The sequence below is a fragment of the Ruegeria sp. CK1 genome (genome assembly GCF_056536545.1).
Genome location: NZ_JBQFPX010000005.1, coordinates 227112 through 283671 on the forward strand (window position 1 = coordinate 227112; position 56560 = coordinate 283671).

Below are 56560 nucleotides of genomic sequence, written 5' to 3' on the forward strand. Positions count from 1 at the left end.
ATTGGATAGTGCAGCGGTCGGCCATGCCTGAGGCGACCACGTTCTTGGCCAGATAGCGCGCGGCATAGGCTGCCGAACGGTCCACCTTCGTCGGATCTTTACCCGAGAATGCGCCACCGCCGTGCGGGGCTGCACCACCATAGGTGTCTACAATGATCTTGCGACCGGTCAGGCCCGCATCGCCATCCGGGCCGCCGATGACGAACTTGCCGGTCGGGTTGACGTGCCACTCGGTCTCGGCAGTCAACCAGCCATGAGGCAGGGTTTCGGTGATGTAGGGCGCGACGATGGCGCGAATGTCGTCTGACGTCAGTGACTCATCCAGATGCTGGGTCGACAGCACGATGGAACTAACGCCGACCGGCTTGCCATCGCGATAGATCACCGACAACTGGGATTTTGCGTCCGGTCCCAGGGCAGGTTCTGTGCCGTTCTTACGGACCTCGGCCAAACGGCGCAGGATTGCATGGGAATACTGGATCGGGGCAGGCATTAGGGCCGGCGTTTCGGTTGTCGCGTACCCGAACATGATACCCTGATCACCGGCACCTTCGTCCTTGTTGCCAGACGCATCAACGCCCTGTGCGATGTGGGCGGATTGTTCGTGCAACAGGTTCGTCACCTCGACGGTCTCGTGGTGAAACTTGTCCTGCTCGTAACCGATATCTTTGATACAGTCGCGCGCGATCTCGTCAATTCGGCCCATGTAGTCGTGCAGTTTTTCCTGATCAGACAGACCTACTTCTCCACCAATGACGACACGGTCGGTCGTAGCAAAGGTTTCGCACGCCACGCGTGCTTCGGGTTCTTCATTCAGAAAGGCGTCAAGTACGGCATCCGAAATACGATCGCAAACCTTATCCGGGTGCCCTTCGGAAACGGACTCCGAAGTAAAAGTGTAGTTCTGTCGGGACATGAATGTGCTCCATTAAGATTTCCCCATCACGCCAGGAAGCCGTTGTGACGGGCATTCGAGGGGATACGCGGACCTAAACAAAGGGTCAATCGGTATTTACGCGTTCTCTCGTCGGGCGTTGCGCCACAGCAATGCATACAGGGCTAACAAAAGAGCAAAGACAGGAAGATCACCGACTTTGGAGTATACAGTCCGAGCTAACGGCTTAGGCAGCTTGGCATCTATGAACCCCGCCTGGCCAAGTGCCAGCGACGTGGTAATTCGTCCCAATGGGTCAATCATCGCCGACACTCCGGTATTGGCCGAACGCATCATCGGCAGCCCCTGCTCGATTGCCCGCATCTGTGCTTGTGCGAGATGCTGATACGGACCTGACCAGGTCCCGAACCAAGCGTCATTGGTGATCTGCAACAGGAAATCGGCACGACCCGGAGCGGACAGGACATCCTGAGTAAAAACGGCTTCGTAACAGATCAAAGGCAAAGCCTTCCCTAGCTTGCCGGCATCCACCAGTGCGGCCCCCGGCCCAGCGCTGAACCCATGGCCTGCCGTGGTGGCCATCCCATGGATACCGAACTTTGCCATCAAATTTCCGAATGGTACGTATTCCCCGAACGGCGCAAGGTGATGCTTGTCATATAGCCCTTGTTGCTGGCCCGCCTCGTCCAAATAGATCATCGAATTATAGATACGCGGTCCGTCACCTCGTTGGATGCCAAGAAAAACAGGTGTTCCTTGTGCCGCATCCACAACAACGTCCAGATAGGGCTGTGCGCTTCCCAGCCATGCAGGTACAGAGGTTTCAGGCCAAACGATCAAATCCGGCCTTGGCTGTGCGGCGGTGAATTCAATCTGCCGAGCAAAGAAGATCGGCGCATAGTCCGGGTCCCATTTCTGGTGTTGAGGCGCATTGGGTTGGACCAAGCGCACTACGTTTTCAGTTTCAAAAACAGACGGGCGCGTTGTGGCGTAAACCGCGACCAAAACGGCGGCACCGCCAGTCAGGCAAAGCGGAACAACAAATCCATTGCGCTGCGTCAACGCCGCGCCCAATGGCAACGTCGCCAACAGCGTCACTGCGCCCAGCCCATAAGGCCCGAATAGGGACAATAGCTGTGCCACAGGAGTCCCGACCCAAACCTGCGCCAACCCCGCCCACGGAAAACCTGTCAGAACATACCCGCGGGCAAATTCCGCCAAAGACACTGCCACTGCCAGAAAGATCGCCTGCGAGACGGCATCAACGCGCGGCTTTCTTGCACACCAAAACGCAAGAGCCCAAAATAATGACAACCCGCCCGCCATGAGCACCAGTGCAAATGGGGCCATCCAGGCGTGACGTTCTGCATCGACAAAGAATGGCTCAACAATCCAGCTTAGACTATTTGCGAAATACCCGGTGGCGAAAGCCCAACCAATCCAAGCTGCCCTGCCCCGTGTTTCAGTCGACAAAAACAGTGGTGCCAGCAGCACCAGAGCGACCAGAGTTGCGCCCCACAGGCCGAATGGTGCCAGCCCAAAAGCGGCCAGCGCACCCAGCAGGGCCGCCAACGCGAACCTCAGCCAAAATGGCCAGCCCTTTGCAAGGTTCATCCAACGAGATCCGGAAGCATAACGCGCAAGCGCTTGATCCGGCGCGGATCGGCATCGATGATCTCAAATTCAGGACCTTCAGGATGCTGAACAACCTCGCCCCGCGTAGGCACCCGGCCCGACAGCATGAAGACCAGACCACCGAGAGTTTCGATCTCTTCTTCGTCCACATCTTCGTGACTGGTCAACGAACGCCCAATCTCGGCCTCGAACTCTTCTAGCGGAACGCGGGCCTGAACCACATAGCATCCGGGTTTTTCCTGAACCCACAACTGATCTTCATCCGCGTCATGTTCGTCGGCGATTTCACCAACGACCTGCTCAATCAGGTCCTCGATGGTCACAAGCCCGTCGACGCCACCGTATTCGTCAATCACCAGTGCCATGTGGCGGCGTTCGGTCTGCATCTTGGTCATCAGAACACCAATCGGCATCGAAGGCGGCACGAACAGTAATGTCCGCAGCATTGAGACCAAATCAAATTCGGACGACGTGCCATTGAACCCGTGGGTCAGCGCAAAGTCTTTGAGATGAACAAATCCCAAAGGCGTATCTAGCGTGCCCTCATAAACAGGAATTCGCGATAACCCGCTGTCACGGAAGACCTGCGCCAGTTCGTCCTTTGCGATGGTCGAGGGAACAGAAATGATCTCGGCAGTTGGAATAGCAACGTCTTCAACGCGCATCCTTCGCAGGTTGATCATGCCACGAGGTTGCACTTTGTCGACCTCGCGCCCATTGCTTTCGTGGACCTCGTCCTCGCCGTGCGGCGAAAACGCGTCCACTATTCGAGAAAAAAATCCGGCTTTCTCTTTTTCACCGCTGTTCTCCGGTTGCGCGCCCTGCGCCGCCATAGAACTGCCGTCTGTATCGCCCATAGTCCTGTTCCAAATTATCGGCCAAAATGGCCCTTAGTACGCATTATATGGGTCATCTATACCCATTTTGCCAAGTATAGCGACTTCTACGCCCTCCATCAAAGTGGCGTCAGGGTCACGAATGTGATCATATCCCAGCAAATGTAACGTTCCGTGAATGATCAAATGGGTGACATGATCATCCATTGGTCTCCCAGCTTCTTCCGCCTCACGCGCGCAGGTATCGTAGGAGATTGCGATATCCCCCAGTGCGATTTCGCCAGTAAAGTCGGGCTCAGGCTGACCTGGGGCGGTTCCTGGCTGATCGGCAGCTAAGTCTTCGGCTGGCCAACTGAGTACATTGGTTGGTGTTGGCTTTTCCCGAAACTCAGCATTCAACTCTGCGATCCGCGCATCACCGCAAGCCAATACGCTGATTTCGCACAGATCTGCATCCAGATCACAATGATCCAGAACCGCCTCTATGGCACGCGTCGCCAATGGCTCTAGCTCCTGCCAGCGCTCATCTTCAATTGTTAGTTCAAGGTTCATTTGACCACGCCTAAAAGCCTTCAGCCCCAGACGTTTATCCCGTCTCGCGACCTGAGTCTGCCTCATACGCTTCGATTATGGCGGCGACAAGCGGGTGGCGCACCACGTCTTTCGAGGTGAAGTAGTTGAAGCTGATGTTCGGAATCGTCTTCAACAGACGTTCGGCATCCGCCAGGCCCGACTGAACGCCACGCGGCAGGTCCACCTGAGATCGGTCGCCAGTAATCACCATGCGGCTTCCCTCTCCCAAACGGGTCAAAAACATCTTCATCTGCATCGTCGTGGCGTTCTGTGCCTCATCCAGCACGACGAAGGCGTTAGCCAATGTCCGACCACGCATAAAGGCCAAAGGCGCGATTTCGATTCGTTTTTCTTCGATCAGCTTGGCCAACTGCTTGCCCGGAAGAAAGTCGTTCAGCGCGTCATAAAGCGGCTGCATGTAGGGATCGACTTTGTCCTTCATGTCACCCGGCAGATAACCCAGCTTTTCCCCGGCCTCGACGGCCGGACGGCTGAGGATGATCCGGTCCACATGCCCGCCAATGAACATAGAAACGCCTACGGCAACGGCCAGGTAAGTCTTACCAGTACCGGCAGGACCAATCCCAAAGGCCAACTCGTTGTTGAACAAAGATTGGACATAGGCTTTTTGTGCATCTGTGCGCGGCTCAACCAGCTTTTTTCGGGTCTTGATCTCGACCGTGCCACCTCTGAACATCTCAAGCTGGTCGCCATCGCGGCTCCCGGTTCCCTGTTCCGAACCTCCCATCCGCAATTCTCGGTCAACGTCGGCTGCCTCTACGTCGCGGCCTCCTTCCAATCGGGTGTAAAGCGCCTGCAACACCTCGATCGCTTGTTTTTGGGCTTCCTCGTCGCCCATAACAACCAACTGGTTGCCACGGCGCACGATCTGGACGGACAGCTTGTGTTCGATATCGGTCAGATTGCGGTCATACTCGCCGCACAGATCAATCAACAACCGGTTGTCAGGGAATTCAACAAACGCCTCGCGTTGGGGCATGTCACTTTGCGGTGGGTTAAGGGCACCGATGGCCAATCCGTTCTCCTGTCTTGGCGTTACACGCTGAGCGTAGACAACATTTCTTGGTGGGCGCAAGCCACAGATTCAAAAATTCATCAATGGATGGCAAAACCGCCGATTTAGGCCAGAATTTTCTGAAAGGTGAGCCGTCAAAACGTATAGTTCAGTCCGAACCTTAGACCGCGGTAACTTGGCGTGGATTTCGTCGAAAACCCGCTATCGAATTCAACGGTTTTCGAGTCAAACTGAACATATTCATACTCACCCGTGATCGACCAATCCTCATTCAATGCGTGTTCAACACCAATACTGGCCGAAAATCCGCCGCGATTGTCACTTTCTTCAAAGCGTTGCGTGCCCGTTCCGAAATCTAAGTCGTTCGTCGTTTTAACGTCGCCTTGTACGTAACCCACTGATAAAAAGTACAAAGTCGAGCCACGTTTGTTGGTCAGGCCGTTACGAAATCGTATAGACAGAATGTCCGAAACCTCTGAACCGCCGGAAACCGTAGTACTGCCAATTTCGGTCGATACGTCATCATCAATCGTACCCGTGTCATAGCCCAATTCGAACCCGTAGACGTAGTCACGCCCACCCATAGCAGGCAGCACACCACGCCAACCGCCCCGTATGCCGACGTAACCACCACTTAGGTCCAAATCACCAATTCTGAACACATCTGCCGGCGTTCGCAATCCAAATCGGTCTGAAGTGCCCGAGGCGTGGCCACCGCTAAGACCTAAATAGAATGCGCTAACATCACTGCCGAACCGTTTTGGACTGACGACTGGCGGTTCGGTTAAACCCTCTTCCAGGTTGCCCGCGGTCGTTGCGCCGGAAAAAAGTGAAAACATCAGAACCGCCGAAAGAACATATCGGCTATTCGGTCGATAGTAACGCTTTATAAATCGCACTCGTACCCTCCCATCGTCCCAACCTGCGGCAGCCGCTTCGGCACACAGCTGGACACTTTTGAACGCACAACCCCAGCGCCCAAAAAAACTTAACACTTCTCGGACCATAGTTCTCTGGGGTAAATCAAGGGTAAAATTTTGGAACAGACGTTAACTATGGCTTTCGCACGGTGCAAACCTACAAGGTCAAACCAGCGCCCCGGCCAGTGAGTTTGCGCCGGAATCGGTTATCATCACGTCACGCAGCTCGCCAACAGCGACATCTGCGTTGGACACGTGAACCGAATGCAAATACTCGGATTTTCCAACCATCTGGCCTGGTAAGCGGCCGGTTTTTTCGAACAGAACGCGGACCTTTCGCCCGACCATCTCGTCCTGAATTTCCCGCTGATGCTGGGTGATAAGTGCCTGCAGGCGCTGTAGGCGGTCATCCGCCGCTTGCGGATCGACTTGGGGGCGCTCTGCTGCCGGAGTACCGGGGCGCGTTGAATACTTGAAGGAATACGCATAGCCGTATTTGACCTGTTCAACCAAATCCAATGTAGCTTGGAAATCCTCTTCGGTCTCTTCTGGGAACCCGACGATGAAATCACCCGACATCACAATATCGGGACGCGCTGCGCGGATGCGTTCGATCAAACGCAGATAGCTTTCAGCCGTGTGGCTTCGGTTCATGCGCTTGAGAATGCGGTCCGAGCCGGATTGCACCGGCAAATGCAGATACGGCATTAGCTTTTCGCAGGTCCCGTGTGCCTCGATCAGATCATCAGCCATGTCATTGGGGTGCGAGGTGGTAAACCGGATACGCTCCAGCCCGTCGACCTTGTTCAGCTCCCAAATAAGACCAGCCAGAGTCATATCTCCGTTCGGACCTGCACCGTGATAGGCATTGACGTTTTGCCCTAGCAGGGTGATCTCGCGCACGCCGCGTTCGACCAGGTCATGTGCCTCACGGATGATACGATCTGCAGGGCGGCTAACCTCAGCACCACGAGTATAAGGCACCACGCAGAACGCACAGAACTTGTCGCAACCTTCTTGCACTGTCAAAAACGCCGTCGGGCCACGCTTGGCCTTGGGGCGGTTCTTCAGTTTCTCGAACTTGTCTTCCTCGGGGAAATCTGTGTCCAACGCCTTGGCACCGGTTCGCGTTTTCGCCTCCATCTCGGGCAGGCGGTGATAGCTTTGCGGCCCAACGACAAGATCAACCAAAGGCTGGCGACGCATAATTTCTTCGCCTTCGGCCTGCGCAACACATCCCGCAACACCAATTTTCAGATCGGGTTTTTCCGCTTTCAGACCTTTGAACCGACCAAGTTCGGAATACACCTTTTCGGCTGCCTTTTCCCGGATATGGCAGGTGTTCAACAGAATCATATCCGCGTCATCGGGGCTTTTGGTTTCGACATAGCCCTGCCCACCCAGCGTCTCGGACATGCGCTCGCTGTCATAGACGTTCATCTGGCAACCATAGGTCTTAATGTAGAGCTTTTTGGGTTCTGACATGGGTATGGCCTTTGCTTTCGCGGGATCGGCGTCGTCTATACCCAACGAACGCCGCTTGCAATGCCGAGGCGGATACCCGATTTTGACCGCAGATTCCAGCCAAGTGGAACCGGACAGGCAATGCAATACGACTCACTCGACGTTTTTCTGACTTCAGGCAAATCTGCACTGGCCAAAGGGCCCGTCGCGCTGATCTTCGCCGAGGATACAGTCGAGGTCGACGGAACCATCCGACATCATCTGCAACTCGGGTTCAAGTCAGTGATCGCCTTCATGCCAGAGGGCTTTGCTTTGGATGCTGAATTGTCCGAGCGCATTCACCGCGTTACGATGACATGCGTGCCCGGCAAGATGGTATTCGACGCTATAAATAAGATTATCCAGACCGCTCCTGATCTCTGGATGTATTACTGCTACAACGCGGAGTATTTGTTCTTTCCGTTTTGCGAGACCCGCACAGTAGGTGAGTTTCTGGCCTTTCACGCCGAAGAACGCCGCGATGCAATGCTGAGCTATGTCATCGATCTATATGCCGATGACCTGAACGCGTTTCCGAACGGAGTCGCCCCAGATCGCGCAATGCTGGACAGTACAGGTTACTACGCCCACACCCGTCACGATGCCAAAGGTCACCCCGTCGAACGGCAATTGGACATGTCCGGCGGTCTACGCTGGCGTTTTGAGGATCACATCCCTTATGAGCGCCGACGCATCGATCGGATTGCGATTTTCAAATCCCGAAAGGGGTTGGAACTGCGCTCAGATCACACGTTCAACGATCCGGAATACAACACCTATTCCTGCCCGTGGCACAACAACATGACCGCCGCCGTGTGCTCATTCCGTGCAGCCAAGGCCCTGAAAAGCAACGCTGGCTCCACCTTTGATATTCCAACATTCTGCTGGCGCAATTCAGTCCCTTTCCAGTGGGGATCATCGCAGTTGCTTGATCTGGGGCTCATTGAATCGGGTCAGTGGTTCTGATCAAATTCTAGCGCTCAAGCAACACCGGAAACCAATCTTCGCGCAGGCGTTGGCCGGGGGTCATATCATGGCCGGGAAATGGCGGAGACGTACGCCCAGGGCGTTCAACATAGCGCGCATCATCCCCCACCAGACGCAAGGAAAATGCCCGACGACGGCTTTCGGAGTGATTCCCGCGCGCGCCGTGCAACGTGCGATAGTTGAACGCCACCGCGTCGCCCGGCTCCATCTCGTATTCCACAACCTTCATGCCTTCGGCATCCGGGTCTGGGACGGGGATATATTGGCCTTCGTCTGGGAAAAACCCTTCCTCGCTGACCCATCGGGTTGGCAGCACCTCTTTTTCCCACCTGTGCGATCCGGCCACGCAGCGCAGCGTTGCTTGCCTAACGGGGTCTAAAGGCGACCAAAAGCTGATGGTCTGCCGCCCTTCGACAAAGTAATATGGCCCGTCCTGATGCCATGGGGTTGCCATCGACGTTCCAGGCTCTTTCACCAGAACATGGTCGTGGAACATCTGGACGTAATTGGACTTCATCAGGTCCGCCGCGACCTTTGCCGCTGGGGAGTTTTCAATTACATCGCGGAATTGATCAATCCTCGACCAGTTGCAGTAGTCGTCAAAGAACAGGCCGGTTTCCCCCTGCTTCTTGTTTTCAGACGCATAAGGGCCCGGCTCGGCCATATTCGCGGCAACGCCTGCGCGCAGGGTCTCAACGTAGTCGGCAAACAGCCCCTTGATCAGGACAACGCCGTCCTGCTGATAGGTATCGATCATCTCTTGCGTGACCAGTGGGTGCGTCATGTCTGCCTCCGCGCTGTGGGATTGATTGATCTGCACATGACCATGCCCCCTGTTCAAGTCATAACTTTAGAAGATACACTTAACTTCATGTTATATATCTCGCTGCGCCAATACGAATATGTCTGCGCTATCGGACGGCATGGCAGCTTGTCTGCCGCTGCACAGCACCTGAATGTCTCGCAACCTGCGCTGTCAAATGCGCTGACACGGGTCGAAGAACAATTGGGCTATCCCCTGTTTGCGCGTAGACGCGGCGCGGCAATGGCGCTGACACCGCAAGGGCGCCGTTTTATTGAAGAGGCCGAAACACTTCTGGCCAGCGCTGCCCGATTGGAAAATGCAGCAGAAACAGACAATGCGAAGGCACGTCTGAGACTCGGGTGCTTTGTCGATCTGGCCCCATTCCTGTTGGCACGCGCTATGCGCCTTCTACGCGCCGAACTGCCGAACGTGTCACTGTCTTACAAAGTGGACAGCTTCGAGGGGCTGATCACTGGCCTGATCGATGGACAGATAGATTTGGCTTTGACATACGGTCTAAGCATGGATGCAAGCTTCACGCGGCAAACTCTATTCGACAGCACGCCGAACGCTTTGCTGTCTCCTGATCACCCTCTGGCCTCGCAGACTAAGGTTTCTCTGACCGATTTGGCCGCCTATCCGCTTATCCTTTCGGAAGAAGGTCTATCGGCGCAGCATGTATTGAGCCTGTTTCGACAGATTGGAGAAAACCCGACGATTGCGCACCGGGCTGCCTCGCTAGAGATTCAACGTAGCCTCGCCGCGAATAAAGAAGGCATCGCAGTCAGCTATGCCGATCCTCCTGCAAATATCAGCTATGATGGAAAATCACTCAAATCCATACCTGTCTCTGAACTGTTCGCAACTGAACCAGTCGTATTGGCACGACACGGCACCGGCCCCACGGACACGCAGATCTCAGACGCGGAAAACGCGCTAATCGGACTAAGAATATGAGATTACTTTTTTCGCAGTCGGATCACGACGTCTACAGACGCAATCTCAACACCTTCAGGCGCGTCAGGCAGACGTTGAATCACTAACTGGTCCGAGGGCGCATCGCTGAGGCGGCCCTCATCCTCCCAGAAGAAATGTGGGTGATCATGCGTGTTGGTATCGAAATAGCTTTTCGACCCGTCCACGGTAATTTCCTGCAAAACACCGGCTTCGCAGAACGCACGCAAAGTGTTGTAAACCGTTGCAAGAGATACGGCATCACCGTTCATCTTTGCCGATTCAAACAAGCTTTCTGCGGTCACGTGGCGATGGCGACCATCGCCGACCAACAGTTCGGCCAAGGCGACCCGCTGACGCGTCGGACGCAATCCTGCGCCGACCAACCAAGTCGTGGCGATGTTCTGGCTCTGAGGCGTCATGAATCCGAAACCCATCCGTTGCTGATGTATATATAAGTGTCTTGCTTGGGTAATTTCAAATGAAATTCATTCGCAAAGAATGTACTGAACCCAACATGATGTGGGCGACCGCTCTTGCAGGACCTTGCATACGGGTGCTAGGTGAGGCCAGATTATACAAACGAACCCCTGGCAGGAGAGGCGGCAGAATGGCCCAATTCCCGAGCAGCTTTGACAAGGACGATCTGCTGAAATGCGCCCGCGGCGAGTTATTCGGCCCCGGAAACGCGCAGCTGCCTGCCCCACCGATGCTGATGATGGACCGCATCACCGAAGTTTCTGGTGATGGTGGTGAGCATGGCAAGGGTCATGTGGTTGCTGAATTCGACATCACCCCAGAACTTTGGTTTTTTGACTGCCATTTCCCCGGAAACCCGATCATGCCCGGGTGTCTGGGACTGGACGGCCTTTGGCAGCTGACTGGCTTTAATCTGGGCTGGCGCGGTTGGCAAGGACGTGGCTATGCCTTGGGTGTGGGTGAGGTCAAACTGACAGGCATGGTCCGCCCTGACCGCAAGATGCTGAAATATTACGTTGATTTCACCAAGGCCGTTCAGACCCGCCGTCTAACGATGGGTGTGGCCGATGGCCGAGTCGAAGCTGATGGTGAAGTGATCTATCAGGTCAAAGATATGAAGGTTGCATTGTCCGAAAGCTGACCCTAGCTGACGGTAAGCAACTGGGAACGGAACACAGGAGTACGCATATGCGTCGCGTCGTCGTCACCGGCTTGGGGATCGTCTCCTCAATCGGGAACAATGCCGAAGAGGTTCTTGCCTCGCTCAAAGAAGGCAAATCCGGCATCGAGGCTAACGATCAGATGATCGAACACGGTTTTCGCAGCCGGATCGCTGGATCGCTGAAAATTGACGTGGCCGAGCATGTGGACAAGCGCACCCTGCGTTTCATGGGGCCGGGTGCCGCCTATTCTTACATCGCTATGAACCAGGCAATTGCCGATTCTGGTCTGACGGAAGATCAGGTACAGAACCCGCGCACGGGCCTTGTGGCCGGCTCCGGTGGCCCGTCCACCAGCGCAATGCTGAACGCGCATCAAACTGTGTTGAAAACCGGTGCGACCAAGCGGATCGGGCCGTTTGCCGTGCCGAAATGCATGTGCTCGACGATTTCCGCGAACCTTGCAACGGCGTTCAAGATCAAGGGCATCAACTATTCGATCACGTCGGCCTGCTCGACCTCGTTGCATTGCATCGGCAATGCGGCAGAACAGATCATGCTGGGAAAACAGGACGTGATGTTCGCTGGCGGCGGCGAAGAACTGGACTGGACGCTGTCCTGTCTGTTCGACGCGATGGGTGCGATGTCATCTAAGTTTAACGACTCACCAGAAAAAGCGTCGCGCGCGTTCGATCAGGACCGCGATGGGTTCGTGATCTCAGGCGGCGGTGGAATTGTCGTTCTTGAAGATCTGGATCACGCATTGGCCCGTGGTGCCAAAATCTATGCCGAAGTAACCGGCTATGCGGCCACATCGGACGGTCATGACATGGTGGCCCCGTCTGGTGAAGGCGGCGAGCGCGCTATGCGGTTAGCATTGGACACCCTGCCCGAAGGCCGCAAAGTTGGGTATATCAACGCCCATGGCACATCGACGCCGGTTGGTGACGTTGGTGAAGTTGAAGCTGTTCGCCGAATCTTTGGCGAAGGCAATGTGCCCCCGATTTCCTCGACCAAGTCGATGACTGGCCACGCACAAGGTGCAGCCGGAGCATTAGAGGCAATTTTCTGCCTGCTGATGCTGGACAATGACTTTATTACTCCGTCGATTAATGTCGACACACTTGCCGAAGGCATCCTGCCCGGTGAAATTGCTACTCAAGTAGTTGAAAACGCAGGCTTGGACAGCGTGATGACCAACAGCTTCGGCTTTGGCGGCACCAACGGGTCCATGATACTGTCCAAGTATAACGGGTGAATACGATGTCGGAGATTCTCAAGGGCAAGCGCGGCCTAATCATGGGCGTGGCAAATGACCGGTCGATTGCATGGGGCATTGCCAAAGCTATGCATGAAGCTGGCGCAGAGCTGGCCTTTACCTATCAAGGTGAGGCATTCGGCAAACGCTTAGAGCCGCTGGCCGAAAGCGTTGGAAGCGACTTTATGGTCGATACAGACGTCACTGACGATGCCTCACTAGATCGAGCGTTCGACGAACTGGCTGCTCGCTGGCCAACAATTGACTTTGTCGTCCACGCCATCGCCTTTTCGGACAAATCCGAGCTGACGGGCCGGTTCCTGAACACCTCGCGCGCAAACTTCAAGAACTCGATGGATATCTCGGTTTATTCTTTCATTGAAGTCGCCCGCCGGGCGCATCCCATGATGAAAGAAAATGGCGGCTCGTTGATCACATTGACCTATCAGGGCTCGAACCGAGTGGTTCCGAACTACAACGTTATGGGTGTGGCCAAGGCGGCGCTGGAATCGGCAACGCGTTATCTGGCCAACGATCTTGGTCCTGATGGTATCCGCGTAAACGCGGTTTCACCCGGCCCAATGAAGACCCTGGCAGGAGCCGCCATCGGCGGTGCACGCAAAACCTACAAGTTCTGCGATCAGAATGCGCCCATGCGCTCGAACGCGACGCTAGAAGCGGTGGGAGGCACCGCTGTTTACCTCGCCTCAGACGCTGCCAACTGCACCTCAGGTGAAATCATAAAAGTCGACGGCGGCTTCCACGTACTTGGCATGCCGCAACCCGATCACATGTGACCCTATCTTTCCCTGCCCGCGCCAAGATTTAACCATCTTTCGCGGGCACGGATAGCGGCATGAGCAAAGCAGAACAAATCATTTCCAACAACACGCGGACTTCCCGGCGCAAACAGGGATTTCTGGGTCAACGAGGCCGAATTGCATTGCTGGCCCTGACCACGTTGCTGATGCTGTTTGTGTATTTCACGCAATCAGATGTGCGCGCAACTTTCGCCAATTGGACCAGCCTGATTTCAGGCTGATCCGCCGCGCTGATCAAAACACTCAATTGATCGAGACGACCTCAATGTCAAAGATCAGATCTTGGCCAGCCAACGGGTGGTTTGCATCCAACGTGACCGTTGCCTCATCGGAATCCACGACGGTTACGGGCAACGCCTGCCCATCAGGTGTTTGCATCTGTAATTGCGTACCAGGGTCCAACGGCACGTCGTCGGGAATACCTTCTCGTGGGATTTGTTGGCGCATCGCGGGGTTGATTGGTCCATAGGCATCCACACACGCTATCTCAACGCGCTTCTTCTCTCCCACGGACAGACCAGGCATAGCTGTATCCAACCCCGGAATGATCTGACCAGATCCGACCACAAATTCCAGAGGATCGCGCCCCTCGGAACTGTCAAAGACGTTACCGTCCAACAGCGTACCTTTGTAATGGATGCGAACCGTGTCGCCTTGCTTGATCTCGGTCATGGGTGGCCTCCGGCCGTTAGGAGTTTGAGCGGCCACCCTAGGCCGTGCCACGGTATTGTAAACCCTTGCCTCTTTTGCCTTTCAGACACTTGTGCCAACCTGCGCGCGACCAAGGGAGGGAATCTTATGCCAATCACCACATGCGTTTTCGATGCCTACGGCACGCTGTTCGACGTTGCCTCTGCCGCGCGGCAAGCGGCAGCAGAACCCGGATTCGAGAAGCTGCAGCAGAAATGGCCTGAGTTGGCCAATCACTGGCGACTGAAACAGTTGCAATACACTTGGTTGCGCGCGATCACGAACGCCCACGCCGACTTCTGGGACGTGACGCAAGACGGCTTGGACTGGGCAATCGAGGCTGCCGGTTTGGACGGTGACCCAACCCTGCGTCAGCGCTTGCTGGATCTGTATTGGGAACTGCAGGCCTACCCAGAGGTTCCCCAAATGCTGACCGCCCTAAAAGCCGGTGGTCTGAACACTGCGATTCTGTCCAACGGGTCCCTTCCCATGCTGAACGGTGCAGTACAATCGGCCGAAATAGCCAATGTATTGGACGATGTGCTGTCAGTCGAAACTGTTGGCGTGTTCAAACCACATTCCAGCGTTTACGATCTTGTGCAGCAGCGTTTCGGCGGCGAACGGAACGAGGTGCTATTCGTCAGTTCGAACGGTTGGGATGCAGCAGGTGCCAGCGGTTATGGGTTCGTAACTGCTTGGGTAAATCGCGCAAATGAACCAATGGACCGCTTGCCTTGGACGCCAGCACATGTACTGTCCGACTTGACGAAAATCCCTCAACTGGCCGGGCTTTAATGGCTTTTTTCACCACGTCTGATGATAAGCGCCTGTTTTATTCCGACACCGGGTCTGGGACACCCTTGCTGTGTCTTGCCGGGTTGACTCGTTGCAGCAGGGACTTCTCGTTTCTAGCACCACATGTCACTGATCTGCGGATGATTGCACTGGATTACAGGGGGCGCGGCGCATCGGACTACGATTCAGACTACATGAACTACAACATCTTTCGCGAGTCTCTTGATGCGATTGAGTTGCTGGATCACTTGGGTTTGGACCGCGTGGTCGTCCTTGGCACCTCGCGCGGTGGGCTTATCGCCATGGCATTGGCGGCCAGCCACCCTGAACGGCTGTCAGCCGTCATACTGAATGACGTCGGTCCGGTCATCGACCCTGTCGGTATCGCCAAGATCATGGATTACGTGGGCAAACAGCCGGTCTCGAACACCTATGACGAGGCCGCCAAATCCCTGCAGCACACGATGCGCCCACACTTCCCCGGCGTTTCTTTGGAACATTGGAGAAAGCAGGCGGAAATTCAGTACGAACAAACCGACAACGGGCTGGCCCTGCGGTATGACCCTGCCTTGCGTACAGCTTTGCTAGAGCAATCGGCAGCGGGTGCAGCCCCGGATCTATGGATGTTCTTTGAGGCTCTGCGCAACATCCCAACCGGAGTAATTCGTGGTGAAAATTCGGATGTGTTCAGCAAGGATACGCTGATCGAAATGCACAAACGTCACGCTGATCTTATATCAGCCGAAATTCCTGACCGCGGCCACGTGCCTTTTCTGAACGAGACACAATCTCTGGACCTAATCCACAAGGTATTAAACAAAGTATGAGTACACTTGAAATGATCGAAGCCGCTGCCGAACGTTTGAGTGGTCATGTTCGGGAAACACCACTGCTCAATTCACCGTTTCTGGATGAACTCGCTGGACGACGCGTGATGGTGAAACCCGAGTGCCTGCAACATACCGGTAGTTTTAAGTTCCGCGGCGCATGGTCGGCGATTTCAGCGCTCAACGAAGCGGACCGTCAGCGTGGCGTGATTGCCTTTTCCTCGGGCAACCATGCGCAAGGCGTGGCATATGCTGCCGCACTTCACGGGGTTTCTTCGGTGATAGTCATGCCCTCGGACGCGCCACAGTTGAAGATCAACAATACCCGTGCGCTGGGGGGCGAAGTAGTTCTATACGACCGCGCCAACGAAGACCGCGAAGAGATCGGCGAAGCCCTGGCGGCTGAGCGTGGCCTGACACTGATCCGCCCGTACGATGAGCCGCAAGTGATTGCGGGTCAGGGCACCACTGGGTTGGAAATCGCCCGGCAGGCAGCCGCCCTGGGGATCGAGAACGCTGATGTTCTGGTGTGCTGTGGCGGTGGTGGGCTGACCTCAGGAATTGCGCTGGCGCTGGAAAAGTATGCGCCCGGTCTGCGCGCACGTCCATGCGAGCCAGAGGGTTTCGACGACGTCAAGCGCTCACTGGCCGCGGGCCAAATCGAAAACAACAACGCAGCTGCGGGCAATATCTGTGATGCGATCCTCACGCCTCAGCCTGGGCACATCACCTTTCCGATTTTAAAGCGGCTATGCGGCCCTGGGATGTCGGTCACTGAAGAAGAAGCGCTACGTGCAATGGCGCTGGCGTTCTTGCGTCTGAAGATCGTGCTGGAACCGGGAGGGGCAGTGTCGTTAGCATCAGCCCTATACCGGCAAGAGGAAATCGAAGGCGATGCGGTGATTGTTGTGGCTTCTGGCGGCAATACAGACCCAGAAGTCTTTGGAAAAGCGCTGGAATTCCTGACCTGACATAAATCAATAGTTAGGTCACTCTGATACCTTAACGTATGACTAAAGGGGATTGAGTCATGCAAATAGCAGACTTTGGTGAGGTGCAACTGCACTATCGCATTGATGGCGACCCAAACGGCGCGCCCATCGTTTTTGCGAACTCACTCGGTACGGATCTGCGGCTTTGGGACGCGATGCTGCCCCATCTGCCTGCAGGTCTTCGGATCATCCGCTACGACAAGCGCGGGCACGGCCTGTCATCGCAACCACCTGGTCCTTACTCTATGGGGGCATTGGTGCGAGATGCCGAGGCACTTTTGGATCACCTTGAAGTGCGGGATTGCGTGTTTGTTGGTCTTTCCGTGGGCGGACTGATCGCACAGGGTTTGGCTGTCAAACGCATGGATCAGGTTCGCGCGATGGTGCTGTCAAACACAGCCGCCAAAATCGGCGTCCCCTCGGTCTGGCAAGAGCGTATGGACGCGGTGCGACAGGGCGGTATCGAAGCACTGGCCGACGCGACAATGGAACGATGGTTTTCCAGAACATTTCAGGCGTCGCCAGACCATTTGCTATGGCGCAACATGATGGTGCGGCAACCGGTCGAGGGCTACCTAGGCTGTTGCGCGGCTATTTCTGGTACGGATTTCTTCACGCCGACCAGCGGCCTGCGCCTGCCAACGCTGGGAATTGCTGGAAGCGAGGACGGCTCTACCCCGCCTGATTTAGTGCGCGAAACGGTCGAGTTGATCCCCGGCTCGAAATTCGAACTGATGCGCCGGGCCGGTCACCTGCCCTGCGTTGAACAACCGTCGGAATACGCAGCCCTACTGCGCAATTTCCTGACGGATATCGGACATATTTGAAGGAGCACGGCTTTGGCAGATTTTCTGTTGGTTCACGGTTCCTGTCACGGTGCATGGTGCTGGCGCGATTTGATCCCCGCTCTCGAAGCACTGGGTCATACCGTACGCGCGATCGACATGCCAAGCCACGGATCTGACCCGACGCCAATTGCAGATGTCACGCTTGACAGTTGCCGGGACGCGGTTCTGTCAGCCGCGACCCCGCAAACAATCATCGTGGGCCATTCCTGGGGCGGTTACCCCATTAGTGCCGCTGCCGAGAAAAACTCGAAAGCCATGCGCGCGCTTATTTATCTTTGCGCATACGTCCCAAAAGACGGCCTTTCCATGGTCGAGATGCGCAAGCGAGCCCCCCGTCAGCTTATCGTTGATGCGGTTGAAAAATCGGCAGATGGCCTATCCTACACCGTTAAACCCGACTTGGTTCAGGATCTGTTTTATCACGACTGCCCGCCGGAAACCGTACCTTACGCTTTTGCGCGTCTGTGCCCGCAAGCCATAGCTCCCCAAGAAACGCCTTTACCTGTGTCCGACAACTTTGCGCGGGTCCCCAAGGCCTATATCCGTGCTACCGACGACCATACAATACCTACGGAATACGAAGAACAAATGAGCCATATCGCACCCGAGGATCTACGGGCGACGATCAATAGCTCGCACTCACCGTTTTTCTCACATCCCCGCCATCTGGCCGAAATCCTGGACGATTTGGAACAAAAGCTGCCAGCCGCATAACGAAACGTAGCCCACGCTTCACACTTAAACCAAGCGTGATAGGGTCCGGGTGAAACTCGCGAACGGTTGCTATGCGTCTCCCTTTTCTCTTCGTTCTTGGCACAGTGATGATCGACGCCATGGGTATCGGCCTCGTGCTGCCTATTATGCCGGACCTGATTGTCGAGGTTCAGGGCGGCACCCTGGCCGATGCTGCCATCTGGGGCGGTATACTAAGCACGGCTTTTGCAGCGATGCAGTTTGTCTTTAGCCCGATTCTTGGCAATCTATCAGATGCTTATGGGCGACGCGCAGTTCTGCTGGTATCCTTGTTTGTCATGTCGTTGGATTATGTGGTGATGGCAGTGGCAGGCAGCATCTGGTTGTTATTGATTGGGCGCATCATAGGGGGGATTACGGCGGCAACTCACGCCACCGCCGCGGCCTTTATGGCCGATGTGTCCAAACCGCATGAAAAGGCCGCGAATTTTGGCCTGCTAGGCGCTGCATTCGGGGTCGGATTCGTGTTGGGGCCGGTCGTTGGTGGGTTGCTGGCTGAATACGGCACCCGTGCTCCGTTTTGGGCTGCTGCGGCACTGTCGGCTCTGACCTTTCTGGCAGGCCTATTGGTCATGCCAGAAACAGTGACTGAGGAAACGCGTCGCCCCTTTAGCTTGCGTAGGGCAAATCCAGTGAACTCACTTCGCGCCATTGCCGCCTTACCCGGCATTCGCCCGTTGCTTTGGGTTTATTTCCTCTATTCTGTTTCGATCTACGTTTACCCAGCCATTTGGGCGTATTTTACAACCGAGCGTTTTGGCTGGTCACCACAAATGATCGGTCTGTCACTGGGCGTTTACGGCATTGGTATGGCCGCTGTGCAAGGCGGACTGATCCGCCCTGCGACCCGCTATCTGGGTGAGAGGGCCACAATCATCTACGGCATGGGATTCGAGGTCGTCAGCTTTCTACTGTTGGCCTTTTTAACCAATGGTTTCATCGCACTGATGTTGATCCCTATCACTGCACTGGGCGCAGTTGTGACCCCAGCACTGCAAGCTCTTACGTCGCGCGCCACGCCAAACTCGCAACAAGGAGAGTTGCAGGGCGTGCTCACTTCACTGCATGCGCTATCAATGGTGATTTCTCCGTTGGTTATGACCAGCGTCTTTGCTTATTTCATAAAACCCAACGCGACATTCTATCTGCCCGGGGCACCGTTCCTTTTGGCTTTGGTATTGATGCTTGTCGGATTTGCAATGTTTTTGCGGTCGCGCCCTGCCGTGGCGTAACTGCGACCTCTGGATGACGGTTTCTGTCTTGCGACATGTATTTTCCCACGCCACCGTAAGCGAAAGGGAATGAGGGCAAAAAATGCAAACCATCAAAGCCGCCGTCTGCCGGGCGTTCAATGAACCTCTGGTCATCGAGGACATCCAAATTGCGCCGCCTAGCGCGGGCGAGGTCGAAGTTACACTCGATGCAGTGGCCATCTGTCATTCAGACATTACTTACGCCAGTGGTGCATGGGGCGGGCATTTGCCTGCCGTATATGGGCACGAGGCCGCGGGGGTCATTACTGCCTCCGGCGGTGCTGTCGGAGACTTCAAGGTTGGCGACGCTGTTGTTGTAACCTTGATCCGTGCCTGCGGCTCTTGCCCCTCCTGTGCAGGAGGAAAACCAACGATCTGCGAAACGCCGTATGACACGATCAACGGTCCGCTGCGCACCGCAGATGGTGGTCCCTTGGAACAGGCCATGGCCTGTGGCGCCTTTGCTGAAAAAGTCGTGGTCAGCCACCGGCAAATCGTCAAAATTCCTGAAACCATGCCAAAAGATGTCGCCAGCCTACTGTCCTGCGGCGTGATCACTGGGGTTGGCGCGGCTGTTAACGCTGCAAAACTGCGGCCCGGTCAGGATGTTGTGGTGATCGGCGCTGGCGGAGTTGGACTGAACGCCATTCAGGGCGCGCGTCTTGCGGGTGCCCGACGGATCGTTGCTGTGGATATGACCGAAGAAAAGCTGGAAATCGCCAAAGAGTTCGGTGCAACACATGGCGTTTTGGCCAGCCTCAAAGAGCCTTGGAAAGCCGCCTTCAAAGCCCTTGGCGGGCGCGGTGCCGATGCTGTGTTGATAACCGTCGGCGCGATCCCGGCCTACGATCAGGCACCGCGTTATTTGGGTCAAGGGGGCAAGGCGATCATGATCGGCATGCCGCATTCGGGCGACATGGCCAGTTATGAGCCGGTTGTTCTGGCGGCATTGGGCCAAGGTGTGGTTGGCTCGAAAATGGGCGATGTCGTCATCCAGCGCGATATTCCTTGGATGATCGACCTCTATGAACAGGGTCGATTGAAACTGGATGAGTTAATCTCGGGTCGCTGGTCGCTGTCACAGATCAATGAGGCGATTGCCGACACCAAAACCGGATCGGCCAAACGCAATGTGATCCTGTTCAATAACGGCTGATGCCATCCAAAAGGGGAAGGACACCGGATGAAACTGCAGGACCTCGACATCATCGTCACCGCCCCGCCCGCGCCGGGTTGGGGCGGGCGCTATTGGATTTTAGTAAAAGTTACGACCGACACAGGCATCACTGGGTGGGGCGAATGCTATGCGTCTTCGGTCGGCCCCGAAGCTATGCGGCACGTGATCCAAGACGTTTTTGAACGGCATATGCTTGGCGAAAACCCCGAGAACATCGAGCTGATGTTCCGCCGCGCCTATTCCAGCGGCTTCACCCAGCGCCCGGACTTGACCGTGATGGGCGCGTTCTCTGGGTTAGAAATCGCCTGCTGGGATATTCTAGGAAAGGACCGCGACCGCCCAGTTTATGCCCTTTTGGGTGGCGTGATGAACGAACGCATTCGGGCTTACACCTACCTATACCCATTACCCAAACATAACCTCACCGACTTCTGGACCTCACCCGAACAGGCCGGAGAATGCGCGGCAGAGATGGTGAAGCGCGGGTTTACCGCCGTGAAATTCGACCCAGCAGGTCCCTACACCATTCGTGGCGGGCATATGCCGGCAATGTCGGATATCTCAATGTCCGTTGCTTTCTGTAAAGCGATCCGCGAGGCCGTTGGGGACAAGGCTGATCTGCTGTTTGGCACGCATGGACAGTTCAATACAGCGGGGGCTATTCGTCTGGGTCAAGCACTAGAGCCCTACTCTCCGCTATGGTTTGAAGAGCCCACCCCGCCCGACATGATTGAGGATATGGCTCGCGTCGCACGCAACGTCCGCATTCCTGTTGCGACCGGAGAGCGAATGACCACGAAGGCCGAATACGGGGCCGTCTTGCGCGCCGGGGCTGCCGAGATTCTACAACCCGCGTTGGGCCGCGCCGGCGGCATTTGGGAGATGAAGAAAGTCGCCGCCATCGCCGAGGTTTTCAACGCGCAGATGGCGCCACATCTTTACGCTGGCCCGATCGAATGGGCGGCCAATATTCATCTGGCTGCGTCGATCCCGAACCTTTTGCTGTTGGAAACAATCGAAACACCTTTCCACGATCAGCTAATCAAGGGTTCTTTGCGCGTTGAAGCGGGGTTTGTTACAGCTCCAACCTCGCCTGGTCTTGGGATCGAAGTGGACGAAGAATTGGCCCGAGCGCATCCATACACTGGGGACGGGTTGCATCTGCAAATGCAGGAAGAACCCTGCGACTATGTAAACGGCAACGCCTTTCAGGGCGGCGCGCCGGCGACTGAGGGGTGACAAGCGATCCCGATTTGGGGCATATTAAACAAACCCCTTAATGATGCAGGTCGCGCGTGCCCCCCAAAGCGAAAGACATCCAAAGCGCACACCCTGAAATCCCCGCGGACATGAAAGAAAGTGCCGGGCGGGCTGCGGCTTTTCTCAAGACGTTGGCTCATGAAGGTCGTCTCATGATCCTCTGCCATCTTGGCGAAGGTGAAAAGTCAGTCGGTGAGTTGGAAGCTTTGCTTCAAATTCGACAGGCGGCAGTCAGTCAGATGCTGGCTCGCCTAAGGCACGAACGTCTGGTCTCGACCCGCAGGGAAGGCAAGACGATTTACTACTCGCTTGAAGACGGAAACACCTCGCAGGTCATCGGGTTGCTCTACGATCTGTTCTGCAAGCCAGACAACTAGTTCGAGACATAACCCGCAATAACCTGCATCAGCTTGAACGCGGTAGCGGCATCGTTTTCAACCACCGCAAGGAATTCCTCCTCACCAATCCTCAGACAGGAAAGCGGTGTTTCGGCAATCATGCTCAGGGCGCGCGGTTCCTTGCGGATCAAGCCTAGCTCTCCGACCAACGCACCCGGCCCCACTTTGAGGATCAGTTGATCCGGACCTTCCATTTGCGGCAGATACAGCCCGGCCTCGCCCTCAAGCACAACATAGGCACCATCGGTAGGCTGGTCGTCCTTCAGAAAAATCACCTCGCCCTGCTTGGCATCGAACCAACGCGCACCAAATGCCAATAGACGCAGCTGCCGCCGGTCGAGGCCAGAGAACATCGGCGTCTGCTCAAGCGCACGCAACTTGCGTGCCAAATCGGCCGACGCAGCACTGTCCCCTTCCACCATGGCATCCTCTTCGTCCGAAACCACCCGACCTTGCCGTATTTCGACATACATGTCGAATACGTCAGGGTTATCGAACTGATCGTTCAGGTAGATGACGGTAGTATCCGGTAGCAAGGACCGCAGGTTTTTGTAGACGGCCACCCTGGTCGCCATATCATAACTTGCCAGCGCGTCTTCCAAAATCAGAATGTCCGGCTTCTTTATCGTTGCCCGAGTAAATGCCAGTGGTTCGGCAAAGACGGCTGGCAGGTTCTGCCCGCCTATTGCAACAGGAACGTCGTAAATCAATTCCACCACCAAGGGCCGCGCGCCGTGCTTATCCAACACGTCAACGATCAGTTTACGAGCCTCATCTGAACGACCTCCCCCGATCTGACTAACTTTCCCGAACAGCGCATTCTCTAATACGGTCAGACCAGGTGCAAACTCATCCTTTTTCAGTGGCACAAATACGTCGTGAAGCCGCTCCAGAAGCTTCTCAGAATGGCTGTGGCGGAGTTCCAGAATGCGGTTTTTTAGTTCATCCGTGAACGCCGGACCGATCTGTTCTGCCGAGATCACAAGGGGCACCGCCAACAGATTTGCCAGTTGGTCGTCGTCAAGACCTGAAACGCCTTCGTTCCTAGTCCGCTCGACAAGTTCCAAGGCGGCCTCATACGTTTGCGCCTCAAGCCCAAGCTTGCGGAACAACGGGTGGTCAGTTCCGTCCAAACCAAAAATCTGGCGCAACATTTCGATCACGTCGCGGGTCAGACTGACCAGAGTCTCATCCAACCCCAATTCGCGCAACTGTCCCAGAAAGACGGTTTGGCGGGCCAATAGTTCCTGAGTGACCGGCACACGCGGCGTAGCAAAAAGAAGGTTCTCGGCAACCGGCAACGCGGCGTTATAGCGGTCCCAATCAAACACCAGCGCTTGTTGGGTCAATTCGGCTTTTTGAACGGCTTGCTGGACCAGTGGCCGCAGTTCAACCAATTTACGCGCCAATTCCTCATGTTCCAGAACGTCAAACCTTTGATCAGCGCCGCGCTGGAACAAAGCCGCACCTGACCCCATCCCATCAATCAAATGCAGCCACCAATCCCGCAGTTCTGCTGGGCTGTTCAGCCCGGCCAGTGAGGGGTCAAGCCAGTCTGCCTGAAATGGATCGGCGCTGTTACCTGCGCGCAGGGTTTCGACAAATTCTGGGTCGTCGGCCTGCGTTGTAAGCGGCTTCTGGCGCATCGGCATCATAACGTTATCGCCCAAAGTGCCCTTGAACATGATCGGGCGCGACGAAGCATAACCGATGCGCGTGGCCACGACGCTCTGGTGGAGATCAGAAAAAGTTTCACCGCCTACTTCAACCCGCCCCGCGCTGGGCACGATTTCGCGCGTCAACAATTCGGCCAAGGCGCGTCTATCTTCTTCGCTAGGGGCCGCGATCCCGACGGTTTGCCCGCCTGAAAATGTGAGGTTCAGATCGTCCAAAACCTGATTGCCATCCATGTCCCGGACCGAGACCCGATCCAGAACGATATCCCCGTTCAAACGTGGCCATGTCTCAGGCTCACCTTCAAACAGTTTCTCATCCGGCATTCCCGGTGGGGCAAATCGTTCGATCACCACATCCCACCGCAACGACATATCCTGTGTCTGGTTGTAATAAGTCAGCAACTCTTTCCACGGCGAGCTTAGATCTTTGTAAGCCGCCAGAGCTGCGACCAGCGCCCCAAGCGAGACTGAACCCTGCAGTACCAAAAGACCGCCGGCCAGATAGAACATGAAAGGCGTAAGCTGAGAGATGAAGTTGTTGATGAACTTCATAAAGAACTTTTTCTGGTAGATCTCGAACCGAATATCGAACAGCCGTCCCAACTGCTCTGAGATCATTGCGCGGCGATAGCGCCAGCCGCCGTTAGCCCGCAGGGTCGAGGCCCCAGCAGCGTTCTCGCCAATCTGGGCCGCCAGCACGCGAACTTCCTGGATACGTTTCTTGTTCAGCTGATTTATCTGGCGCTGAAGCTTGGGAATCAGCCAAGCCTGTAGCGGAATTAGGGCCACCGCCGCCAATCCGAACCAAACGCTTTGCAGGAAAAGAAACGACAAGATCGTGATCATCTGACCGGCCTGCAGCACCGGCTGGCTGATCGCATCGCCCATCAACCCGCCCATCGGCTCGCTTTCAGCGGTGATCATCGACACCATTTCGCCCTGGCTGACCCGCTCGAAATAGGGTTGTGGAAAACGCAATGCGCGATTGATCAACTGGTACCGGAAACGGCGCAGCATCCGTTCGCTCAGCACGCCTTTCATGGTGTTGATGCGCATCTTCATAAGGCCGTGCGCAAGTACAGCCACCAAAAACGCACAACAAAGAATTATCAGGAACGTGGTTTGCGGCAATTGGTACCCAAACACGTCCACGATAGGGTTTGCTGCACCGATCGCGTCGTTGATAATTCGCTTCGGCAGTTCCAGCGTCAGATACAAAAGCGGAAACAAGGTTGAAGTCACGGCCAACAAGATCAGTTGATCGCGTTTTGAATACTTCCAAATAAACCGGAAAATCGAACGTTCTATTGAAGCTGCCCCTACTATGGATCACCAGTCCGGTCTGGACGAAAATGCTGTACATCCAACAGTTTGAATTTACCGCAATCGCTACCGCTGACGCAAATGGTTTCCATTTTGAACATTATTCCGCCTTGTGTGAACAAGTTCATTTGCGCCCCAACCCTTTAGCGCCTAGAATTTGTTTCGGACGATTTCGGGAGGAACACTTTGACTGCCAATTTAGGCGCAGTGTTTTTGATGCTCTGCTTATTGCAGATCAAACATATGTTCGCTGACTTCTACCTCCAAACTCCCAAAATGTTATCCGGTCGCGGTGAATATCTTCATTGGGGCCGAGCTCAACATGCCGGTGTGCATGTCATTGGTTCAGTTATCGTGTTTCTACTATTTGGAGCACCGTGGTCGTTCATTCTTATTATTGCGGCTCTCGAATGGATTGTGCATTTCAACATCGATTTTGCCAAAGCTAGGTATTCCGACAAAAAACAACTCATGCCATCACAGCCTGCATTTTGGCGCGCGGCCGGGCTAGATCAGTTGATGCATAACCTGACCTATATCGCCATGGTGTGGGCTTGGGCAAAATTTGCCGTCTGATTCAGGGCGTTTTCTCAGGCAACATGCGCAAAAGCATACGGACCGTAGGCGTGCAGCCACTGTCGGTCTATAGCGTCAAGTTTGTCTACGTCGAAACTATCTGCGAATTCCCAATAACGGCCCGAGGGCACAAAGTATCCCAACTCGTTTTCCGCCTGTAACACCGCTGACATCGCATCTGTGTCCGGCAAATCAACCGCTGTCAGATCTTCTTTCACAACAGATGGAAAAAGTAACCGGCTTTCCCCTCGCGATAGCCGGACAACTCTGCAACCTTGCGCCGCACCGAACAAAGCCAGACGTGCGGACTTGGCCTCGAGCGAGCGCAGAGTGATATCCGCACGCAGAGGATCTGCAGTACCGTTCCCGTAGAAATGTGTATTTCCACTTCCCGAATAGATCATGTCACAACCGAAAAAGGCCAGAACAGCGGGTTTCAAAGCGGACAGTGCCCAGTATCCAGCGGTAAAAGCCATCGTACCCCCGGCAAAGACAAATCCACCGAATTCATTTTGGGCCGGAACATAGTCCTGCGCAGTAACAATCCGCTGACGAGGATTGATACTGGCCGGTTGATTTTTGACCGGGAAATCTTCGGGATGAATCAACACGTCCCAATCCGGTCTGATACGCCACGCGTTATTGATCGCAACGATATGTGTAAAGGAGTCGCGATCCCATTCCTGCGCAGCGACGGCGCTCGGGGCGCTCCCCAATATCAGAACTCGGTTCGTTGGCTCGGTCATCCTGGGCCCCACACTTGGTTCCCAGGAAGGTTAGAGCCTTTTGGCCCGATGGCTAGCCCAGAACCGAAAAACTACTTTCTTCGTTAATTGGTCGTTTGCGGGAATAGAACCCTACGTCGATCATACGCTTGATATAAGGAAGCTCGAATTGAAGTGGGTCAGCATCGTGATCGACCCCGCCCTCGCAATAGTCGATCAAAGCCGCCATCATCTTGCCTGCAATCGGCGCGTTCTTGTATTGGTTCCCGCTGGTTCCGCAGGCCATGTAGAATCCAGGCAAGCTGGATTTATCATAGATGGGAATCCAGTCGGTCGATGCATCGTACAGATCCACTACCCCGCGTGTTTTGGACGGTATACCTAGGCTGGGCACCCGCTGGGCATAACGCATGGCCTGCGTGGTCCACTGGTCGGTAAAGTCGTGATTATAATGCACATCATCCTCGCACCACTGATGCGGATCACATTCCGGGTCTTCCGAGCCGACCAGAATGTGGTTGCCGTGCTCGGGCCGGCAGTAACAGGCAATGTCACTGTCCGAGACGATGGTGCCGTCATTTTCGAAATCGAACCCCTCGGGCGCGGGGACATGTACGACTTCCTGCCGCAAGGGGCGGGTTTCGATGGTCATATCATCCAACACACCCGCCATCATGTTGACAATGGCCGAACCCGGCCCGGCGACATTGACCACAACCTTTGCGCGGATTTCTTCGCCGGAAGCCAGTTTTACGCCAGCCACGCGGTCACCATCGGTTAGGATCTCGACCACCTCGGCCCCGGTGCGCACCTCGGCCCCATGTTGTTTGGCCGCGTCCATGAGGTTTTGCGCCGAAAGGGCTGGGTCGGTAACATAACCCGCTTGCGGCCAGAATACTCCGCCCTGCATTTTGCGCCCGTTCGGCTGACCGAACTCTGGATCATCCATGCGCTTGGGTGGCGTGAAACTGTCCAGCGAATAAACTGGCAGACGCTCGGTGATCTTTTCGGGTGACCATTCCTCGAACGGGCAGTCCAGATCGGCACTGTTCTTCATGTGCTTTTCCAACTTTCCGTTCGCATCTGTCTTCATCACCAGACACCCAGTTTCTCGGAACTGTGCCAGATTGGCGTCCGCAGGCAGGCCAAGATAATCAGCCCAGTCACGCCAGTAATGATACCCCTCCCACGCAAACGCAGTACCATCGAAGGTCGAATAATGCATCCGAATGATCGCGCAAGAACCCGCGGTCGAGCCATGACCGACCTGAGAATTGCGGTCCAGCGACAGCGTCTTCCAACCTGCCTTGGCCATTTCGAACGCGATGGCGGCGCCGATGACGCCGGTACCGATTATGATTGCGTCTGGTTGGCTCATTCTGTGTCTCCTTCCCAATAGCGCTTTGAATATGCGCTGAATTCTTCAACTTCCTCAGGTCGCGGTTCGACACCGGTAAAGACGTAAAGGTAGTGCGATACCATCGACAACCGTGTTTCCATTGGCTCGTTCAATTGCGCCAGATCGTAGCCGATCTGCATGTAATACAGCACGCGGGCACGGGTTTCGGCCTCGACCTCGGAATACCCGTACCGGGCGAACATGGCATGTAGTGCCTCGAGTCGCCTGGCGTCAGACTGATCCAGCGCACGCCGTACTTTTCCTGACTTGCGCGCCCAATCCCGCACAGCAAAATCTAGCGCCGTGTCAAACAGGTCTGTGTTCACTACGCAGCGATGCACGTTACAAACCGCACCAGTGATCGTCTCTGCCGGAGCTTCGGCTTGCGCGACCAGGGCTGCCGTATTGGTGGCCTGCCAGCGGGTCAGCAACGCGTCTAACAGTTCCTGTCGCGACTTGAAGTACCAATAAAATGATGACCGTGACACGGCCATTCTCTCGGCCAAGTTCAGAACTTTGATATGGTCCACACCATCGGAAATCAGCACATCCATCGCCACGTTCAGCCAGTCGTCGCGCGTGACCTTAATGTTGCCGACCAAGGGTTCGGCCTTGGGATCATCCCGGTGCAGGATTGGTTTGGTGTTCATTCAACTCTCCGGCGGTGCGCCGCCCTCTGCCGTACGACGCGCGATGAAATCCTGCAAGGCGCCCAGTCGGTAACTGTCGGCACTCGGCGCCTTGAAGTCGTTTAGAATGCCTTTCCAGACCCCAGTGGCACGGTGATTAGCGTCAACCGAACCGCGTTCGGTCCAGGTGCCGAAATTGGCATAGTCGTGGACATGCGGCTGGTAAAACTCGGTGTTGTAACGCTCCATCGTCTGGCTAGATGCAAAAAAGTGCCCGCTAGGTTCAACCTCACGCAGCGCCGTATCAAAACCGATCTCGGAAGTTCCCGCCTGCGCACCGGCACAAAGCTCGGCAACCATGTTCAGCACTTCTGCGTCACAAATCAATTTTTCAAAGGACACAGTCAGCCCGCCTTCCAGCCACCCCGCCGAATGGATGATCACAGTCGCCCCGGCCATCAGGCAACCCCACAAGCCGAACTGATTTTCATTCGCTGCTTGCACGTCATTGATGTTCGAGGCTGACCCGGCCGCAGATCGCCAAGGCAGACCCAGATGCCGCGCCAATTGCCCAGCCGCCAGCGACGCCTGAAAGTGAGACGGTGTGCCGAAAGCAGGTGCGCCTGATTTCATGTCCACGTTGCTAGTGAACGTCCCGTAGCAGACTGGAGCACCTGGATTTGCCAGTTGAGTTAAGGTCAGCGCTGCCAGCGCCTCGGCATGGGACAGCGTGATCGCGCCCGCCACGGTGATCGGAGCCATCGCGCCCATCAGAGTGAATGGCGTAATGATCGACATCTGCCCGTGTCGGGCGAAGTCGATCAGCCCTTGTGCCATCGGAATGTCCAGCGTTCGGGGGCTATTGGTGTTGATAATCGTGTAGCAATGCGGGTTGGCACGAAAATCGTCGTCGGACAAGCCTCGCGCGGTGGACAGCATCTCAAAGCAATCCATCACTTGCGGCGTCCCGCGTGAGAAGAAGAACGGGAACTTATCCGTCAGCTCCATCTGCGCTTTGGTCGTGAAATAGTGACGCAGGTTCGTTGGCACATCCTGTGGCTCAACCTGCGGCGAGATCATTTGGAACACGTCGAAATGGTGCGTGAGCTTCAGGAACTCAAGATAGTCTTGCCCGGTTGCAGGGCGGCGGCCCCGCTCAAGATCAGTGGCGTTTGGGGCCCCAGCACCCGGCTGGAAGACAAGACTGCCAAGTTCCAATGTAAAATCCCGCCGCCGAGAACCCGCGCGACAGGCGATCGACTTGGGGGCCGAGGCTACAGCAGCCTCGACCATATCACGCCCGATAAAGACCATTTCACTGTCTTCGTCCACGCGCGCGCCTGCATTCTCAAAAATGCGGCGAGCTTCAGGCAGCAGGACCTTCACCCCAAGCTCTTGTAGTGTCCGCAGAGCGGTTTCATGCATGTCAGCAATCTGCTCAGCCGGGAACACTTCCATCTGGGGGAACGGGTTTTTCAGCTGGCGATAGTTCACGTCGCGCTGGGGCGGAGGCGCGGCTTCAGTCCCGCGCCCACGCCTTCGCCTGCCACGCTCGGATGTTTGCGAAATGACCATTAGCCCCTCATCGCCTTGCCCTGCGGGTCATATGGAGACGCCGCGATCACGCGCGCGGGACGTTCTACGCCGACCACATGTACTGACAGGTCTGTGCCCGGTTCGGCCTTGTCGCGGTTAACCAACGCCATCGCCAGCGACTTGCCCGTGTAATGCCCATAGCCGCCCGACGTCACAAATCCTACGCGCTCTTCACCGGACCAGATCGGTTCATACCCACTGGCATCCGCGTCCAGCGCGTCCACTTCCAAAGTGACCTGCAATTGGGCTGGTCCATTTCCGTCGCGCTCGACCACAGCCGCGTCCTTACCGACAAAATCCTTGTCCCAGTCGATCCAGCGGTCCATGCCGGTCATGCCGGGCGTGTAAAGCTGTGTGAATTCCGCCGACCAGATGCCAAAACTCTTTTCCAGTCGCGTTGAGAGCATTGCGTTGAAGCCACATTCACGGATACCTTCACCTGCCCCGGCCTCAAGCAACATGCGGCGCAGCTTGATGTGGTCACCATAACGACAGTTGATCTCATAACCCTTTTCACCTGTTACAGACATGCGCGCGACTCGGGCGCGGACCAACCCGATATCGTAGTCCCCGCAACCCATGAATTTGAGGCCTGACATATCCTGTTCCGCAAGCTTCTCAACCACCGCTTGCGATTTCGGACCGACCACGGCAAAGCCACAATACTCCTCACCCAAATCGCGGATATCAACACCGTCAATCATGTGATCATCGAACCAGCGCATATGCCAAGCACGCAGATAGTAGCTGCCCATGATCCACCAGGTCCCGTCGCCCCAGTTGAGCACGGTCAGATCGCCCTTGAGCCGCCCGTTCTCACCCAGCATCGGGGCCAGCTTGGCCCGGCCGGGCGCAGGCAGTTTCGACGCCATGACTTTATCCAGCCAAACCTCGGCATTGGGGCCGCTGACCTCGAACCGCGAAAAGCCCGAAATATCCAGCAGGCCAACGCCCTCGCGGATCACTTTGCATTCCTCGGCCACGATGTCATGCGCGTTCGAGCGCTTGAGCGTTGGCGTTTCCTCGAATCCTTTGGGCGCGAAATACAGCGGCACCTCAAGATCCCAGCTGACACCCCACTTGCACCCAGCCTCGGTCATTGCGTCATGGGCCGGGGCCATTTTCAACGGGCGACCTGCAGGCAATTGTTCGTTCGGGTAAGTCATCACGAAGCGACGGGAATAGAACTGGCCGGTCGTTTCGCGGATATAGCGTTTGTTCTGCGCAAAATCGCCATAGCGCGCCACGTCCATTGGCCAGGCGTCGGCTTCTGGTTCGCCGTGAATCATCCATTCGGCAAGCGTTTTGCCGACACCGCCGCCCTGCAGGAAACCCGCCATAACAGCGCAAGCAGACCAATAGCCGGGTTTGCCGGGCACCGGCCCAACCAGAGGATTGCCGTCCGGCGAGAACGTAAACGCGCCGTTCACCCATGTCTTGATGCCGACATTCTGGATGGACGGGTAGCGTTCGAAGCCCAGCGTCAATTCGTTCTCGATCCGGTCGAGCTGTTCCTGAAACAACTCTTCACCATAGTTCCAAGGCGCGCCGTCCATGGCCCAGTGTTCGTGGTCGACCTCGTAAATGCCAACCAGAACGCCCTTTTGGTCCTGCCGCATGTAGGTGAAACCCTCAAGGTCCACCGTCATCGGCATCTCGAAATCTGCCTCGGCCACTTCGGGAACCGTGTCAGTGATCAGATAGTGGTGCTTCAACGGAGAGACAGGTAGTTCGACACCAGCCATGCGGCCCACTTGCTTAGCCCAGAGGCCCGCCGCGTTCACCACATGCTCACAGGTTATCGTGCCTCGGTCGGTCACAACCTGCCAGCCATCGGCGGTTTGGATCAGCTCCTCGACCTTGGTTTCTTCATAGTATTCCGCCCCGCGTTTCTTTGCCGCCGTCGCGTAGGCCTGCACTGTACCGGTTGTGTCGATATAACCTTCGCGATCCGCCCACATCGCGCCCAAAACGCCATCTGTCGACATGATCGGGCAGCGTCTCTGCGCCTCTTCCGGGGTCAGCAGTTCGCAATCGTCAATACCGATGGACTGGAAGATACGGTAATTCGCCTGCAACCACTCCCACCGTTCGGGCGTTCCGGCCAAGGTCAGGCCACCGGTCATGTGCAGGCCGATATTCTGACCCGATTCCTTTTCAATCTCGCTGAGCAGGTCAATCGTGTAGGCCTGCAACGAGGCCATGTTCGGATCGGCGTTCAACGCATGAATGCCGCCCGCCGCGTGCCAGGATGACCCCGAGGCCAGCCGCCGCCGTTCCAGCATTACAACGTCCGACCAACCGAATTTTGCCAGATGATACAAGACCGATGCGCCGACAACGCCGCCTCCGATGACCACAACACGATACTGGGATTTCATCCTGCCCCCCTGAAAGACTCGGGGAGGACGCTAGTCGCACTGTTCACTTCTGTCTAGACATTTCTGTACAGTTCTGCACGAATACCAACCCAAGCAGGAATTTGCCTAAATTAAAGACTGGCGCTGGGTCTGGATTTGACGCTCTGAAACCACTCTTGCGTTGCGGTATTGCTTTCGGGGATACGCCGTTTGATCACCCCCGCGAAATCAACGAATACGAATGTCGAAATATCGGCAAGGCTGAAAAACTCGCCCGCGATGAACGGGCTTTGCCGCAACCTGTCTTCGAGGGAGTCAAAAAAGGCTTCGACACGCGCAACGCCCCGTTCCGCCAACTCGGGGATCTGCGCGTAATCAACCGGCCCCGGAATGGCACGATCCTTGAAGGCCGGGTGCATATTGCGCAGCGCTTCTCCGATCGGGGCAACGCCCTGTTGCTCGACAAAGGCGTTCCACATCAAAACCTGCCCCTTTTCATCCGGGGTTCGCCCCATCAAAGGCGGTTCGGGAAAGCGCGCTTCCAAATAAGCCGCGATCCCCAGGTTTTCCGTCAGAACCGAGCCCTCGTCGGTGACAAGAACCGGCAGGGTTGCGCGCGGATTCACGGCCCGGAACGAGTCCTCCAGTTGCTCACCCTTGGCAATCGAAATCTCGCGCGTTTCGATCTCTATGCCTTTTTCGGCGATGAACATCCGAGCCCGGCGCGGGTTGGGCGCCGTCGCGCAATCGTAAAACATCATATGATGGGTTCCTTTTGGGCTAGCGGCGATAAATGAAACAGCGACCCTCAACAGCATCTGTTGGCAAAGGCAATTCAGTCAAACTTTCGAAATACATCCGGTCGCTGGAAACCATTAGCCCACCTTGAGCGAGCAACGGCTCGATCAAAGGCGAGACAAATCTGGCAAACGCATCGTTTTTTTCGCGGTTATGGCCACCGAGGTCTGCGTGTATCAGACTGGCGCTTGCGCCAAAACGCTCCAAGGCGGCGGGTAGTGTTTCGCGCACGTCACCCAGAATCACCCGATCATCGGGTGGCGTTGAATCCGGATGGGATGCCACGGCACGCTCGAACACATAAACCGGGCGGCTTTTCACGTACTGTGCCATGTGGTGATAGGTCCTGCCATTGCCCAAACCAAGTTCGAACACAGGGCCCGGCATGCCCCGCGTCTGGGCGATAGCAAAATCCAGACAGGCGCGCTGCGACACCATGCGGTCAATAAACAGATCCAGGCGGCTTTGGTCGTCAGGCACGGGGAAATCTCTCCTTGATATCATTCGGCTTACATAACAGTGCCGACAAGGCCTGTGATGGCAAATCCTCAAGACTTTGTGTAGGCAATTTGGCCTCAGTTTCACAAATCCGCGACATTTCAGCCCAAGAACGGGTTTGACTAGCCCGCCCCAACCGCGCGAAACTGCGTTAAAAAAACACGGGGAGTTGATTAAGCCGATGCCGACCTACGGCCTAACGGGTGGTATGCCCGCATGACAGCATTATTGTCTGTCCGCGATCTCAGCATCGGGTTTGGTGCTGGGCAGCCCGTTGTAAAAGACGTCAACTTTGATGTCGAAGCAGGCCAGACTTTGGCGTTGGTCGGTGAATCTGGGTCGGGCAAAACCATCTCTTGCCGGGCCGCCTTGCGGATTCTCCCACGCACGGCACAGATTCGCAGCGGCACGATTACACTCAGCGATTCCAAAGGCACTGAAGAACTGACCACGATCAGTGAACGCCAGATGCGAGGAATTCGTGGCAACCGCGTCTCAATGATCTTTCAAGAACCGATGCGTTCGCTCTCGCCCCTGCACAAGATCGGCAATCAGGTGAGTGAGGTTCTTTGGTTGCACCGTGGCGCATCCGAGGCGCAGGCCAGAAAGGAAGTGCTTACCCAGTTTGAACGCGTCGGGTTTCCCGACCCACAGCGCGCCTATGATTCCTATCCGTTCGAATTGTCTGGCGGTATGCGCCAACGCGCCATGATTGCTATGGCGATGGTGGCCAAGCCCGAACTGCTGATCGCGGATGAACCCACAACGGCGTTGGATGTGACTACGCAGGCACAGGTCCTTGGACTGATCAAAGAACTACAGCGCGAAACTGGCATGGCGCTGATTCTTGTCACCCACGACCTAGGCGTGGTCGCCAATATGGCCGAACAAGTCGTTGTCATGCACAAAGGCCGTGTGATGGAATCGGGTGCAGCCGCCCCAATTCTGACCTCACCTGCGCACCCCTACACGCAACAACTGTTTGATGCAGCGCCCGAGATTCCAGACAACGAGGCGGTCGGGATTCCCATGCCCGGTGAAGACCTGATTTTACAGATGAAGGGCGTCTCAAAGACATACACCATGCGGTCTAGCAAGGGTTGGCAAGGTGAGCGTTTGATCCATGCCTGCCGTGGCGTTGATCTGAACCTTGCCCGCGGCAAGACGCTGGCCATCGTCGGCGAAAGCGGCTCGGGCAAAACCACGGCCGCTCGGATAGCATTGGGAGCCGAACCTCCAGACCCCGGCGGTGAGGTGCTTTTCCGAACTTCGGACACTGAAGATCCTATTACCGTGCACCATATGACCCGTGCCCAGCGCACCGCCTTTCAACGCAAGGCGCAGATGGTGTTTCAGGACCCCTATAGCTCTCTCAGCCCCAGAATGCGCATTCAAGACGCCATGACCGAACCGCTTGAGATCCATAAGATCGGCACCTCAGCCGAACAACGGGCCAAAGCCGCCGAGATGCTTCAACGAGTTGGTTTGAATGCAGACATGTTGAAACGATACCCGCACGCTTTTTCCGGCGGTCAGCGTCAGCGGCTGTCAATTGCTCGGGCAATGATGCTGGACCCGCAATTGATCGTTTGCGATGAACCAACGTCGGCACTGGATGTTTCCGTTCAAGAGCAAATTCTGACGCTATTGGAAAACCTGCAAGACAGTCTGAACCTGTCGTATTTCTTCATCTCTCACGACCTTGCAGTTGTCGCACGCATCGCCGACGAAGTTGCTGTGATGCGGCGGGGGCTAGTTGTGGAACAAGCCCCGCCCGAAACACTTTTCTACAATCCCCGCCACCCTTACACCAAGGCGCTGATTGCCGCTCAGCCAGAACCCGACATCAACAGACCCATAGACCTAAAATTGGTTGCTTTGGGCGCGGGTTCGCCAGACAGTTGGGATGACGCCTTCCGATTTTCCGACTCCGTGATACCTTCACTGGTAGAGATGGAGCCCGGCCATAAGGTACGATGCCATGTTTAAGACCACTCGCCCCCTGTTTCTGGCTGCAACGTTGGCTGCTGCTTGGATGCTGCCTGCTGCGGCAAATACAGTTACTCCGCAGGAAGGAGAATTCTGGTCCACAGAAGTGAACGCTGGCAATCTGCCACCCGTTGAAGAACGCCTTCCAAGCGAGCCACTTATTGTCGATCTTGCCGCGAAAGGCCGGGAATTCGGAACGCCCGGCGGTACATTGCGTACAATGGTTACGCGGTCCAAAGACATCCGCCAGATGGTTGTCTACGGCTATGCGCGTTTGGTCGGGTTCAACGAAAATTACGAATTAGTACCTGACCTGTTGGAATCCTTCGAGACCGAAGACAATCGCAAGTTTACCTTGAGCTTGCGCGAAGGGCACAAGTGGTCAAATGGAACGCCTTTCACCTCGGAAGATTTTAGGTATTGGTGGGAAGACGTTGCAAACAATGAACTTCTCAGCCCGTCTGGCCCGCCGGATTTTATGATTGTCGAAGGCAAGTTGCCAACCGTCTCCTTCCCGGACGAGACCACTGTTGTTTATGAATGGGAAGACCCCAATCCAGATTTTCTGCAGTCACTGGCGCAGGCGCGTCCACCGTTCATCTACCGGCCAGCGGAGTTTCTGAAACAGTACCACGAGGTTTATGCCGACCCTGATGAGCTGGCCTTTCTCGTAAACGATGCGCGAGTAAAAAGCTGGGCTGCGTTGCACAACAAGCTGGACAATCTGTACAAGTACGACAATCACGAACTACCGACGCTTCAGCCTTGGCTAAACGCGAGTTCCGGCAAAAAGATCAGGCACAATTTTGTGCGCAACCCATATTACCACCGCATCGATAGCAAGGGCGTGCAACTGCCCTATATCGATGTGGTCGAGATGGAAATCGTCGCTCCCGGTCTGGTTGCCGCCAAAGCCAATGCCGGAGAGACCGACCTTCAAGGGCGTGGGTTGGCATTCCGCGACGCATCAATCCTGAAAAAGGGCGAAGAGATTGGGAACTACAAGACACGGCTGTGGCAGACCGGAGTGGCCTCGCAGATTGCGATTTATCCCAACCTGAACTTTGCCGACGAGGGCTGGCGCGAGGTTCTACGCGATGTGAGAGTGCGTCGGGCCCTTTCTTTGGCCATAGACCGCAAGACGATAAACCAGGCGCTGTACTTCAAGCTGGCCCAACCCGGCGCAATGTCGGTACTGCCTGCCTCACCGTTTTATTCTGAAGAAAACGCGCAGGCCTGGGCGCAATTCGACATCGAGCAAGCCAATGCCTTGCTGGATGAAGCAGGGCTGACTGAACGTGAAAAGAATGGTATCCGCCTGCTGCCCGATGGCCGCCCTATGGAACTGATCATTGAAACTGCCGGTGAGCGGCAAGAAGTCGAGAGCGCACTTCAGATCGTCACCGACACATGGCGCGAAATCGGCGTTGATCTGGTTATGCGACCACTGGACCGCGACATCCTGCGCAACCGTGTGTTCGCTGGAAATACGATGGCTTCAGTCTGGTTTGGTTGGGATGACGGAATCCCGCAGGCCCACACATCGCCCGCATATCTGGCACCGACCGATCAAGTGTTCCTGGCCTGGCCAAAATGGGGGCAATACTATCAGACCGGCGGCGATGTCGGCGAAGCGCCCGATATGCCCGAAGCCGAGCGCCTGATGCAACTGGCCCACGATTGGGAGGTTGCCACTTCCGACGATGAACGTAAGGCAATCTGGAACGAAATGCTTGGCATTCATGCCGATCAGCTTTTTGCCATCGGTATCCTCAACGGGGCGCCCCAGCCGGTCGTGGTTTCCAACCGTCTGCGAAACGTGCCCGAGCAAGCCATGTGGGCGTGGGAGCCCGGTGCGCATTTCGGCATTCACCGGCCGGACGAATTCTTTTTCGCCGACTGATCAGGAGCAGCTAAATGGTTATGCTGCGCTACGCAGTCTATCGCTTTTTCACGATGCTGCTGACGTTGCTGGTGGTTTCAGTACTGATCTTCGTCATCATCAACCTGCCGCCGGGTGATTACCTCAGCAACCAGATTGCAGAGTTGCAGGCTTCGGGCCAGTCTGCCGGCGTGGCAAAAGCCGAGTTTCTGCGCACTGAATACGCATTGGATCGTCCGATCTGGGAACAATACCTGATCTGGATGGGCTTCTGGCCTGGCCCCCACGGGTTTGAGGGCCTGTTGCAAGGCAACTACGGTTGGTCTTTCGAATTCGACCGTCCCGTTGCCGAGATCGTGGGCGACACGCTCTGGCTGACTGTCGTGGTCAATCTGGCAGCGATCCTTTTTGTCTATGCAGTCGCCCTGCCCCTTGGCGTCATCGCTGCTGCACGGTCGCGCACGTGGATCGATTATACCTCGGCCTTCGTTGGGTACTTGGGTTTGGCGACCCCGAACTTCTTACTGGCGCTCATTCTATTCTACTACGGACACCGCTATTTCAATCTGCCGATCGGTGGCCTAATGGACCCGTCTTTCGAAGGCCAGCCCATGAGTTGGGAGAAGATGAAGTCTATTCTCGTCCACCTGATTGTACCGACTTTCGTTATCGGTACGTCGGGTGCCTCGGCCATGATGCAGCGCCTTCGCGCCAACATGCTGGACGAACTGGGCAAACCTTATGTGGAAACGGCCATTGCCAAGGGCATGGCCCCGTCGCGGATGTTGACGAAGTACCCTCTGCGTGTGGCCTTTAACCCTTTTGTAGCCGATATCGGCAATTTACTTCCTTCGATGGTTTCCGGCTCAGTTCTGGTCTCAGTTGTTTTGGGGCTTCAGACTATTGGCCCAACCCTGCTGACCGCGTTGAAAACGCAGGATCAGTTCCTGTCTGCATTCATTTTGATGTTCGTGGCCCTGCTGACACTTATCGGCACCATGATTTCTGACATCCTGCTGGTCATGCTGGACCCGCGTATCCGGTACGAAGGGCGTGAAGCATGACCAAACATCCAGACGGTCGCTTTGTCGACGACGCCCCCTTCGATCCCGACGCCGCACTGCAACAGCTTGAGCGAGCTGACCTAGACGCGCCAAACTGGGTGCTGGTATGGCGTAAGTTCAGAACCCACAAGCTGGGCCTGATCTCGGGCATATTCCTGTTGCTATGCTATCTGATGCTACCCTTTGCCGGGTTCATTGCGCCCTATGGCCCGAACGAACGGAACGGAGAGCATCTCTATGCCCCGCCGCAAACCGTCAATTGGTTTTTTGATGGCAAATTCATTGGCCCGCACGTTTTTCCCATAGTGGCCGAGGCAGATCTTGAAACCTTCCAATGGAATTTCGTGCCTGATCTCGAAGACCCGCGCCCGATCAAGTTTTTCTGCAAAGGGTCGGAATATAAACTGGCGGGCCTGATCAGGTCCGACACACACCTGTTCTGCGCGCCAGAAGGCGCGACGCTGTTTTTGTGGGGCTCTGATCGTTTGGGCCGAGATATATTCAGCCGTATCCTTTACGGCGCGCAGCTGTCGCTAACCGTGGGTCTGATCGGAATTTCGGTATCCTTTTTCCTGGGCATTATTTTCGGCTCAATGGCCGGGTACTTCGGCGGCAAGATCGACTGGGTCATCAACCGTGTTATCGAAGTCTTGCGCTCACTACCCGAGCTGCCGCTCTGGTTGGCCCTTTCCGCAGCGGTGCCCTCCAACTGGAGTCCGGTCGCAGTATTTTTCATTATCTCGATCATCCTTGGCATTCTTGACTGGCCCGGACTAGCTCGATCCGTCCGCGCCAAATTCCTGTCTTTGCGCGAAGAAGAATACGTGCGTGCAGCCGAGATGATGGGTGCAAGCTCGGGCCGGGTGATCCGCAAACACCTGCTTCCGAACTTCATGTCCCACTTGATCGCATCTGCTACTTTGTCGATACCCGCGATGATCCTGGGGGAAACTGCGCTTAGTTTTCTTGGCCTCGGACTTCGGGCACCAGCAGTCAGCTGGGGCGTGATGCTAAACGATGCACAGAACCTCGCATCGATCGAGATCTATCCGTGGACGGCCATCCCTATGTTACCGATCATTGTCGTCGTGTTGGCCTTTAACTTCCTCGGCGACGGTCTTCGTGACAGCTTGGACCCCTACCAGCAATGAGCCTGTTCTCCGCCCTCCCAGCCTCAGACAGCTACAAAACCTCTGGCAAGGGCGAACTTGCCAGTGCGTTTGCGGTGTCTGAATTGGCTGTCACCAGTTTTGCCGCCGTGGGTCAGGAATTGGCACGTCTCGTGAACGCGCTAAACCTTGCGCCTTCATCCCCCGAGGTTGCAGTTGATCAACGTCTGGCCTCGCTGTGGTACGGGTTTTCCTTCAAACCAGACGGGTGGGACATGCCCAGCCTTTGGGACACTGTCGCAGGGGACTATCAGGCATCAGATGGTTGGATCAGGTTGCACACGAACCTGCCGCGCCACAAAGCCGCCGCGTTAAAGGTATTGGGTGTTCCCGGCAACCGAGACGCCGTCGCTCAAGCGCTTAAGGAATGGTCGGTCTCAGAGCTGGAATCTGCGATTGTTGCTGAGGGCGGGGTCGCGGCAGCGATGCGCAGTCGATCAGAATGGCTTGACCATCCACAAGGACGTTCTGTGTCCCGCGATCCATTGATCGGCTGGCACAGCCCAAGACACGTCACGCTGCGCGACCGCCCAGAAGCCACAGCTGATCGTCCACTTGCAGGACTGCGAGTTCTGGATCTGACGCGCGTTCTGGCTGGCCCGGTTTCGACCCGTACTCTGGCGGGGTTCGGTGCGGACGTTCTACGTATCGACCCGCCAGGATGGGACGAACCAAGCGTAATCCCTGACATCTCTCTGGGCAAACATTGCGCTTATTTGAACCTGAAATCACCTGACGGCCTCAAGAAACTACAGGGCCTGATTGAGCAAGCCGATGTATTTGTCCACGGCTACCGGCCAGGCGCGTTGGATGCTCTGGGCCTGACAAAAATAAAACGTGATGAGCTGGCCCCTAACCGAGTCGAGGTCACGCTGAATGCCTATGGCTGGCAAGGCCCCTGGTCCAATAGACGCGGATTTGACAGCCTAGTTCAAATGAGCGCGGGGATCGCGGATGCTGGGCAGACATGGGCCAAAGCAGACAAACCGACGCCATTACCCGTTCAGGCGTTGGACCATGCCACGGGGTATCTGATGGCCGCGGCTGTTTTGTCTGCACTGGCCGAAGCCGCATCAGGCAACTCCATTATGCTCGCTCAGCTATCGCTCGCCCGCACGGCGGAATTGCTGGCGGCTCTGGCAAAGTCGGAAGCTGGCGAAAAGATTTCAAGTGCGGCAGCCGCAGACTATTCGCAGGTTTCCGAGGCTTCTGGCTGGGGTCCGGGTCACCGTCTTAAACCTGCTTTGACTGTTGGCAAGGCCCACATGCGCTGGAGTTTGCCTGCATCGAAGCTGGGTACATCAGAACCGGTTTGGCCATCGCCGTAAGCCTTGCCCCCACGATTCAACGCTTAGGGTGGCGTCTAGTCAAAGCAGCAGGCCGAATGGTGCGCTGTATCTAGCGATCGTCACCCCCGCCAGGGCCGATATCGTCAAGATAATCCTCGTCAATTGCGGCCTGTACGGCACCGGTCACGGCCTCACGCTCTTTGGGCGACAAATCTTCGGCTTCTTTGCCGTCCGCCAAACGAACGGTAACCTCTCGGTGGGCAAACCTGATGCCTTCACGCGCAAACAATTCGCGAATTTCTTGATAGACTTTCTTACGAACCAGCCACTGATCCCCCGGCTTGGTCATGAACTTGACCCGGATGATCATCGCGGAATCCTGCATCTCGATCACGCCCTGCGATTTCAGCGGTTGGATAAAGTTCTCACCGATCACCGGATCACTCAGCAACTGCTGCCCCAGCTTCTTGATTAGCTTGCGCACCTTTTCGACATCGGTGTCGTAAGTTACGCGCAGCGGTAATTTCATGATCACCCAATCGCGGGAATAATTAGTCAGTACCTTGATCTCGCCAAAGGGAATAGTGTTCAGCGCACCAAGATGGTGACGCAACTGGAACGACCGGACCGAGATTTTCTCAACCGTTCCCTTAACATCCCCGATGTCGATGTATTCACCCTTACGGAAAGCGTCATCCATCAGGAAAAATGCACCCGAAAAGATATCACGTACCAGTGTTTGTGAACCGAAACCAACGGCCAGACCCACGACGCCGGCACCAGCAAACAGTGGGCTGACATTGATACCAAGTTCCATCAAAACGATCAGTGCGATGGTCACAACCACAACCGCCAAAATGGCACCACGGAACAACGGTAGAAGCGTTGCCAGACGGCTCTGGCCACCTTCGCCACCCTCGTCACCTAATTCGGCCTCTTCGCCGCCATCGTCAATTTCTTCGGCAATCTTGCTGTCGATCCAAATGCGGAAGAAATGGAAAAGGATGTAGCCGATGAAGAGGATGACCATCACATCCAGCGCCCGGTCGATGGGCAAGTCTTCGCTCCAACTGGCATCCGGATTCCAGATGACAACCAGCGCATAGAGGCCGACAACAAACGCCAAAATACCTGCTACACGACGGGCCAGATCCTCATATGTCAGGATCGAATGCTGGCGCATCTCTGCCTCTGGCGTCTCGGCAGGCTCTTTTAACTCATCCGCATTTTCCGCATTCAAATCTTCCATTTGGCGGCTGCGGTCGAAATAGCGCTCTAGCAGGTAGTTCATCGCCCCATAGGCAATGACAACAGACATAAAGATACCATAGCTGCTGGCCACGATTGGCAGTGAATTTTCATTTTCCAGAACCAGATCTACGGCCAGCTTGAACCAGCTAAAGACGATATAGACGATCAGCGCCGGTGCCCATGCGAATGAGATGAAACGCGATATCCACGAGACCTGATCTGGCGCCCGTCCCCCGCGTATCGCGTTCGATATTGCGCGGGCGTTGAACAGGATCATTAAAACGTTGCCCAGTGCGCCAAACATGGTCAGGCTGCCATAGACCATTGCGTAGACGTTGTAGTTCAAGCCAAAATCGGCAACCCACGTCGAAAACAAAACTACTGATATGTCATAGGTCGCAAGCGCAGAGGCCCAAAAATACAGCCGCTTGGCATCCCGATCAGAAAACGGAGGCAGACGATATTGGCTAAGGTAAGGCGACAACACCATTCGCCACAGATCAGATACCGTTCGCGACAGGAAGAAGGCGGTAAAAATTGCCGTCACTGTGAACTGGATCGAGATGTCTTCAGCCTCGCCAAAGAACAGATATCCAACAATGAGGGCCATAAGCATCGCAAAGATCGTGGCTCCGATCCCCATAAAGAAACGGAACACCAAAAACGGCATCTTTTCCCGATAGCCCTGCGGGTTTTCTTTTGAGCGCGCAACGACAAGCTTTTTGGCCATTCGCTTGCCGTAGATCTCGGTTGACAACCAGCGCCCCAACAGCAGGAACAGGATGTTCCAGAACAGCACTTCAACATAGGTCTGGATTCGACCATCCGGACTGGTCTGACGCAGAATATACTGCACTTCGAAGATCGAGTAGGGCAACGCTTGCAGGCGTGATTGCATGGACGCGCGGAAATCCGAAAACTTCTCTTGCGCCTTCATGAGCTGCGAACCTTCCCCCATCGGATCGCTGGCTTCTTCTGTACCAACACTGGCCTCATTGCCCGATGAAACGACCTGACCAGTGCTATCGATTACGATCACACTGGCACCCGCTTCGGTCGCGGCCTTGATCGCTGCAGCCAAATCTCCATCCTGGCCTGCATCCGCCTCGGTACTGGATCCAGTGTTATATCCAGGGATAAAAGACGTCTGCGCCGCTGCTGCGGTGACAAAAGCCGCTGCAAAAGCCCACAAAACAAAGGCCATTCCAGCAATGAGTTTCAGTTTCATCAAGCAGTCTATCCAATTCACATGTTGCACAGCAGGTTACAGAAGCACCTGAGCGTATTCAAATATTCAGGGTTGCCCTTCCCGAGATCGTGTCAATTCGTGTTCCGGCTGCAATGCCGACAACAAGAGTGTTTCCAACCTTTACAAAACTGAATATGACCGACGCTGTAATATGGTTGGAATAGTAAGATCAACGTCAGGCATTGCGAAGGAAAGCCTCCCGACGCATCAGATGTTGCCATTTCGCCATGTTTGACGAATTTGCACAATCTCGGCACCCCCTTTGGCAAGCAGCGCCAAAGAATATACGGTAACGGGGATAAGCGCGCGGATTTGCACCGAAGGACACAACAGGCGAAGGCATGAGCCTAGGAATACAAAACAACACAACCGGCAGGGCGCCGCGCATTCTGTTCTACAGCCACGATACGTTCGGACTGGGGCATCTGCGCCGGTCGCGTGCTCTGGCTGCGGCGATCACTCAGGCTAACCCTGAGTCATCAGCATTGATCCTGACCGGATCTCCGGTGGCAGGGCGGTTCACCTTTCCGCGTCGGGTTGACCACGTGCGCCTGCCTGGCGTGACGAAACGCGCAGATGGGTCTTACGCTGCGCGCACAATCGGTATGGGGATTGAAGAGGTAACTGAACTGCGCGCGGGCCTGATCCAGACCGCTGTTCAGCAGTTCGACCCGGACATGCTCATTGTCGACAAAGAACCCACTGGCTTCCGCGGAGAATTGCTGCCCACGCTTGAAACTCTTCTGCAATCGCAACGCACCAAGCTGGTTCTTGGTTTGCGCGATGTGCTGGACGAGCCCGAAGTTTTAGCCGCCGAGTGGGAGAGGAAAGACGCTTTGTCGGCGGTCGAGCGGTTCTACCACGAAATCTGGGTCTATGGACTGCGTTCAATCTACGACCCGACAATGGGCCTTCCTCTCAGCCATGCTGCCCAGTCACGCATCCACTGGACTGGCTATCTGCGCCGTGATCTTGGGCCAGTGGGTGAACCGCCGGAACAGCCCTATATCCTAATCACTCCCGGCGGCGGCGGTGACGGCAAGGCGATGGTGAACCTGGTCCTATCGGCCTATGAAAAAGACCCAACCTTGTCGCCGCGCGCAGTGCTGGTTTATGGCCCCTTCCTATCCGGCGAACTTCGAGAAGAGTTCGAGACTCGCGTCGCCGCGCTGAACGGTCGGGTTACCGCTGTTGGTTTTGAGTCCCAGATCGAAACGCTGTTTGCCGGTGCGGCAGGCGTAGTGTGTATGGGCGGCTACAATACCTTCTGCGAGGTTCTTTCCTTCGACAAGCGCGCCGTCATCGTGCCACGCACAACACCGCGGCTGGAACAATGGATTCGTGCCTCTCGCGCTGAAGGGCTTGGTCTGGTTCGGATGGTTGACGAAAGCCGCGATGGGTTGACACCGGATGCAATGATCCAAGCGATCCGCAGCCTGCCAAATCAGCCGATGCCCTCCCAAGCCATACAGGACGGGCTACTGGATGGGTTGGACTATGTCACAGACCGCGTAGACGCGTTGCTGAGCCAGGAGCAGGAACGGGCAACCGGATGACGACAGCTCAGCCTAAACTGGCGGTGCTGGTCAAAGGGTGGCCGCGCCTGTCCGAGACGTTTATCGCGCAAGAGCTGGTTGCCTTGCAGGAAGCCGGGCACAAGTTTGACATTTGGTCGTTGCGCCACCCAACGGATACGAAACGCCATCCGCTTCACGATCGCTTTCAAGGTCAGGTGCATTACCTACCAGAATACCTGTACGAAGAACCCAAACGCGTTTGGGCCTCGCGACAGGCAGCTCAAGCGCTGCCGGGTTATGCCGAAGCGTACCGGGTCTGGCGCGCAGATCTGCGTCGTGATCCGACGCATAACCGTATTCGCCGCTTTGGACAGGCCTGCGTTCTTGCCGCAGAACTGCCTGAAGCGACACGGGCAATGTATGCGCATTTCATGCATACCCCATCTTCGGTCGCTCGCTATGCCGCAATCATGCGCGGTCTGCCTTGGAGTTTTTCGGCCCACGCCAAAGATATCTGGACGTCACCCGAGTGGGAAAAGGTCGAAAAACTACAGGCCAGCACACACGGCGCAGCTTTCGGCGCAACCTGTACTGCATTCGGAGCGGAGCATCTTCGCAGCCTCGCAGATGACCCTTCACGGGTTGACCTGATCTACCACGGGTTGGATCTTAGCCGCTTCCCTGCCCCGCCTGATCGCGTGCCGCGCGCGCGCGACGCTTCGTTTCATATGCTGTCTGTCGGTCGTCTGGTCGAGAAAAAGGGTTTTGATCGTCTCATTGATGCATTCGCGTTGCTGCCCCAGACGCTCGATTGGCATTGGACACATATTGGTGGCGGGTCGCGCAGCGACACTCTGAAAAACCGCGCCGAAGCCGCTGGCCTGTCTCAGCGGATCACCTGGAAAGGGGCCTGCGATCAGCCTGAGGTCATCGCTGCCATGCGTGCCGCCGACCTGTTCGTTCTACCCAGCCGAATTGCCGAGGACGGAGACCGTGACGGTCTGCCTAACGTTTTGATGGAGGCCGCGTCGCAGCTGCTACCAATCCTGTCGACGCGAGTTTCTGCGATCCCTGAATTCATTGAAACAGGCATACATGGGGTTTTGTCAGACGATGCCCCGGATGCGCTGGCCTCTGCCATATCGCGCCTTGCCACCGCGCCGGATCAGACCTCGGCAATGGCCTCGGCCGCTTATGATCGGTTGATCTCTGACTTCCGGATGGATCCCGGCATCGCACGTTTGTCTGAACGACTACGCGCCTTGGTTTCGGACACAGAGTGATGCCAAGGGTCGCGTTCTATTCCCCAATGAAAGCTCCGGATAGTCCGGTGCCATCAGGGGATCGCGAAATGGCCCGCAACTTGATGCGGGCAATTTCAGCACAGGGCGATACGGTCGAATTGGTCTCTCGGCTGCGCAGTTACGACAAGACCGGCAGCAAGCAAACTCAGGCCGCATTGTTGGCCGAAGCCGCGACAGAGGTTCGGCGCTTGGTCGCTGAACTGCCGTTAGATACCAACCTTTGGGTGACCTATCACAACTATTACAAAGCGCCTGATCTGTTGGGACCAAATGTGTGCAAGGCACGGAACATACCTTATGTCCAATTGGAAAGCACTCGGGCCTCCCGCCGTCTGAACGGCCCTTGGGCTGAATTTGCTCAAGCTGCACATGATGCCTGCGATGCGGCCCAAGTGATCTTTTACCACACCGCCAATGACCTGATCACATTGGAACGGGACCGGTTCGGCGACCAACGACTGGTGGAACTGCCACCGTTTCTTCCGATGTCGAACTTACCGCCTGCCTCTTCATGCGACGGCCCGATGCTGACGGTAGGGATGATGCGGCTTGGCGACAAACTGGCCTCTTATACCCTGCTTGCAAATGCATTGGCGCATTTGGAAGGCGATTGGGCGTTGGATGTAGCCGGCGATGGCCCGGCGCGATCAGAGGTCGAGGTTTTAATGTCGCCCTTCGGGTCGAAAGTGCGGTTTCTAGGCCAGTGCGACCGCACCAAGTTGCAGGCATTGTATGGCGCAGCCTCACTATTGGTGTGGCCTGGCGTAAATGAAGCTTACGGGATGATATATCTGGAAGCGCAGGCCAGCGGTCTGCCAGTTGTCGCGCAAAACCGACCGGGTGTGCGTGACGTCTTGGCCCCGTCGGATTACCCCTCAGTCGACGCAGGGCCCCAAGGTCTGGCGGCCAAGATGCACAAACTGCTCCATGACTATGACCTTCGACTATCGATCGGAAAAGCAGCCCGCGCCCATGTGGCCGAGCGTCACCTGATGCCCGCCGCCACCGATACATTCTGGCGAACCGTGCGGCCATTGGCGGAGGTCGCTTGATGACCCGGTTAGCTCTTCTTCGACACGGACATACCCACTGGAATCGCGCTGGCCGCATTCAGGGACACAGCGATATTCCTTTGGATGATGAAGCGCGCGTGGAACTTGCCGATACGGAGCTACCTGAACCATGGGATGGCGCAGACCTATGGTCCAGCCCGCTGTTGCGCGCCAGTGAAACGGCCCGCCTGGTCGCCGGGCGTGCACCGAAAACCGGAAATGCACTAACCGAGATGAACTGGGGCGACTGGGAAGGCCAGCGCGGCATGGACCTGATCGCTGACCCTGACAGCGGATATCGCCATATCGAAGACTGGAGCTGGGACTTTCGCCCACCAAATGGCGAAAGCCCTGCCGAGGTCTGGGCTCGGCTGAAACCCTGGCTTGACGAGCTGACAGGTAACACGGTTGCGGTCTGCCATATTGGCATCATGCGGGTCATTCTCGCGCGTGCCTGGGGATGGAACTTCGACGGCCCCGCCCCCTTTAAGGTCAAGCGCAACCGACTGTATATCGTTGATATGTCCACGTTCACCCCTCTGCCGGAACCAATCCGCCTGATCAAACCTGAGACGTCAAAATGAAGGTGATGATTGTCGTCACTCATCTACTGGGCACGGGTCACTTGAGCCGGGCTTTGACGCTGGGCCGTGCCTTTGTCGGCGAAGGCCACGAGACATTTGTCGTCACGGGAGGAATGCCAGCACCGCAGCTGGACGTTAAGGGTATGACGTTGCTGGGCTTGCCGCCTCTCCGCTCGGACGGAACCGATTTCACCCGGCTTTTGACCCAGAGCAATGAGGTCGCCGACACGGCTTATATGAAAGCACGCGAGACGGCGTTGGTTGAAGCGATAAGAAGCTTTGCACCGGATATTCTGATCACCGAGCTGTTCCCTTTCGGCCGCCGATCCTTATCGTCTGAATTCAATGCTGCATTGGAAACGGCACAAGCCCTTCCGCTGCGCCCGCTTATTCTAGGATCAATCCGGGACATACTGGCGCCACCTTCCAAACCGTCGAAAGCGGAACGCACTGCGGAGATAGTTGAGCAATATTATGACGGCATCCTCGTCCATTCGGATCAAAGCGTTATTCCGCTGGACATAAGTTGGCCAGTTTCAGACCAATTGCGCCAGCGTCTCCATTACACAGGCTTTGTTGCGCCTGACGCTCCAGTCCCGCATGCTGACTTGGTGGGCAAAGACGAAATTCTTGTCAGCGCAGGCGGGGGGGCTGTTGGACAGCCGATCTTTCACGCGGCCATTGAGGCCGCCCGAAAGATGCCCAACAGGCACTGGCGCCTGTTGGTGGGGGGGCAAGACGCGAGCGCGCGTATTGACCAATTGGGACAGCTTGCTGGCGATGCACCCGTAACACTGGAACCCGTGCGCCCCGATTTCCGGCAGATGCTTCCGCATGCAGCGGCTTCGGTCAGCATGTGCGGCTACAACACTGCACTCGACATTCTGCAAGCTGGTACGCCCGCCGTGCTGGTCCCGTTCGATGACGGAAAAGAAGTCGAGCAGAGCTTGCGCGGGCAGAGTTTGGCAGAGCTTTCGGCAATTGAAGTTTTGCCCAGCAAGGCGCTGGATGGGGAGAACTTGGCTAAAACAATCGAGGGCGTCCTTTCAGAAGGTCCGCGCGCACCATCGCTACAAGGGTTCGACGGGGCCGCCAGATCGGTCGCGATTGCAACATCGTTGCGAGGTCAGCAATGATGGTAGACTGGCGTCCGTTGGAGACCGAATTGCAAGCGTGGCAAGCCGCAGGGCTGACCCTGCCGCTCTGGTGGCGCGACGACGATGCAATTTCCGCAACACCGCAGCTGGAAACTCTGTCGGAACTTTCTAACGAGCTTGGTTTACCAGTGCATCTTGCGGTTATTCCCCGCGATGCCGATGACTCACTGGTGGATTTTGTCGCACGGCACCCAACGCTTATTCCCGTGGTGCACGGCTGGGCGCATCGCAACCACGCACCTTTGGGCGAAAAGAAATCCGAATTTCGTCTGCATCGCCCGATGGATGCCATTCTAGACGATGCAGAGGCTGGTCTGGCGAAGTTACGATCCCTGTTCGGAGACAGACTGATCCCGATGTTTGTGCCCCCGTGGAACCGTATCGCGCCCGAAGTGGTGCAGGAATTGCCGGGCTTGGGCTACCGCGTCATTTCTACAGCCACGCCGCGCAAGCGAAGTCACCCAGTACTCGGGTTAGAGCAGATCAACACCCATCTCGATCCGATCGACTGGCGTGGCACACGTGGGTTGACCGCACCAGATAAGCTGATCGCCCAGACAGTGAACCTATTGCGTGACCGACGCGAAGGCCACGCCGATAACGCTGAGCCTTTCGGCGTGTTGACCCACCACCTTGTCCATGATCAAGACATCTGGACCTTTACCGAAGCGCTGCTGCGTCGACTTCTGGACGGCCCCGGCATCGCTTGGGTGGCACCAATCGAGGGTATTGAATGAGCCGACTGGATTCCATGCTTCGGCGCCTGACGGCGCAACGCGACGGGCTGAACTGGGCTGTTGCGCAAATCGGCGATATGGAGGGCGATGTCCTGGATATGGGATTGGGTAATGGTCGCACCTATGACCACCTGCGAGAAATCCTGCCAGAGCGGCGGATTTGGGTGATGGACCGCGTACTTCAATGCCATCCGTCCAGCACCCCACCGGCCGAAGATTTTTTACAAGGTGAAGCGGAACCCATGCTTGGAAAACTGGCGTCGGGTGGCGCAACGATCGCATTGGCGCACTATGATTTTGGACGCGGCATAAAAGAAGAGGACGTTGCCGAAGCAGCCCGCCTCAGCCCGCTGATCGCAAAGGTGATGCGACCCGGAGGATTACTGATCTCGGGGCAGCCTTTGGTCAGTTTCGAACAAATCCAAGGCCCGGACACCATCGCACCAGACCGCTATCTCTTCTATCGCGCCTGATTAGGCCACGCGCCGCCCACGCGACCATACCCCGTTTAACGCAGGGGCTCCTTCGCGCATACGGAACCGGATCACATCCGCGCGGGCCCCGGCGCGCAATTCACCGCGATCGTCCAGCCCGGCGACATGCGCAGGTGTCTGCGTGACTGTCCGCAATCCACGGGCCATATCCCCCCACATCTCACCCAGACGTGTGGCCGACAAAAGCAACGCGGCGGGAACATAGTCCGAAGACAGAATGTCGAGATGGCCCAGATCGGCCAATTCCTGCGCGGCGACGTTACCGGAATGCGACCCGCCCCGGATCACGTTAGGTGCCCCCATCATCACTTTTATACCGTGATCATGGCAGGCTTGAGCGGCCTCAACTGTGGTGGGGAATTCGGCCAGCTTGATACCATGACCAGCGGACACCGCCACCTGTTCTTGCGTGGTATCGTCGTGGCTGGCCAGCATCGCGCCAAAGCGCTTGGCCGCTTTCACGGTTTCGACCTCATGACGGTCGCCATTGCGTTCGCGCAGGTTTTTCAAGTGCGCGACGTGCTGCAGGAACTCGTCATCATTCATGCTATGCTTACCCTTAAGATAAGCTTCAAGCTGTGTCATATCGCGGAACTGCCGCTGCCCCGGCGTATGGTCCATCAGCGAAACTAGACCCACGCGATCCTCAGGGCCGAATTCATCCAGTTCATCGACCAGCGTCTCAGAACAAACTTCGGCTCGAAGGTGCAGGAAATGGCTGATCTTTAGTGCATCCTGCGCACGCAATTGCCACAGCTCACGCGACAGATCGCGGGCGTATCGCTTGTATCGCTGTCCGCTTGGAATTGACCCAATGCGCATGGCATCGAACACGGTGGTGATACCGGTGCTGGCCAGCTCGGCATCATGGGCCAAAATTGCGGCCGCATGCGGCCAGTCGACCCTGGGACGCGGCTGGATGTGACGCTCAAGGTTATCCGTGTGCAATTCGACCAGTCCAGGGCTGACATAATCGCCTTGGCAATCGACTGCGCCTTTCGGAACCGTCGTACCTGTATCGACCTCAGAAATGGTCTCACCGACAATACGTATGCTGCCGGTCACCGTCTCATTCGGAAGAATAAGCGTGGCATTGGCAAGGATCGTTTCTTCTGTCATCTGAACTTCACACAGTTTGAGCTATTGGGAAGGCCACGCATAGGAGGCCAATGTGACATTCACGCGATACGCGATCTATTTTGCACCGCCAGTAGAGGCTGAATGGACGACATTCGCCACAAACTGGCTGGGTTGGGATATGGAGGCTGGTACAGCTTGCGAACATCCCAGCGTCGACGGCGTGGACGTGGCGAGCGTGACCGAGGTACCGCGCAAATACGGCCTGCACGCGACGATGAAGCCGCCCTTTCGCCTGCGCGAAGGGCAAACGGTTGACGCGCTGTCCGATGCCTGCGCGCGGCTTGCGGCCTCGCAGCCCCCTGTCACTATGGAGGGATTGGAGATCGCGCGGCTGGGTCGTTTTCTTGCCTTGCGTCCGCTCGGGGATGAGGCGGCTTTGAATGTCTTGGCCGCAGCTTGCGTGCGCGAACTGGACAGCTTTCGCGCCCCTGCATCGCAGGCTGAGTTGGACCGTCGACGCGTCAATGGTTTGACGTCGGAACAGGACGCCAATCTGATGCAGTGGGGCTATCCTTATGTGATGGAATCCTTTCGGTTTCACATCACCCTCAGCGGCAAGTTGGACAAACCTACGCTTGCCACGGTTCAGGATACCCTTCAAACGCAATTGGCACCATTGCTTCCGAGCCCTTTCCAAATCAACGATCTGGCATTGATGGGCGAGGCCGAGGATGGGCGATTTCACCTGATCCATCGCTACGCTCTTTCCAGTTGAAGCTGCGTGAGTATTGCGCCGACCGTCGCGTCCAACGGCCCAGAGTTGTCGATCTCGATCACTCGGGCCAGTCCTTCTGGTAAAGGAACCTTGGCACGAGCCAAACGCCGTGTCTGATCAGTTGCACTTTCCCGGCCCCGAGTAGACAAACGCTGTGCCAGAACCTGTGGATCAGCGGTCAGCGAGACTACGACCAGATCACCAAAAACCTCCTGTGCCTGCACCAGAACCGAACGGGAGAGGTTTACCAGCACAGCATCCGCCTGTTTTCTGAGGTTGTCTATGCCTTTGGGAACGCCATAGAGCAGACCATGTGCGGGCCAATGCAAGGCAAAGGCGCCGTCGCTGACCAGCTGCTGAAACTGGTCGAGAGATACCCGGTCGAAATCTTCGCCATCTTCTCCTTCGGGCCGCGTTATAACCCGGCGTGCTCGAAAAATACCCGGAGCCCGAGCCTCTAAAGCTTCCATGACGCTGTCTTTTCCAACGCCCGAAGGACCAACAACTGCGATGATCGGTGCAAGGGTCACGTTGCAACTCCGGGAGTGAAATCAGACACGTTTATCTCACGATCGCATACCCGTTCACGTGCACCGACATCGTGGAAGATACCAACAATAGCCGCGCCGCGCACCTTGGCCTCTTCGATCAGCGACAGGACCATCTCGCGGTTCTTTACATCCAGCGAAGCCGTAGGCTCGTCCAGCAGCATCGCCGGATAATCATGCGCAAAGCCTCGCGCGATGTTCACTCTTTGCTGCTCACCTCCGGAAAAGGTCGTCGGGCTAAGTGCCCACAGCCGTTCGGGAATATTTAACCGCGCCAAAAGAGACGCCGCCTTGTCCAGCGCCGCCTGCTTTTCGCGCCCAACGGCCAGCAAGGGCTCGGCCACCACTTCCAGCGTTGGAACGCGCGGCACAACGCGCAAAAACTGGCTCACGTAGCCCAGTGTTTCGCGCCGCAGGGTCAATATTTCACGTGGCTCGGCCTTTGCGACATCCAGATCGCCGACCAAGACCTGACCAGAGGCCGCTAGATAGTTGCCGTAAATCACACGCATCAGGGTGGATTTCCCCGCCCCTGATGCGCCGGTCAGGGCCACGCATTCACCGGGCGCGACCCTTAGCGAAGCCCCTGCCATCACCGGGATCACTGCGCTGCCCTGATTGTGCAGGGTAAAGCTTTTGCTGACATCTTTGAGTTCAATCATTGCAATTACCCTCACACCTGCAGAACGCTGGAAACCAGCAATTGCGTGTATGCGTGTTGCGGATCGTCCAGCACCTGATCGGTCAGACCGTCCTCGACCACATGACCATCCTTCATCACCATCAACCGATCCGCCAACAGCCGCACAACCGCCAGATCATGGGTGACGATGATGGCGCTCAGCCCCATCTCACGCACCAAACCACGTAGCAGATCCAGCAGGCGCGCCTGTACTGAAACATCCAGCCCACCGGTCGGCTCGTCCATGAACACCAGCCGAGGCCCCGTCACCAGATTGCGCGCGATCTGTAGCCGCTGCTGCATCCCGCCTGAGAACGCCGTGGGGCGATCATCCACCCGGCCCTCGTCGATCTCAACCCGGTCCAACCAGTCGATGGCTTTGTCCCGGATGTCGCCATAGTGACGATCACCAACCGCCATCAGACGCTCGCCGATGTTCCCCCCTGCGCTCACTGACATGCGCAGCCCATCGCGGGCGTGCTGGTGAACAAAAGCCCAGTCGGTGCGACCCAACATCCGGCGTTCGGGTTCCGACATCGTCACTGTGTTTACCGGTCCATCGGCTCGAGTATCAAAGATGACCTGTCCTACGTCGGGTTCCAGATGCCCCGCGAGACAGTTCAGCAGGGTCGACTTACCCGAGCCACTTTCACCGACGATCCCCATCACCTCGCCGGGATAAAGATCGAAACTCACATCCGTGCAGCCGATCCGCGCGCCATAACGCTTTTCGATATGTTTGACTTGCAACAGCGGTGTCATGCCGCGTCCTCCTCGGCCAATCGGCCTATATGGCCCGCCGCACGTCGGGACCGGCAATAATCTGTGTCTGAGCAGACAAACATCCGGTTGCCAGCGTCATCCATAATCACCTCGTCCAGATAACTGTCTTCTGCCCCGCACAGATCACAAGGATGATCCGCTTTGGTGGCCTCGAACGGGTAATCCTCGAAATCCAGGCTAACGACTTTGGTATGCGGGGGAACTGCATAAATGCGCTGTTCCCGCCCCGCGCCAAACAACTGGATCGCGTCCATCTCAAGCTTGGGGTTGTCGAACTTTGGGATCGGCGACGGGTCCATCACATAGCGACCCGACACTTTCACTGGATAGGCATACGAGGTCGAGATCGCGCCGTGCTGGCTGATGTCCTCGTACAGCTTCACATGCATCAGCCCGTATTCTTCAAGACTGTGCATCTTGCGCGTCTCCGTCTCGCGCGGCTCCAAAAAGCGCAGTGGTTCAGGGATCGGCACTTGATAGACGAGGATTTGATCCTCGGTCAGCTTGGCCTCGGGGACGCGGTGGCGGGTCTGGATGACCGTGGCTTTTTCAGTCTCCTCAGTCGTTTCAACCCCTGCGGTGTTCTCAAAAAACTTGCGGATCGAGACAGCGTTTGTCGTGTCATCTGCCCCCTGATCGATCACTTTAAACGTATCTTCCGGCGTTAGCGTCGCCGCCGAAACCTGCACCCCGCCCGTGCCCCAGCCATAGGGCATCGGCATCTCACGACTGGCAAAAGGCACCTGATAGCCGGGGATCGCCAAACCTTTGAGAATGGCCCGGCGGATCATGCGCTTGGTCTGCTCGTCCAAATATGCGAAGTTATACTCATTCATTTTGATGTATCACTTTGTGTTTTGGTGTTTTTATGGACTTGCTTGTAATTGGAACGGCCTTTTTGGCCGTTATGCTTTATCTTATCCTGCATATTCGCCACTCCAGACGGCGACGCGAAGCAGTGCGACGTGATGGATCCGGCAGATGGAAAGCGATTAGAGCGGCCGAGCTTGAAAATACTGGATGGGAAGACGCCGATTAGGGGCGGAAAACCGCGCATGTTGCGGACGAGGTTGGGGTTCATTCCGCGGCCTCTTTTGGCGCAATACGTTCTTCGGCCTCACGACGTAGTTTGCGGACCAGTTCCAGTTCAGACTGAAAATCCACGTAATGCGGCAGCTTGATATGTTCGAGGAAGCCTGTGGCCTGAATGTTGTCCGCGTGGCTTAAAACAAACTCTTCATCCTGCGCGGGCGCGCCTAGATTGTCTTCACCCAACTCCTCCCAGCGCAATGCGCGATCAACCAGAGCCATGGCGATGGACTTTCGTTCGGACTGGCCGAAAACCAGACCATAACCCCGCGTGAACTGCGGAGGTTCGGTTTTTGAGCCTTTGAACTGGTTAACCGTCTCGCATTCGGTCAATTCAATCTCGCCGATCTCGATGGCAAAGCCTAGTTCCGGGACGTCCATCTCAACCGAAACCTTGCCGATGCGTAACTCGCCGACAAATGCGTGATTGCGTGCGTAACCGCGCTGTGTCGAATAGGCCATGCCCAGCACAAAGCCCTCGTCTCCTCGCGTCAACGACTGCAAGCGCAACGGGCGTCCGGCGGGGAACTCCATCGGTTCACGGGTCAGGTCACCGGGTGTAGCGTCGCTAAAGGGTTCGTCCTGAATGATGTCTTCACCTTTCAGAAACTCGGTGATGTGCGGTGTCGGCTCTGTCCGAGGCTGACCTTCCGGTGCGCTCGGAACCTCTCCCTCAGCGGCTAGTTTGAAATCCAGCAGCCGATGAGTGTAGTCGAAAGTCGGTCCCAAAACTTGCCCACCCGGTGCGTCCTTGAAAGTAGCCGAGATGCGGCGGTCACAGGTCATTTGGCCCGTATCCAACGGGTTCGAATAGCCAAACCGGGGCAAGGTCGTGCGATATGCGCGGATCAGAAAGATCGCCTCGATCAGGTCACCACGGGCCTGTTTGATTGCCAAGGCCGCCAGATCGGGGTCGAACAAAGACCCCTC

General features: G+C 56.2%; 55 protein-coding genes and 1 riboswitch (2 of these 56 only partly in view). Of the genes, 29 read left to right on the forward strand and 26 right to left on the reverse strand.

Going from position 1 to position 56560, the window contains the following annotated elements:
* The 7 genes from metK to miaB all read right to left on the reverse strand — a co-directional run.
* A protein-coding gene (metK, locus tag ACR0L3_RS13850) for a methionine adenosyltransferase (RefSeq protein WP_480746327.1) crosses the window boundary here: on the reverse strand, positions 1-916 show its 5' portion. It extends 266 nt beyond the left edge of the window; 916 of the gene's 1182 nt are visible here — the first part of the coding sequence; its start codon is at positions 914-916; its stop codon lies off the left edge, out of view.
* Positions 917-921: 5 nt separating this feature from the next.
* Positions 922-970, reverse strand: a riboswitch (SAM-SAH riboswitch).
* Between the two features lie 42 nt (positions 971-1012).
* Positions 1013-2509 (reverse strand): apolipoprotein N-acyltransferase, encoded by a 1497-nt coding sequence (lnt, locus tag ACR0L3_RS13855; protein ID WP_480746328.1) that lies wholly within the window; start codon positions 2507-2509, stop codon positions 1013-1015.
* Entirely contained in the window at positions 2506-3387 is an 882-nt protein-coding gene (locus tag ACR0L3_RS13860) for a hemolysin family protein (RefSeq protein WP_480746329.1), read from the reverse strand. Before ACR0L3_RS13860 ends, lnt begins: the two co-directional genes overlap by 4 nt.
* A gap of 33 nt (positions 3388-3420) precedes the next feature.
* Positions 3421-3918 carry an rRNA maturation RNase YbeY gene (ybeY, locus tag ACR0L3_RS13865; RefSeq protein WP_480746330.1) on the reverse strand — a complete coding sequence of 166 codons (498 nt, stop codon included), beginning with the start codon at positions 3916-3918 and terminating at the stop codon, positions 3421-3423.
* 34 nt (positions 3919-3952) lie between these two features.
* Positions 3953-4975: a PhoH family protein gene (locus tag ACR0L3_RS13870; RefSeq protein ID WP_480746331.1), complete on the reverse strand. Its 1023-nt coding sequence runs from the start codon at positions 4973-4975 to the stop codon at positions 3953-3955.
* A 134-nt stretch (positions 4976-5109) separates the two neighbouring features.
* Positions 5110-5814, reverse strand: coding sequence for an outer membrane protein (locus ACR0L3_RS13875; protein ID WP_480746333.1), 705 nt, complete (start codon positions 5812-5814; stop codon positions 5110-5112).
* A 246-nt stretch (positions 5815-6060) separates the two neighbouring features.
* The gene (gene miaB, locus ACR0L3_RS13880) at positions 6061-7380 is read right to left on the reverse strand and encodes a tRNA (N6-isopentenyl adenosine(37)-C2)-methylthiotransferase MiaB (RefSeq protein WP_480746334.1); all 1320 of its coding nucleotides are present in this window, start codon (positions 7378-7380) and stop codon (positions 6061-6063) included.
* 120 nt (positions 7381-7500) lie between these two features.
* Between miaB and ACR0L3_RS13885 the strand changes: the two genes are divergently transcribed.
* Complete coding sequence (locus tag ACR0L3_RS13885) at positions 7501-8364, forward strand: hypothetical protein (RefSeq protein ID WP_480746335.1); 864 nt, start codon at positions 7501-7503, stop codon at positions 8362-8364.
* 7 nt (positions 8365-8371) lie between these two features.
* Here ACR0L3_RS13885 and ACR0L3_RS13890 read toward each other — a convergent pair whose 3' ends face one another.
* Entirely contained in the window at positions 8372-9169 is a 798-nt protein-coding gene (locus ACR0L3_RS13890) for a phytanoyl-CoA dioxygenase family protein (RefSeq protein ID WP_480746336.1), read from the reverse strand.
* A gap of 36 nt (positions 9170-9205) precedes the next feature.
* Here ACR0L3_RS13890 and ACR0L3_RS13895 point away from each other — a divergent pair, with 36 nt between their 5' ends.
* The gene (locus ACR0L3_RS13895; RefSeq protein ID WP_480746337.1) at positions 9206-10147 is read left to right on the forward strand and encodes a LysR family transcriptional regulator; all 942 of its coding nucleotides are present in this window, start codon (positions 9206-9208) and stop codon (positions 10145-10147) included.
* A 2-nt stretch (positions 10148-10149) separates the two neighbouring features.
* Here the strand turns inward: ACR0L3_RS13895 and irrA are convergent, their stop codons facing one another.
* Positions 10150-10566 (reverse strand): iron response transcriptional regulator IrrA, encoded by a 417-nt coding sequence (gene irrA, locus ACR0L3_RS13900; protein ID WP_480746338.1) that lies wholly within the window; start codon positions 10564-10566, stop codon positions 10150-10152.
* 188 nt (positions 10567-10754) lie between these two features.
* Between irrA and fabA the strand changes: the two genes are divergently transcribed.
* The 4 genes from fabA to ACR0L3_RS13920 are packed head-to-tail and all read left to right on the forward strand — an operon-like array spanning position 10755 to position 13583.
* Positions 10755-11264, forward strand: a complete 510-nt coding sequence (gene fabA / locus ACR0L3_RS13905; protein ID WP_480746339.1) for a bifunctional 3-hydroxydecanoyl-ACP dehydratase/trans-2-decenoyl-ACP isomerase — start codon at positions 10755-10757, stop codon at positions 11262-11264.
* A 47-nt stretch (positions 11265-11311) separates the two neighbouring features.
* Entirely contained in the window at positions 11312-12541 is a 1230-nt protein-coding gene (gene fabB, locus ACR0L3_RS13910; protein WP_480746340.1) for a beta-ketoacyl-ACP synthase I, read from the forward strand.
* A gap of 5 nt (positions 12542-12546) precedes the next feature.
* Complete coding sequence (locus tag ACR0L3_RS13915; protein ID WP_480746341.1) at positions 12547-13338, forward strand: enoyl-ACP reductase FabI; 792 nt, start codon at positions 12547-12549, stop codon at positions 13336-13338.
* 59 nt (positions 13339-13397) lie between these two features.
* Entirely contained in the window at positions 13398-13583 is a 186-nt protein-coding gene (locus tag ACR0L3_RS13920) for a hypothetical protein (RefSeq protein ID WP_480746342.1), read from the forward strand.
* 22 nt (positions 13584-13605) lie between these two features.
* Here ACR0L3_RS13920 and ACR0L3_RS13925 read toward each other — a convergent pair whose 3' ends face one another.
* Positions 13606-14034 (reverse strand): FKBP-type peptidyl-prolyl cis-trans isomerase, encoded by a 429-nt coding sequence (locus ACR0L3_RS13925; RefSeq protein WP_480746343.1) that lies wholly within the window; start codon positions 14032-14034, stop codon positions 13606-13608.
* Between the two features lie 126 nt (positions 14035-14160).
* Here ACR0L3_RS13925 and ACR0L3_RS13930 point away from each other — a divergent pair, with 126 nt between their 5' ends.
* From ACR0L3_RS13930 to ACR0L3_RS13970, 9 genes are all read left to right on the forward strand, one after another.
* Positions 14161-14847, forward strand: coding sequence for a haloacid dehalogenase type II (locus ACR0L3_RS13930; RefSeq protein ID WP_480746344.1), 687 nt, complete (start codon positions 14161-14163; stop codon positions 14845-14847).
* The gene (locus ACR0L3_RS13935) at positions 14847-15674 is read left to right on the forward strand and encodes an alpha/beta fold hydrolase (protein WP_480746345.1); all 828 of its coding nucleotides are present in this window, start codon (positions 14847-14849) and stop codon (positions 15672-15674) included. Before ACR0L3_RS13930 ends, ACR0L3_RS13935 begins: the two co-directional genes overlap by 1 nt.
* Positions 15671-16645 carry a threonine ammonia-lyase gene (locus ACR0L3_RS13940; RefSeq protein ID WP_480746346.1) on the forward strand — a complete coding sequence of 325 codons (975 nt, stop codon included), beginning with the start codon at positions 15671-15673 and terminating at the stop codon, positions 16643-16645. The genes ACR0L3_RS13935 and ACR0L3_RS13940 overlap by 4 nt, the downstream gene beginning before the upstream one ends.
* A 59-nt stretch (positions 16646-16704) precedes the next feature.
* On the forward strand, positions 16705-17493 hold the full coding sequence (gene pcaD / locus ACR0L3_RS13945; RefSeq protein WP_480746347.1) for a 3-oxoadipate enol-lactonase: 789 nt from the start codon (positions 16705-16707) through the stop codon (positions 17491-17493).
* A gap of 12 nt (positions 17494-17505) precedes the next feature.
* On the forward strand, positions 17506-18228 hold the full coding sequence (locus ACR0L3_RS13950) for an alpha/beta fold hydrolase (protein WP_480746348.1): 723 nt from the start codon (positions 17506-17508) through the stop codon (positions 18226-18228).
* 71 nt (positions 18229-18299) lie between these two features.
* Complete coding sequence (locus ACR0L3_RS13955) at positions 18300-19499, forward strand: TCR/Tet family MFS transporter (RefSeq protein WP_480746349.1); 1200 nt, start codon at positions 18300-18302, stop codon at positions 19497-19499.
* 82 nt (positions 19500-19581) lie between these two features.
* Entirely contained in the window at positions 19582-20676 is a 1095-nt protein-coding gene (locus ACR0L3_RS13960) for a Zn-dependent alcohol dehydrogenase (RefSeq protein ID WP_480746350.1), read from the forward strand.
* Between the two features lie 27 nt (positions 20677-20703).
* Positions 20704-21936, forward strand: a complete 1233-nt coding sequence (locus ACR0L3_RS13965; RefSeq protein WP_480746351.1) for a mandelate racemase/muconate lactonizing enzyme family protein — start codon at positions 20704-20706, stop codon at positions 21934-21936.
* A 110-nt stretch (positions 21937-22046) separates the two neighbouring features.
* The gene (locus ACR0L3_RS13970) at positions 22047-22334 is read left to right on the forward strand and encodes an ArsR/SmtB family transcription factor (protein WP_480746399.1); all 288 of its coding nucleotides are present in this window, start codon (positions 22047-22049) and stop codon (positions 22332-22334) included.
* On the opposite strand, the gene ACR0L3_RS13975 is transcribed toward ACR0L3_RS13970, so the two are convergent.
* On the reverse strand, positions 22331-25327 hold the full coding sequence (locus ACR0L3_RS13975) for an ABC transporter transmembrane domain-containing protein (RefSeq protein WP_480746400.1): 2997 nt from the start codon (positions 25325-25327) through the stop codon (positions 22331-22333). The genes ACR0L3_RS13970 and ACR0L3_RS13975 overlap by 4 nt on opposite strands.
* 243 nt (positions 25328-25570) lie before the next feature.
* Here ACR0L3_RS13975 and ACR0L3_RS13980 point away from each other — a divergent pair, with 243 nt between their 5' ends.
* Positions 25571-25930, forward strand: a complete 360-nt coding sequence (locus tag ACR0L3_RS13980; protein ID WP_480746401.1) for a DUF3307 domain-containing protein — start codon at positions 25571-25573, stop codon at positions 25928-25930.
* Positions 25931-25944: 14 nt separating this feature from the next.
* On the opposite strand, the gene ACR0L3_RS13985 is transcribed toward ACR0L3_RS13980, so the two are convergent.
* The 7 genes from ACR0L3_RS13985 to ACR0L3_RS14015 form a co-directional block, all read right to left on the reverse strand.
* A complete protein-coding gene (locus tag ACR0L3_RS13985; RefSeq protein WP_480746352.1) occupies positions 25945-26676 on the reverse strand; it encodes a hypothetical protein in 732 nt (243 codons plus the stop codon).
* Between the two features lie 52 nt (positions 26677-26728).
* The gene (locus ACR0L3_RS13990) at positions 26729-28033 is read right to left on the reverse strand and encodes an NAD(P)/FAD-dependent oxidoreductase (protein WP_480746353.1); all 1305 of its coding nucleotides are present in this window, start codon (positions 28031-28033) and stop codon (positions 26729-26731) included.
* Positions 28030-28704 carry a TetR/AcrR family transcriptional regulator gene (locus tag ACR0L3_RS13995; protein WP_480746354.1) on the reverse strand — a complete coding sequence of 225 codons (675 nt, stop codon included), beginning with the start codon at positions 28702-28704 and terminating at the stop codon, positions 28030-28032. The genes ACR0L3_RS13990 and ACR0L3_RS13995 overlap by 4 nt, the downstream gene beginning before the upstream one ends.
* Positions 28705-30258: a trimethylamine methyltransferase family protein gene (locus ACR0L3_RS14000; RefSeq protein ID WP_480746355.1), complete on the reverse strand. Its 1554-nt coding sequence runs from the start codon at positions 30256-30258 to the stop codon at positions 28705-28707. It lies immediately after the preceding gene.
* Complete coding sequence (locus ACR0L3_RS14005) at positions 30258-32660, reverse strand: GcvT family protein (RefSeq protein ID WP_480746356.1); 2403 nt, start codon at positions 32658-32660, stop codon at positions 30258-30260. The genes ACR0L3_RS14000 and ACR0L3_RS14005 overlap by 1 nt, the downstream gene beginning before the upstream one ends.
* A 110-nt stretch (positions 32661-32770) precedes the next feature.
* A complete protein-coding gene (locus ACR0L3_RS14010) occupies positions 32771-33400 on the reverse strand; it encodes a glutathione S-transferase family protein (protein WP_480746357.1) in 630 nt (209 codons plus the stop codon).
* 19 nt (positions 33401-33419) lie between these two features.
* Positions 33420-33941, reverse strand: coding sequence for a class I SAM-dependent methyltransferase (locus ACR0L3_RS14015; RefSeq protein ID WP_480746358.1), 522 nt, complete (start codon positions 33939-33941; stop codon positions 33420-33422).
* A 210-nt stretch (positions 33942-34151) separates the two neighbouring features.
* On the opposite strand from ACR0L3_RS14015, the gene ACR0L3_RS14020 reads away from it, so the two are divergent.
* Genes ACR0L3_RS14020 through ACR0L3_RS14040 form a run of 5 tightly spaced genes read left to right on the forward strand, consistent with a single transcriptional unit; the run spans position 34152 to position 41367 of the window.
* On the forward strand, positions 34152-35924 hold the full coding sequence (locus ACR0L3_RS14020) for an ABC transporter ATP-binding protein (RefSeq protein WP_480746359.1): 1773 nt from the start codon (positions 34152-34154) through the stop codon (positions 35922-35924).
* On the forward strand, positions 35917-37827 hold the full coding sequence (locus tag ACR0L3_RS14025; protein WP_480746360.1) for an ABC transporter substrate-binding protein: 1911 nt from the start codon (positions 35917-35919) through the stop codon (positions 37825-37827). Before ACR0L3_RS14020 ends, ACR0L3_RS14025 begins: the two co-directional genes overlap by 8 nt.
* 14 nt (positions 37828-37841) lie before the next feature.
* Positions 37842-38870 (forward strand): ABC transporter permease, encoded by a 1029-nt coding sequence (locus ACR0L3_RS14030; protein WP_480428656.1) that lies wholly within the window; start codon positions 37842-37844, stop codon positions 38868-38870.
* Positions 38867-40021, forward strand: a complete 1155-nt coding sequence (locus tag ACR0L3_RS14035; protein ID WP_480746361.1) for an ABC transporter permease — start codon at positions 38867-38869, stop codon at positions 40019-40021. Before ACR0L3_RS14030 ends, ACR0L3_RS14035 begins: the two co-directional genes overlap by 4 nt.
* Positions 40018-41367, forward strand: a complete 1350-nt coding sequence (locus ACR0L3_RS14040; protein WP_480746362.1) for a CoA transferase — start codon at positions 40018-40020, stop codon at positions 41365-41367. The genes ACR0L3_RS14035 and ACR0L3_RS14040 overlap by 4 nt, the downstream gene beginning before the upstream one ends.
* 70 nt (positions 41368-41437) lie before the next feature.
* On the opposite strand, the gene ACR0L3_RS14045 is transcribed toward ACR0L3_RS14040, so the two are convergent.
* Positions 41438-43807, reverse strand: coding sequence for a mechanosensitive ion channel domain-containing protein (locus ACR0L3_RS14045; RefSeq protein ID WP_480746363.1), 2370 nt, complete (start codon positions 43805-43807; stop codon positions 41438-41440).
* A gap of 362 nt (positions 43808-44169) precedes the next feature.
* On the opposite strand from ACR0L3_RS14045, the gene ACR0L3_RS14050 reads away from it, so the two are divergent.
* The 7 genes from ACR0L3_RS14050 to ACR0L3_RS14080 are packed head-to-tail and all read left to right on the forward strand — an operon-like array spanning position 44170 to position 50652.
* A complete protein-coding gene (locus tag ACR0L3_RS14050) occupies positions 44170-45384 on the forward strand; it encodes a glycosyltransferase family protein (protein WP_480746364.1) in 1215 nt (404 codons plus the stop codon).
* Entirely contained in the window at positions 45381-46628 is a 1248-nt protein-coding gene (locus tag ACR0L3_RS14055) for a glycosyltransferase family 4 protein (protein WP_480746365.1), read from the forward strand. The genes ACR0L3_RS14050 and ACR0L3_RS14055 overlap by 4 nt, the downstream gene beginning before the upstream one ends.
* A complete protein-coding gene (locus tag ACR0L3_RS14060; protein ID WP_480746366.1) occupies positions 46628-47701 on the forward strand; it encodes a glycosyltransferase family 4 protein in 1074 nt (357 codons plus the stop codon). Before ACR0L3_RS14055 ends, ACR0L3_RS14060 begins: the two co-directional genes overlap by 1 nt.
* Positions 47701-48285, forward strand: a complete 585-nt coding sequence (locus ACR0L3_RS14065; RefSeq protein WP_480746367.1) for a histidine phosphatase family protein — start codon at positions 47701-47703, stop codon at positions 48283-48285. The genes ACR0L3_RS14060 and ACR0L3_RS14065 overlap by 1 nt, the downstream gene beginning before the upstream one ends.
* Complete coding sequence (locus tag ACR0L3_RS14070; protein ID WP_480746368.1) at positions 48282-49421, forward strand: glycosyltransferase family protein; 1140 nt, start codon at positions 48282-48284, stop codon at positions 49419-49421. Before ACR0L3_RS14065 ends, ACR0L3_RS14070 begins: the two co-directional genes overlap by 4 nt.
* The gene (locus ACR0L3_RS14075) at positions 49418-50179 is read left to right on the forward strand and encodes a polysaccharide deacetylase family protein (RefSeq protein ID WP_480746369.1); all 762 of its coding nucleotides are present in this window, start codon (positions 49418-49420) and stop codon (positions 50177-50179) included. Before ACR0L3_RS14070 ends, ACR0L3_RS14075 begins: the two co-directional genes overlap by 4 nt.
* Complete coding sequence (locus ACR0L3_RS14080; RefSeq protein ID WP_480746370.1) at positions 50176-50652, forward strand: class I SAM-dependent methyltransferase; 477 nt, start codon at positions 50176-50178, stop codon at positions 50650-50652. The genes ACR0L3_RS14075 and ACR0L3_RS14080 overlap by 4 nt, the downstream gene beginning before the upstream one ends.
* Here ACR0L3_RS14080 and ACR0L3_RS14085 read toward each other — a convergent pair whose 3' ends face one another.
* Positions 50653-51792: an alpha-D-ribose 1-methylphosphonate 5-triphosphate diphosphatase gene (locus ACR0L3_RS14085; RefSeq protein ID WP_480746372.1), complete on the reverse strand. Its 1140-nt coding sequence runs from the start codon at positions 51790-51792 to the stop codon at positions 50653-50655.
* 52 nt (positions 51793-51844) lie between these two features.
* On the opposite strand from ACR0L3_RS14085, the gene ACR0L3_RS14090 reads away from it, so the two are divergent.
* Positions 51845-52528 carry a DUF1045 domain-containing protein gene (locus tag ACR0L3_RS14090; RefSeq protein WP_480746373.1) on the forward strand — a complete coding sequence of 228 codons (684 nt, stop codon included), beginning with the start codon at positions 51845-51847 and terminating at the stop codon, positions 52526-52528.
* Here ACR0L3_RS14090 and phnN read toward each other — a convergent pair.
* The 6 genes in view from phnN to ACR0L3_RS14120 are tightly spaced (at most 11 nt apart) and all read right to left on the reverse strand, a layout consistent with a single transcriptional unit that may run on beyond the window.
* Positions 52510-53058 carry a phosphonate metabolism protein/1,5-bisphosphokinase (PRPP-forming) PhnN gene (phnN, locus tag ACR0L3_RS14095; protein WP_480746374.1) on the reverse strand — a complete coding sequence of 183 codons (549 nt, stop codon included), beginning with the start codon at positions 53056-53058 and terminating at the stop codon, positions 52510-52512. The two genes, ACR0L3_RS14090 and phnN, sit on opposite strands and share 19 nt — an antisense overlap.
* On the reverse strand, positions 53055-53738 hold the full coding sequence (phnL, locus tag ACR0L3_RS14100) for a phosphonate C-P lyase system protein PhnL (protein WP_480746375.1): 684 nt from the start codon (positions 53736-53738) through the stop codon (positions 53055-53057). The genes phnN and phnL overlap by 4 nt, the downstream gene beginning before the upstream one ends.
* An 11-nt stretch (positions 53739-53749) precedes the next feature.
* Positions 53750-54520, reverse strand: coding sequence for a phosphonate C-P lyase system protein PhnK (phnK, locus tag ACR0L3_RS14105; RefSeq protein ID WP_480746376.1), 771 nt, complete (start codon positions 54518-54520; stop codon positions 53750-53752).
* Positions 54517-55377 carry an alpha-D-ribose 1-methylphosphonate 5-phosphate C-P-lyase PhnJ gene (locus tag ACR0L3_RS14110; protein WP_480746377.1) on the reverse strand — a complete coding sequence of 287 codons (861 nt, stop codon included), beginning with the start codon at positions 55375-55377 and terminating at the stop codon, positions 54517-54519. Before ACR0L3_RS14110 ends, phnK begins: the two co-directional genes overlap by 4 nt.
* The gene (locus ACR0L3_RS14115; RefSeq protein ID WP_480746378.1) at positions 55374-55622 is read right to left on the reverse strand and encodes a hypothetical protein; all 249 of its coding nucleotides are present in this window, start codon (positions 55620-55622) and stop codon (positions 55374-55376) included. The genes ACR0L3_RS14110 and ACR0L3_RS14115 overlap by 4 nt, the downstream gene beginning before the upstream one ends.
* Positions 55619-56560, reverse strand: partial view of a carbon-phosphorus lyase complex subunit gene (locus tag ACR0L3_RS14120; RefSeq protein ID WP_480746379.1) — the 3' portion only. Its footprint extends 150 nt past the window's final position; the window shows 942 of its 1092 coding nt (coding positions 151-1092); the start codon falls outside the window, past its right edge — the gene reads right to left on this strand; its stop codon occupies positions 55619-55621. Before ACR0L3_RS14120 ends, ACR0L3_RS14115 begins: the two co-directional genes overlap by 4 nt.

What these genes read in the sequence shown, in the direction of transcription:
- irrA (WP_480746338.1), bottom strand. Translation starts at nt 10,566, where the DNA reads ATGACGCCTCAGAGCCAGAACATCGCCACGACTTGGTTGGTCGGCGCA.
- ACR0L3_RS13965 (WP_480746351.1), top strand. Translation starts at nt 20,704, where the DNA reads ATGAAACTGCAGGACCTCGACATCATCGTCACCGCCCCGCCCGCGCCG.
- ACR0L3_RS13925 (WP_480746343.1), bottom strand. Translation starts at nt 14,034, where the DNA reads ATGACCGAGATCAAGCAAGGCGACACGGTTCGCATCCATTACAAAGGT.
- ACR0L3_RS13930 (WP_480746344.1), top strand. Translation starts at nt 14,161, where the DNA reads ATGCCAATCACCACATGCGTTTTCGATGCCTACGGCACGCTGTTCGAC.
- ACR0L3_RS14075 (WP_480746369.1), top strand. Translation starts at nt 49,418, where the DNA reads ATGATGGTAGACTGGCGTCCGTTGGAGACCGAATTGCAAGCGTGGCAA.
- ACR0L3_RS14020 (WP_480746359.1), top strand. Translation starts at nt 34,152, where the DNA reads ATGACAGCATTATTGTCTGTCCGCGATCTCAGCATCGGGTTTGGTGCT.
- miaB (WP_480746334.1), bottom strand. Translation starts at nt 7,380, where the DNA reads ATGTCAGAACCCAAAAAGCTCTACATTAAGACCTATGGTTGCCAGATG.
- ACR0L3_RS14065 (WP_480746367.1), top strand. Translation starts at nt 47,701, where the DNA reads ATGACCCGGTTAGCTCTTCTTCGACACGGACATACCCACTGGAATCGC.
- phnL (WP_480746375.1), bottom strand. Translation starts at nt 53,738, where the DNA reads ATGATTGAACTCAAAGATGTCAGCAAAAGCTTTACCCTGCACAATCAG.
- ACR0L3_RS13990 (WP_480746353.1), bottom strand. Translation starts at nt 28,033, where the DNA reads ATGAGCCAACCAGACGCAATCATAATCGGTACCGGCGTCATCGGCGCC.
- ACR0L3_RS14005 (WP_480746356.1), bottom strand. Translation starts at nt 32,660, where the DNA reads ATGAAATCCCAGTATCGTGTTGTGGTCATCGGAGGCGGCGTTGTCGGC.
- ACR0L3_RS13970 (WP_480746399.1), top strand. Translation starts at nt 22,047, where the DNA reads ATGAAAGAAAGTGCCGGGCGGGCTGCGGCTTTTCTCAAGACGTTGGCT.
- ACR0L3_RS13860 (WP_480746329.1), bottom strand. Translation starts at nt 3,387, where the DNA reads ATGGGCGATACAGACGGCAGTTCTATGGCGGCGCAGGGCGCGCAACCG.
- fabA (WP_480746339.1), top strand. Translation starts at nt 10,755, where the DNA reads ATGGCCCAATTCCCGAGCAGCTTTGACAAGGACGATCTGCTGAAATGC.
- ACR0L3_RS13985 (WP_480746352.1), bottom strand. Translation starts at nt 26,676, where the DNA reads ATGACCGAGCCAACGAACCGAGTTCTGATATTGGGGAGCGCCCCGAGC.
- ACR0L3_RS14035 (WP_480746361.1), top strand. Translation starts at nt 38,867, where the DNA reads ATGACCAAACATCCAGACGGTCGCTTTGTCGACGACGCCCCCTTCGAT.
- ACR0L3_RS14085 (WP_480746372.1), bottom strand. Translation starts at nt 51,792, where the DNA reads ATGACAGAAGAAACGATCCTTGCCAATGCCACGCTTATTCTTCCGAAT.
- ACR0L3_RS13960 (WP_480746350.1), top strand. Translation starts at nt 19,582, where the DNA reads ATGCAAACCATCAAAGCCGCCGTCTGCCGGGCGTTCAATGAACCTCTG.
- ACR0L3_RS14115 (WP_480746378.1), bottom strand. Translation starts at nt 55,622, where the DNA reads ATGAACCCCAACCTCGTCCGCAACATGCGCGGTTTTCCGCCCCTAATC.
- ACR0L3_RS13920 (WP_480746342.1), top strand. Translation starts at nt 13,398, where the DNA reads ATGAGCAAAGCAGAACAAATCATTTCCAACAACACGCGGACTTCCCGG.
- pcaD (WP_480746347.1), top strand. Translation starts at nt 16,705, where the DNA reads ATGCAAATAGCAGACTTTGGTGAGGTGCAACTGCACTATCGCATTGAT.
- ACR0L3_RS14080 (WP_480746370.1), top strand. Translation starts at nt 50,176, where the DNA reads ATGAGCCGACTGGATTCCATGCTTCGGCGCCTGACGGCGCAACGCGAC.
- ACR0L3_RS13955 (WP_480746349.1), top strand. Translation starts at nt 18,300, where the DNA reads ATGCGTCTCCCTTTTCTCTTCGTTCTTGGCACAGTGATGATCGACGCC.
- fabB (WP_480746340.1), top strand. Translation starts at nt 11,312, where the DNA reads ATGCGTCGCGTCGTCGTCACCGGCTTGGGGATCGTCTCCTCAATCGGG.
- ACR0L3_RS14040 (WP_480746362.1), top strand. Translation starts at nt 40,018, where the DNA reads ATGAGCCTGTTCTCCGCCCTCCCAGCCTCAGACAGCTACAAAACCTCT.
- ACR0L3_RS13980 (WP_480746401.1), top strand. Translation starts at nt 25,571, where the DNA reads ATGCTCTGCTTATTGCAGATCAAACATATGTTCGCTGACTTCTACCTC.
- ACR0L3_RS13935 (WP_480746345.1), top strand. Translation starts at nt 14,847, where the DNA reads ATGGCTTTTTTCACCACGTCTGATGATAAGCGCCTGTTTTATTCCGAC.
- ACR0L3_RS14055 (WP_480746365.1), top strand. Translation starts at nt 45,381, where the DNA reads ATGACGACAGCTCAGCCTAAACTGGCGGTGCTGGTCAAAGGGTGGCCG.
- ACR0L3_RS13915 (WP_480746341.1), top strand. Translation starts at nt 12,547, where the DNA reads ATGTCGGAGATTCTCAAGGGCAAGCGCGGCCTAATCATGGGCGTGGCA.
- ACR0L3_RS14110 (WP_480746377.1), bottom strand. Translation starts at nt 55,377, where the DNA reads ATGAATGAGTATAACTTCGCATATTTGGACGAGCAGACCAAGCGCATG.
- ACR0L3_RS14000 (WP_480746355.1), bottom strand. Translation starts at nt 30,258, where the DNA reads ATGGTCATTTCGCAAACATCCGAGCGTGGCAGGCGAAGGCGTGGGCGC.
- ACR0L3_RS14070 (WP_480746368.1), top strand. Translation starts at nt 48,282, where the DNA reads ATGAAGGTGATGATTGTCGTCACTCATCTACTGGGCACGGGTCACTTG.
- ACR0L3_RS13890 (WP_480746336.1), bottom strand. Translation starts at nt 9,169, where the DNA reads ATGACGCACCCACTGGTCACGCAAGAGATGATCGATACCTATCAGCAG.
- ACR0L3_RS13875 (WP_480746333.1), bottom strand. Translation starts at nt 5,814, where the DNA reads ATGTTTTCACTTTTTTCCGGCGCAACGACCGCGGGCAACCTGGAAGAG.
- ACR0L3_RS13940 (WP_480746346.1), top strand. Translation starts at nt 15,671, where the DNA reads ATGAGTACACTTGAAATGATCGAAGCCGCTGCCGAACGTTTGAGTGGT.
- lnt (WP_480746328.1), bottom strand. Translation starts at nt 2,509, where the DNA reads ATGAACCTTGCAAAGGGCTGGCCATTTTGGCTGAGGTTCGCGTTGGCG.
- phnK (WP_480746376.1), bottom strand. Translation starts at nt 54,520, where the DNA reads ATGACACCGCTGTTGCAAGTCAAACATATCGAAAAGCGTTATGGCGCG.
- ACR0L3_RS14060 (WP_480746366.1), top strand. Translation starts at nt 46,628, where the DNA reads ATGCCAAGGGTCGCGTTCTATTCCCCAATGAAAGCTCCGGATAGTCCG.
- ACR0L3_RS13895 (WP_480746337.1), top strand. Translation starts at nt 9,206, where the DNA reads ATGACCATGCCCCCTGTTCAAGTCATAACTTTAGAAGATACACTTAAC.
- ACR0L3_RS14030 (WP_480428656.1), top strand. Translation starts at nt 37,842, where the DNA reads ATGGTTATGCTGCGCTACGCAGTCTATCGCTTTTTCACGATGCTGCTG.
- ACR0L3_RS14015 (WP_480746358.1), bottom strand. Translation starts at nt 33,941, where the DNA reads ATGATATCAAGGAGAGATTTCCCCGTGCCTGACGACCAAAGCCGCCTG.
- ACR0L3_RS14050 (WP_480746364.1), top strand. Translation starts at nt 44,170, where the DNA reads ATGAGCCTAGGAATACAAAACAACACAACCGGCAGGGCGCCGCGCATT.
- ACR0L3_RS14010 (WP_480746357.1), bottom strand. Translation starts at nt 33,400, where the DNA reads ATGATGTTTTACGATTGCGCGACGGCGCCCAACCCGCGCCGGGCTCGG.
- ACR0L3_RS13885 (WP_480746335.1), top strand. Translation starts at nt 7,501, where the DNA reads ATGCAATACGACTCACTCGACGTTTTTCTGACTTCAGGCAAATCTGCA.
- ybeY (WP_480746330.1), bottom strand. Translation starts at nt 3,918, where the DNA reads ATGAACCTTGAACTAACAATTGAAGATGAGCGCTGGCAGGAGCTAGAG.
- ACR0L3_RS14025 (WP_480746360.1), top strand. Translation starts at nt 35,917, where the DNA reads ATGTTTAAGACCACTCGCCCCCTGTTTCTGGCTGCAACGTTGGCTGCT.
- ACR0L3_RS13995 (WP_480746354.1), bottom strand. Translation starts at nt 28,704, where the DNA reads ATGAACACCAAACCAATCCTGCACCGGGATGATCCCAAGGCCGAACCC.
- ACR0L3_RS14045 (WP_480746363.1), bottom strand. Translation starts at nt 43,807, where the DNA reads ATGAAACTGAAACTCATTGCTGGAATGGCCTTTGTTTTGTGGGCTTTT.